Below are 41,454 nucleotides of genomic sequence, written 5' to 3' on the forward strand. Positions count from 1 at the left end.
TTTTACCCGGCTTGTTTAGGCTGGATTCTGATTGGCTGCTGGATTTACAACCTCCTTTACAGACTTCGCGATTTAGAAAGAAATAAATTATCAAAATAATTCAGGGTTATTCGATAGCCTTATAGTCCTCAAATGATATACTCATGAAAAAATTTACAGTTACCTTTTTAATGTTCTTATCGACGCTGCAATTGTTCGCACAAGGATCTGGTTCTACCATTACCGACAGCCTTTATGCGTCTGATAAAATTTACGTTGTAGTCGCTTGTGTCCTGTTAATTCTCCTTGGCTTGCTTTTCTTTCTGTTTACAATAGAAAAAAGATTAAAAAAGTTAGAAAAAAAATAATTGGCGAAAAGCTAATTTTAAATCGTTTAAGCCCTGTTTTGGCGCTTGTTTTGATGTAGTGTGTGCCTTACACTAAGTGAATTACCATTTGCATAAATGGTTTTTTTTACTGCAATTTTGCAGGTAATTAGTATAAGAACTTATATTCAATTCATAAAAAACAAAGAATGGCTAATACAGCAAACGAGACAAATTTTTTTGCAGATGTATGCAAAAATTTTGACAGTGCCGCGCAATTTACTTCTCATCCAGAAGGTCTGCTCACCCAAATCAAAGCTTGTAACAGTGTGTATCGTTTTCAATTCCCTATCCGTAGAGGAAATGGTTTTGAAGTAATCGATGCATGGCGCGTTGAACATTCTCATCACATGAGTCCTACTAAAGGTGGTATTCGTTACAGTGAAATGGTAAACGAGGATGAAGTGATGGCCTTAGCTGCATTAATGACGTACAAATGTGCGATTGTAAATGTGCCTTTCGGTGGTGCTAAAGGTGGGATCAAAATCACCCCTAAAAACTATACCGTAGGAGAGCTGGAAAACATCACCCGTCGTTATACGACAGAATTAATCAAAAAGAACTTTATTGGTCCTGGTATTGACGTTCCTGCTCCGGATTACGGATCAGGTGAGCGTGAAATGAGCTGGATCGCAGATACTTATATGACCATGAACCCAGGTCAGTTAGACGCTTTGGGTTGTGTTACCGGAAAGCCGATCGCTTTACACGGAATCCGTGGACGTAAAGAAGCCACCGGCCGTGGTGTAGCTTACGCCATCAGAGAATGTGTAACAGTAGCAGAAGATATGGCTAAAATCGGTTTTAAAGCTGGTTTAGGTGATAAACGCGTGATCGTTCAAGGTTTAGGAAACGTAGGTTACCACTCGGCTAAGTTTTTAGCGGAATTTGGTGCAACTATCGTTGGTCTTTGCGAATTCGAAGGAGCCATCTATAATGAAAACGGATTGAACATTGATGAAGTGTTTGCCCACCGTAAATTAACCGGATCTATCTTAGGTTTCCCAGGCGCTAAAGAGTTTAAAAACTCAATGGAGGGTTTAGAGCAGCCATGTGATATCCTGGTTCCTGCAGCATTGGAAAATGTGATCACTTCAGACAATATCAGAAACATCCAGGCGAAAATCATTGCGGAAGGTGCAAATGGTCCTTGTACTCCTGAAGCTGAAGCCATCTTCACTGAAATGGGCGGTATCATCATTCCTGATATGTACTGTAATGCGGGTGGGGTAACCGTATCTTACTTTGAGTGGTTGAAAAACCTTTCTCACGTAGCGTTTGGCCGTATGGAAAACCGTTATGCAGAAAACTCAAACAGAAATCTGATCAATACTTTAGAAAGCTTAACCGGTAAAAGTATTCCTGCAGAACACCGTCTAATGATCGTTAAAGGAGCTTCAGAATTGGAATTAGTGAATTCTGGTTTAGAGGATACGATGATCCACTCTTACCATGAAATTAGAGAAACGTTAATGAGCAAACCAGGTATCCAGACTTTAAGAACGGCTGCTTTTGTAGGCTCAATTGATAAGATTGCCATTTCATATATGAATTTAGGTATTTGGCCATAGGTAATGTCGGTTCGAGGTTTATCATTAAAAAGAGGCGGGATTTATCCCGCCTATTTTTTTTGTTATTTTTTGGTCGCACTTTATAAATTGCAACATCTTTTTTTAGCTGATTCCCGTATATTGTAAGAATGGAGGGCTAAATAGATGAAGATATGGAGTTTTGCAGCTTTAATGGTTTTAGGCTTATGGACAGGCTGTTCGGAGGATAAAAACCTGCAGCACCTGGAAAGTAAAAATGGCTTTGCAGTGATCAGTCAGCCGGCAGCGAATGAAAAACTGGCTACTTTTGCAGGTGGCTGTTTTTGGGCTACCCAGGAAGCCATGCTGGAGTTAAAAGGAGTTCATAAAGTGATCAGCGGTTATGCTGGTGGCAGCATGGAAAACCCAAACTATCAACAGGTGCAAACTCAAAATACCGGTTATGCAGAGGCCGTACAAGTCTATTATGATCCTTCCATCATTTCTTTTGAAGCCCTTTGCAGGGCTTTCTTTTATGCCCATGATCCAACTCAGGTAGATGGACAAGGCGCAGATATCGGTACTGAATACCGGTCGATTGCCTTTTTCCGATCTCCGGAAGAATACCACACCATTTCCCGCCTTATTCATCAGCTGGAAAACCATGAGCTTAAAGGACAGACCATCGCTACAGAAATCCTTCCATTCAAGGTCATTTATCCCGCGGAAACGGAACATCAGGATTACTATCCTCAGCATCTCTGGGATTCCTATATCAAAAAGGTTTCGATGCCAAAGGTGATGAAACTGAGGGCGAAAATGCCGGAATTCATCAAACCACAGTACCTGGATTAGCCAGAAAATTTTCTTTTTCGATCATTGTTCCTTGAATTGCGTTGTTTTTGTCAGAGAACTATCAATAAATCGTCATCAAAGTGAATTGCAGGGCTCTAAAAGATTTTAGGTAACTATATTTTTTATCTTTGTCTTATTCTAAAATTTTATTAGCATCATGAGAAAAAGTGCAATTATTGGTTTAATCACAATAGCGATCTGCGTAGGGTTCTTAATTAGTTTAAATGCCGGTACCAGCAACTATTCTACCTTTACTGAAGCTGCCAAAGATTCCAGGGAATTCCATGTGATGGGATTCTGGGAAAAAGAGAAAGGCATGTACTATGATGCTCAAAAAGATGCCAATCATTTCGCTTTCTTTATGAAAGATGAAAAAGGTGAAGTGAATAAAGTGGTTTACAATGGCAGCAAGCCACAAGACTTTGAACGTTCAGAAAAATTAGTTTTAATTGGTAAAATGAAAGATGGTACCTTTTATGCTTCAAAAATATTAATGAAATGTCCTTCTAAATACAACAATGATCTGGTGGAGATAAAAGAGGACGGTCAAGTCATAAAATACAACTAATCTTAATGGATATACAATTTTTTGGAGAAAACCTCCTGCCCGGTAAAATCGGCCAATTCTTTATTGTTTTAGCATTTGCTGCTTCACTACTTTCTACGATAGCTTACTTTTTTGCGACTAAGAATAAAGACCTTGGAGATCGATCATGGACACGCATAGGTCGGGTTTCCTTTCTAATCAACTGGGTAAGTATCCTGGGAATTGGAGTTACTTTATTTTATTTGATTTTAAATCACAACAACGAATATTACTACGTTTATTCGCACTCATCCAAAGAACTTCCAGTTTATTACATCGTTTCTGCTTTCTGGGAAGGGCAGGAGGGGAGTTTCTGGCTATGGGCTTTCTGGCAATCTCTGCTGGGCGGTATCCTGATGTGGAGAGCGAAATCATGGGAAAATGGCGTGATGACCATCGTTGCCTTTTCACAGGTTTTCTTAACCTCTATGCTATTGGGGGTACAGATTTTCGGAGAGAGAATCGGTAGTTCTCCTTTCATCCTGCTCAGGGAAGCGGTGAACCTGAAAGATATGGCACCGGTTGTATTTGCCGATCCTGAGAACTTTAAAAACTATTTGAAATTTATTACTGATGGTAGAGGATTAAACCCATTACTGCAGAACTATTGGATGGTAATTCACCCACCAACGCTGTTTCTGGGGTTTGCCAGTATGGTGGTTCCTTTCGCTTACGCGGTGACTGGTTTATGGCAGAAGAAATATAAAGAATGGGTTAAACCAGCAATGCCTTGGGCTTTATTTGCGGTAATGATTTTGGGAACGGGGATTATCATGGGCTCTTTCTGGGCGTATGAAGCACTGAACTTCGGTGGCTTCTGGGCATGGGATCCAGTAGAAAACGCGTCCATCATTCCTTGGTTAACCCTGATTGCAGGAGTACACGTCATGATCGCTTTTAAAAATACGGGTCACTCGTTCTTTACGGCAATTATTTTAATCATCATTAGTTTTGTATTGGTACTTTATGCTTCTTTCTTAACCAGAAGCGGTATCCTTGGCGAAACTTCAGTACACTCTTTTACAGATCTTGGGATGTTCGGTCACCTGATCTTATACAATGTGGTTTTCCTAACCATTCCAGTGGTGTTATTGATCATCAGATGGAAGGAATTACCAATTACCAATAAAGATGAAGAAACTTATTCCAGAGAATTCTGGATGTTTATCGGTGCTTTAGTGATTACAGTAGCCTGTATTCAGGTGATTTTTTCTACTTCCGTACCGGTATTCAATGCGGCTTTCGGAACAAAATTTGCCCCTCCAATTGATGCGATTAAGTATTACAACCAATGGCAGGCACCTTTCGCCATCCTGGTTACTGTGATCTCAGGTTTTTCGCAGTTCATGAAATACAAGAGAACGGACATCCGTAAATTCTATAGCAGCTTAATCGCTTCCATTGTTTTTGCTATTGTCATCACTGCAGGTTTTGTTTACCTGACCAATATCTACACCAATTTAATGTACATCCTGCTTACTTTTAGCTGTGTATTTGCCATTCTTGCGAATGCAAGGGTACTCGCACAGGGACTGGGTGGAAAACGTAAATTGGTAGGTGCTGCTGTCGCACACATGGGGTTTGCCTTATTGCTGATCGGCGCTTTAGTTGCTGCTGCCACCAATAAGCCGATCTCTATCAACACCACAAACTTCATCCCGGTGAAGGATTTTGAGAAAGCAGAAAAACCTGGTGAAAACATTGTATTGTACAAAAATGAGCCAAAGAAAATGGGCAGGTACACGGTAACTTATACCAGAGATACGACCATTGCACCAAATACCATTTATACACTGAACTTTAAGGTATATGATGAGAAAACCGGTAAGCTGAAAGAAGACTTTGAATTGAACCCGCATGTTCAGGCGAATGAGAAAATGGGATTGATTGCTTCTCCGGATACCAAACACTACTTTACTTATGATGTGTATACCCACATTACCAGTGCTCCAGATAAAAAGGCAATGCATGAAGATCATGAAGGACACAGTGCGGAGGAAAATTATAAAGCGCCTAGAATTGTGAACGTGAAAGCAGGTGATACTTTACACACCAGCAGCGGCATCATTACCATCAAATCACTGAACAATAAACCAGAAGCGAAAAGCCTGGTATTGGCAGAAAATGACCTTGCTGTAGGTTTGCCGCTGGAAGTAGAAGTGAATGGTAAAGTGTATAAAACAGAGCCTATTTTCCTGGTAAAAGGAAACAATACCTTTGATTTTGCCCGTAATATTGATGAGCTTGGATTGAGGTTCAGGTTTACTAAAGTGCTTCCTGATTTAGGAAAAGTAGAACTGCAGGTTTTCGAAAAACCTCAGCAAGCAAAGGATTGGGTGGTGTTTAAATCTATTGAATTCCCTTACATCAATTTATATTGGGCAGGTACAATAGTCATGGTGATCGGATTTTTACTGTCGATCATCAGGAGACAAAAAGAAGCTAAAGTAGTTTAATTATATACGGCCTGAGCTTTCCTGATGATTAGATTCGTCTGGCGAGCTCAGGCTTTTGTTACAGCTTAAAAATGAAAGTAGTTTGTATCGGTTCTGGTAATGTGGCCACACATTTTTCTACTGCAATTGCTGCAGCAGGAATGGAATTGGTACAGGTCTGGAGTAAAAACCAGGCACATGCAGAGGTTTTAGCAGATCAGCTAGGTGCTGAAGCAATTTCAGATACTGCAGCAATCGACCTTCATGCGGACCTATACCTGATCGCCGTAAAGGACGATGCAATTCCAGCAATGGCAGCCGTATTGGCCGGGGTAAATGGTTTGGTAGTTCATACTTCTGGTGCAACAGATCTGGATGTATTCCCTGCTACGATGAAAAACTATGGAGTATTGTATCCTTTACAAACCTTTTCAAGAACTAAAGCGCTCGACTTTTCAAAGGTGCCGCTTTGTTTGGAGGCAAAAAATGAAACTATACTGAGTACTTTAAAAAATACAGCTTTGCAGTTGAGCCCCCTGGTTTATGAGCTGAGTTCTCCGCAAAGAAGAATTCTGCATCTGGCGGCAGTGTTTGTCTGCAATTTCAGCAACCACCTCTATGCAATAGGGCAGCAGATACTGGAAAAGAACCAGCTGGATTTTGAGATTTTAAGGCCTTTAATTATGGAAACCGCTGAAAAAGTACAACATGCATTTCCTCGCGATGTACAAACCGGACCGGCCATCCGACACGATGAACAAACATTATTGAAACACAAAGAATTGTTAACCGGGATGCCTGACCTTCAGGTTATCTATGAAACTTTAAGTAAAAGCATTAAAAAAACAGTTTAATCATGTAATTGCCGTTTTTGGTGCTTATTTTTGAGACATAAATTATGAGTATTTTTAAATTAAAGATAAATTTTGAAGAGAAAGGCAAAGAATCAATCGAACTTCCAATCGCTGGAGGAGAATCGGTTCTTGACGTATGCCATGATCACGGAATAGAATTACAGCACAACTGCGGCGGTGTTTGTGGATGTAGTACTTGTCATGTTTACGTGACTAAGGGTATGGATAATATTCAGGAAATTTCCGATAAGGAAGAAGACTTTATTGACCGTGCTGTTCGTCCTAGAATAACCTCTAGATTAGGCTGCCAATGTGTAGTCATCAGCGGAGATATTGAAGTGACGATCCCAGATCAATCCGAATTTTTAGGCCATTAATTAACAAACAAACAGCATTATGCAAGATAAATTTGCTTTACCAATTTATTGGAACGATCACGAAGACATCGCTCAGGAATTATATGAGAAATTTGGTGACGATTTCAATGAAGCCAAAATATACCGTATCAGGTTTACTGAATTATTAGAATGGGTACTTTCTCTGCCTAATTTCAAAGGAACGAAGGAAGAAAGTTCTGAAGGTCACCTGGAGCAAATCCAGTCGGCTTGGGTTTATGAATGGAGAGATAACCAAAACTAAACCGAATGTTTCTGCAAAAACTTAAAGAGATCACCACCTTCATCTTTGATGTGGATGGTGTATTGACAAACGGAGATATTCTGGCCTCAGATTCGGGGGAGTTTTTGCGGACATTTAATATTAAAGATGGTTATGCCCTGCAGCTTGCTGTAAAAAAGGGCTACCATGTTTGTATCATCTCTGGTGGTAAGGGACTAGCCATGCAGAAACGCTTTGAAGGATTAGGCATTACTGCCATTTTTCTGGGCGTATCTGATAAAGTGCAGGTGCTTCATAATTACCTGGAGAAACGTCAGCTCACATTAGCTGAAGTAACGTATATGGGAGATGACATCCCAGATTTAAAGGTCATGAAGCTAGTAGGACTCCCTACTTGTCCGGCAGATGCCGTCTCTGAAATCAAAGCCATTTCTCAATATATTTCTCCTTATAACGGTGGTAAAACCGCGGTGAGGGATCTGATTGAAAAAGTAATGCGCGTACAAGGAAAATGGTTTGATGAAAATCCTGCAGCTGCTGATTCCGGTAAATAAGCCTGCTCATTCTCATCACTAAGCCATGCTGTTGGCCTACATAACCTGCCTCGTTTTTATTTCTAAATTTTCTATTTTTTGATGCATTTTTGTAATAAATATGTTACATTAGGAGCGTTAAACCATGGATGGCTTTCTCCCTCTAATCTTACAAAAAACAAGGTGTTTTATACGGAACGAAATTTCTCGGATCTGCATGTAGGACTCCTGATTTTATAAAATTAAATAGAACCTCATGAAGAAATTATTAATGATCTGCGGACTGTTATTTAGTGTAATCACTTTCGCACAGGCACAAGACGGTGGGCGTCAGAAAATGACACCAGAACAAAGGGCACAAAGAAGTGCGGAAGGTTTGACAAAAAAACTAAGTCTGAATGAAGATCAAAAAACCAAAGCAACTGCGATCTTCGTAGATCAGGCCAATGCAATGGAAAAAGCCCGTGCCGCTGGTAACACTGATAAAGAAGCCAGAAGAGCAGAAATGATGAAATTAGCAGAGGATACCGACGCAAAGATCGACGCTATTTTAACCGCGGACCAGAAAAAAACTTACGAAACCTGGAAAGCAGAACGTAAAGAACGAATGAAAGGTAATAGGATGGGGCAGGGACCCAAAGTGGGGGGAGAGCAGTAAATATGTTTTATTGCAAATAATAAAGGCGGCCATTGGCCGCTTTTATTATTTTTGCACAAATATATTTTATGTATCAGCAAAAAATTCCTATTATTCTGGCCTCTAAATCTCCCCGCAGACAAGAGCTAATGACTGCAATGAACCTTGATTTTAAGGTGGTATTGAAAGAGGTGGATGAAACCTATCCGGAAGAATTGCTTCCAGCAGAAATCGCGGTTTATATCGCAGAGAAAAAAGCAACCGCTTTTGATGAAGATAGCAAAGGAAGTATCATCATTACTGCCGATACGATTGTAGCCTATAATGGCGAAATTCTAGGTAAACCAGAAGACGAACACCACGCAACAGAAATGCTGACCAAACTATCTGGTACCAACCATCAGGTATATACTGGAGTTAGTTTAACCTTTAATGGTGAAATGCGCTCTTTCTACGATACTACACAAGTATTTTTCAATGAACTGACGCCAGCGCAGATTCAATATTATATTAAAAACTACCAGCCAATGGATAAGGCCGGATCGTATGGCATTCAAGACTGGATTGGTTTAATCGCTGTTGCGAAAATCATCGGTTCTTATACCAACGTAATGGGCTTGCCTACAGAACGACTTTACAAAGCTTTAGCAGAAAGCAATTGGTCTGTCTGATCCTTTAAATTCGCCAAAACGCCCATCTTCAGGTCGTAGGTAGATAAACTCATTTGCTGAAGGTTGCCCAGCTCTAGAACATAATCTGTGAGTAGGGCAGCCATCACAATCATATCCACTCTTAACTTGATCAATCCGGGCATATTCGCTCTTTCGTCATGACTTGAAGCGATGAACTTTGCGGATAACTTTTGATAATCAGGAAGTGGAATCGGGTAAGACTTGATCGACTTTAAATCCAGCTCCGGAAAAAGCATTCCTGCAAAGGTTTCAAAGGCGCCCGCAGAGCCAATCAAATGATTTGGCTGATAAGAGGTCAAGTTTTCCTTTAAATCGGCTAATTCCTTATCTAAATGCCCTGTGATTGCTTGTTTATCGCTGGTATTGATCGGGTCGGAATGAAAATAAGCCTGCATCAATCGCGCAGCACCGATGTTATAACTTTTCTTCCAGTAAACTTGCGTAGGATCACAAATGATAAATTCGGTACTGCCGCCGCCAATGTCCATGATTAGCGCGCGCTGCTGTATCAATCCCGTAGCTTTTACGCCCTGAAAAATGTAAGCAGCCTCTTCTTCGCCACTGATCACAGTAATCTCAATTCCTGCATAACTTTTGGCCGCTTTCACGAAATCGGCGCCATTAGCCGCACTTCTGATGGCAGAAGTAGCCGTTGCTTTAACCAGTTTTACCTCATGTTTTGCAATCTGCTCGCTGAATTGTTCCAGCGCCAGGAGGCCTCTTTCAAAAGCCTCCTGGATGATCATATTGTCATTGATTTTTCCTTCTCCCAACCTCACCGGGAGATTGGTTTTATAGATAATTTTAGGCGCAGTGCCTTCCAGATCAGCAATGATCAGGTGAAAAGTGTTCGTGCCTAAGTCTATAACTGCAACCTTCATCGTGTTAATTTTTATAAGTAAACCACTTGATCATTTCTTTCAGACTGGTTTTCTTGCCATACATTAAAATTCCTACTCTGTAGATTTTAGAGGCCAGCCAAACAGTACCTATAAATCCGACGATTAGAATCAGCATAGATAGTGCCAATTGCCAATCCGGCACGCCATAAGGTAAACGAACTACCATGGCAATAGGAGAGGTGAAAGGGATGATGGATAACCAGAAAGCGATGGGGCCATAAGGATCGTTGGCCACTACGCTCAAAGAAAGGGCATAACCAACAAATAAAGGCATCATCATCGGCATCATAAATTGCTGCGTCTCTGTTTCAGAATCGACGGCAGATCCGATAGCGGCATACAATGCGCTGTAGAACAAATATCCGCCAATGAAGAAAAATATAAATACAAGAATGATCTTGGTCAGGTCTAAACCAGCCAGACTTTTCTGCATCGATAATACCGGACTGTCTACCGAATCAACAGCTGCAGTATTGACTGTTGTGCCATCTGCTGCTTTCATAGACATTGTGCTGCTTTGCTTTAATTGGTCTTTTCCAACTAAAGTGGTCACTGCAAGGGTAGAAATGGAAGCGGTCAATACAATCCATAAAATGAATTGGGTAAGGCCAACCAGGGCAATGCCGATGATTTTGCCCATCATCAACTGAAAAGGTTTCACTGATGAAATCATGATCTCTATGATCCTACTGGTCTTTTCCTCAATCACACCGCGCATCACTTGGATGCCATACAGCATGATAAACATGAACATCAGAATACCAGCAACGGTGCCGATAATGGTGCTGGCACCTGCACTGGAATCTTGTTCCTTCCCACCCTCGCTAATCTTTTTGGTATCAATATTAACCGTCGTTTTTAAACCATCCAACGCGGTTTGAGAGATCCCGGATGCCTTTAACTTTTGGTTGCGGATGATGTTTTCTATATCTCTGGAAATCCGACCATTGAGTGATAAACCAGCTTGCTTGGTGCCTAGGAGCTGAATTCCCTGTGGTGTATTGAGCTCAAAAGCGGGGATGTATAGGATATAATCGTAATCTGTCTTTTTAAAAGACGATTTTAATACATCTAAAGGCTGCTCTACATAATGGTAACTGATGTTTTTATTGGAAGTCAGTTTTTCAGTAAGTGCCGCGTTTTCTGAAACCACCGCTACTCTACTATGTGTCCCTTTGACCCCTTCAATTGAAAAGTAAATGATCAGTCCATAAAAAAGGGCAATCAGAATAGGAGTCAGTAAAGTCATGATAATGAACGACTTTTTTTTAACCCTTGATAAGTATTCTCTTTGTATAATGAGTAAGATTTTGTTCATGGCTTAGCTTTTTTCGGTTACTTTTTCAATGAAAATATCGTTCATAGTAGGGATCACTTCGTCCAGTCTGTTAATAGCAACATAAGGAATTAAGGCTTGTAAGACTTGATTTGCAGTTTGCTGCTCCCTGATTTTGATCTTTAGCCTGGTTTTATCCCCAATAACGGAGTGTTCCAGCACTTCAAATAGCGCTTGCGCATTTTCAAAATTATACTCACCCTGGTATTCCAGCCAATAGATATTGTTTCGGTACTGCGCTTTAATTTCTGCAACCGGGCCATCCAATATCTTTTTTGAACGGTGGATCAGCGCGATATTGTCGCAAAGTTCTTCCACAGATTCCATTCTATGGGTAGAGAAAATGAAGGTAGCCCCTTCTTTATTGAGTGCTAAGATTTCGTTTTTGATCACATCAGCATTTACAGGATCAAAACCTGAAAAAGGCTCATCCAGGATGATCAGCTCTGGTTTATGTAAAACGGTAGCAACAAATTGTACTTTTTGCTGCATTCCTTTACTGAGGTCTTCTACCTTTTTACTCCACCAATCACCCATATCCAGTTTCTCAAACCAATACCTGATTCTTTTGGTCGCTTCGGCAGTGCTCAATCCTTTAAGTTTAGCTAGGTATAAAACCTGTTCGCCGATCTCCATTTTCTTGTAAAGCCCTCTTTCTTCGGGCAGGTAGCCGATTTGGGAGATGTGCTGGACGTTGAGTCTTTCCCCATTAAACATGACTTCTCCGCTGTCAGGAGCAGTAATTTGAGTAATGATTCGGATCAGAGAGGTTTTTCCGGCACCATTAGGACCTAAAAGGCCAAATATTTTACCTTTTTCTACATGCAGACTGACGTCATCTAAAGCCCGATGAGTGGCGTACTGCTTTACAATGTTATTTATGATCAGCATCTTTATAGTTTTAATAGTTTAGTAACTTAACTTATTAAATTGTTACTGATCAAGAGATAATAAATAAAAAAAGCCACCCGAGGGTGGCTTTATAGCATGCTGACTAAGCGGAGTTAATCAAAATATTCTTTCATTTTTTCAAAGAAGCTCTTGTCGTTCTTTCCTGGCTGAGGTTTGAAATTAGGAGATTCTCTAAGTTTCTCCAGCATACCTCTCTCTTCCGAACTCAATGCTTTCGGCGTCCAGATGTTCACATGGATGATCTCATCACCACGGTGGTAAGAATTGATTTCAGGAATACCTTTGCCTTTCAAACGTAAAAGTTTGCCGCTTTGTGTACCTGGTTCAATCTTGATTTTTGCTTTACCATCAATGGTAGGAACTTCTGCACTGTAACCTAAAGCCGCATCCACAATAGAAACATGTAAGTCGTAAACCACATTATTTCCTTCGCGTTTTAGAGATTCATGAGGAATTTCTTCAATCAGGATGATCAAATCACCCGGAACACCACCTTGAGGTGCCGCATTACCTTTACCACTCATGCTCAGTTGCATTCCATCACTTACCCCTGCAGGGATATTGATGGTAATGGTTTCTTCACCACGGGTGATGCCTTCACCATGACAGGAAGTACATTTAGAGGTAATCTGTGAACCGCTGCCATTACAGGTAGGGCAGGTAGAGGTCGTTTGCATCTGTCCCAATATCGTATTGGTCACTCTGCGCACAGCACCGCTTCCACCACAGGTTTGACAAGTGCTGACCGAATTACGGTCTTTAGCACCTGAACCATCGCAGGTTTTACAGCTAACCTGCTTATTAACTTTGATTTTCTTTTCTACACCGTTGGCGATTTCTTCCAGGGTAAGTTTTACTTTAATGCGCAGGTTGGTACCTTTCGCTACACGTCGGCCACCGCGAGATTGCTGACCACCGCCGCCAAAGAAGCTATCAAATGGGCTGCCGCCGCCGCCACCGAAAATGTCTCCAAACTGACTGAAGATATCTTCCATGTTCATGCCGCCGCCACCATAGCCGCCACCGCCGCCAGAAGCACCACCAACACCTGCATGGCCATAATGGTCATAGCGTTGTTTTTTCTCCGGATTACTTAAAATCTCGTAAGCTTCAGCTGCTTCCTTAAACTTATCCTCTGCTGATTTATCATCCGGGTTTTTATCCGGGTGAAACTTAATGGCTAACTTGCGGTAAGCCTTTTTAATCTCCTCAGCAGATGAACTCTTGGATACGCCAAGCACATCATAAAAATCTCTCTTGCTCATAAAATATTAACTCCCTACAACGACTTTGGCAAAGCGAATCACCTTGTCGTTTAAAGTGTATCCTTTTTCTAATTCGTCCATCACTTTTCCTTTTAACTCCTCATTCGGAGCAGGAATTTTGGTTATTGCCTCATGAAGATCTGTGTCAAATGGCGTATGTATTGTTTCCATTTCTTTCAGTCCTTTTTGGCCTAATGTACTTTTTAATTTATGGTGAACCAATGCTAAACCTTCCAGGATTGGAGCTACATCAGTAGCACCTTCCATGGCCTTGTTGGCACGGTCAAAATCGTCCAATACCGGAAGCATAGAGACAATTACGTCTTTTCCTGCAGTTTGTAAAAGCTCTACGCGTTCTTTTTGAGTACGACGTTTATAGTTGTCGAACTCTGCAAATAAGCGCAGATATTTATCATTTAATGCAGCAACTTCTTGTTGTAGTTTTTCTTCAACTGAAAGTTCAGGCTGAACTTCTTCTGTTGTTGAAGCGGCATCTGCACTTTCTTCGGCTTGCACATTGGTTACCTGCTCATCAGCAGTATTTCCCGTTATAGGATCTTCGATGTCGTTTTTTTTCTTCTTGCTAAACATGGTATAGTAGAATTTTTGGATTCAAACTCAAAAGGTTTGCCAATGAATGATATCGGCCATACTGTCAGTTTTAAAATGAAAAACTGAACAGAATGGCCGGATAATAAATGATTTGTCAGAATATGGTTACACAATTTGTGCATCCTGATGCACAACGCCAGCTTCACATTTGATGATTCTGGAAGGTAAAGTGCGGATGATATGGTAGTCGTGGGTAGCCATCAATACTGCGGTTCCTCCCTGACTGATTTGTTTCAGTAACATCACGATTTCTTCGGAAGTATCCGGGTCCAGATTACCTGTAGGCTCATCGGCCAGGATAATTTCCGGGTTATTCAATAAAGCACGGGCAATCACCACACGCTGCTGCTCCCCACCGGAAAGCTCATGCGGCATTTTTCTGATTTTAGAACGCAGACCTACTTTCTCCAGCACATCTTTAATGCGCTCCTGAATTAAAGCTGCATCTTTCCAGCCTGTTGCCTTCAATACAAACTCTAAGTTTTTTTCTACCGTTCTATCAGTCAGCAGTTGGAAATCCTGGAACACAATGCCCAGTTTCCTACGTAAATATGGTACATCTTTAATCGCCAGGTTCTTTAAATCAAATCCAGCAACCTGTCCTTCACCGTTTCCGATATGCAGGTCTCCATAAATGATTTTCAATAAACTACTTTTACCAGATCCTGTCTGACCGATTAGAAAAACGAATTCTCCCTTATCCACATTCAGATTTACATCAGACAAGACCAGGTGTTTCTGCTGGAACACATCTACGTTCTTTAAATTTATAACTGCGTTTTCTGTCATGTTTAAATATCTAATTTAGCAATTTGTCCGAAAGGCAAATCGTTCACAAAATTCATTATATAGGGTAATTTATCGCCCAAACCGAGTTTATCTAAAGATTTATCAGGTCTGTCTACCCGAAAATACGCCAATAGCGTGAATTTATCATCCCTCAACTGTACATAGTCTGGGATTTTGGCAATGCCTTTAACTTTGATTACATACATTTTGTTCAAAAATAGTATTTCAAATTGAGAAATGAAGAGAAATGATCTGTTCCCCCTGATTTTACCTTCGGTTCAACTGTGATACAAAAATCAGACCCTTATAGCCCGTTTAAAAAGGCAATCGTGTCTACATTGTCTGCATAATCCCATAATTTAGGCGCCTGGCTCTGTCCTGGACCCAATACCTTCGTATTTAGCTTTAAATCTGCTTTAGAAACCACACATTGGATATTTTCTTCTTCTTTTGCCAATCTTTCCTGAACTTCTTCCAGGTTTTTATAACGCTCATAAAAAAGTACAGCCAATGGCGATACCATATTTTCATCCTCCTTCAGCAATAGAAAACCATTGTCGAAATGCGTGGCCGCATTGACCAGGTAGATAGACTTGTTATAATCGTAGTTGTTGTTGTATTTGAAGTGGTTGATGATGTTTTGGAAAGCTTCTAAAGGCTGATAGAAGTGCTTGATGTCGTAATCTTCAGGAATAAAAAGTTTAGATACATTTCTGCAGCCCAAACCGAAGTAATCGAAAATATCATGACCCAGCATCGCGATCTCTTCCTTGCTTTCTTCGCCGGTTAGCACCGCCACACTATTTCTGTTCTTTCTGATGATATTTGGCACTTTGCCGAAATAATAATCGAAATATCTGGAAGTATTGTTGCTGCCAGTTGCAATCACCGCATCAAAATCTTTTAGTCTTTCGATGTAAATAATGTGATCTGCAAGCAAGGGTTCGATTTCCACTAATCTTTTCAATAAAGCCGGTAACAGCTTGTCATCCGAAGAAGAAAGTTTGATCAACGCAATATTTCCCGTGGCCAGCACAGAAATCACATCATGAAAACCTACCATCGGAATGTTTCCAGCTAAAATAAGTCCCACTTTTTTAGGTGTTTCGCTGATTTTTATGGATTTAAACCAGGTCTCAATATCTTGATCGTTGAGCATCTGGTGTAAAGCTTTCAATGCTTTTTCCACTTCTTCAACAGTAAACCAGGCATTGCTATTTGGTGCTGATAAAATTAAATTTTTAAAGTCAGGATCGGGATTGGCAGTAAATTGACCAAGCTTTTTGAGTGCAATTATGAGTTTTTCAGCAGTAAGGATTGCCATATTCCAATTATTTTAAAGTTTATGTGTTATATTTGCATTGCAAAGGTAACCTTAGCATTAGAATTAGACGAAGACATGGCTATTAAAATAACAGACGAATGTATTAACTGTGGAGCATGTGAGCCTGAATGCCCAAATAATGCAATTTATGACGCAGGTACAGCCTGGAGATTCTCTGATGGAACCAATTTAAATGGCATCATTGATTTCGGCGGTAAAGAAGTGGACGCAGAAGCTTCTATGGAAGCAGGATCGGACGAAGTTTATTATATCGTTTCCGATAAGTGTACAGAGTGTAAAGGCTTTCATGATGAACCTCAATGTGCGGCAGTATGCCCGGTAGATTGCTGTGTTGACGATGAAGATGTACGCGAAACTGAAGAAGAACTATTGGCTAAAAAAGCTTGGTTACATCAGGAAAATTAAGAACATTAGTATTGAAAAATATAAAGGACGCTTTAATAGCGTCCTTTTTTATGCTAGATATTTAAGCCTGCTTTTATGCTTTGTCCTCAAATTTGTTAGGTACAATCAGTACCGGACATGCGGATTTTCTGGCTACATGCTCTGCCACACTGCCCATTAGGAAATGATACAGGCCTGTACGGCCGTACGTACCAATCACAATCAGGTTGGAACCCCATTCATCGGATTGCTGGATAATCCCATGAGCCGCATTGTCAATCACACTTAAATAAGTGGTTGGAATGCCTAAACTATATTTAGCTTCAATTTCTTTCAATAACATCGTGCTATTTTCTTCGCTGTTGTCGTAAGTCTCCAGAAAAACCGGGGCAAGCGTCAGATCCGGGTTAATATTTGCCGGAATGGGTTCAATGATGTTCACCAGTGCTACTTCTGCACCAAATGTTTTTGCGATTTCATACCCTGTCTTGGCCGCCTTTTCGGAGCAGGTACTATTGTCGACAGCAATTAAAATCTTTTTAAGGTTCATGGTCTTACAATTTAATGGTTATACTATTAAGACATATTGCAACTTGAATTGTTTGCTGATTTCAGGTGATATAATGCCTAATATATAGATTTCCATTGAGTTTGTAATAATGAGGCAGATATTGTTATTTTTATAGCGCCAGAAGCGCGTTAATATGGAACAACAATATGGAATTTGCAGGGTAGCTATTGCCCCTTTAAGGACTGAGGCCTCGGATAAGGCCGAAATTAGTTCTCAATTGCTTTTTGGTGATCATGTAGAGATCCTGGAAAAAAAAGAGAACTGGTGGTTGGTTTTTAATGCCTATGATTGCTATGAAGGCTGGATGGATCCCAAGCAGCTGACCCTAATTTCCTTAGAGCAATATGTGAACAACCATGATTGTGACCATGTAGTTCCTGCCGAATTATTAGGGACAGTGATAGACGAGCAGGGGACTAAATATTACCTTTCTCCAGGAAGTAACCTCCCTATGCTGGAAAATGGCTTCTGTTCCCTTGGCGAGCAAAAGTATGCGGTCATGTTTACCCCTTTAAAAATCTCTGCCTTTCATACGGTGGAAGAATTGATCCGACATGCACTTTTCTTTCTGAATGCACCATACTTATGGGGCGGAAGGAATTTGTTTGGTATTGATTGCTCCGGATTTATACAAATCGTCTTTAAATTGAATGGAATCCATTTGAAACGTGACGCCTGGCAGCAGGCAGAACAAGGGGAGGTGGTCGACTTTTTACCTGGTGTAAAACAAGGAGATGTTGCCTTTTTCGACAATGCAGAGGGGAGGATCATCCACGTGGGCATTATGCTGAGTACCGATCGCATCATTCATGCCTCAGGTAAGGTCAGAATTGATCCGATAGATGACCAAGGGATTTACAATGCCGAGTTGGGACGATACAGCCACCAACTCAGAATCATCAAACGCTTTATTTAACTGCCTTCTATTACGAAACTTGGAGTACACTTTACCGGAAAATTGCAGGAATTGGCAATGAAACACATTTTGTGTGCCTGCTCATGTAATGCATTCGCCTGCTTCTGGTGTTCCGCTCTGGTAATGGTGACAACCGGATTTAAGGTCACTTCTGAAAAGTAACCACTGCCATCCGCATTTTCAATCATCGTACCTACTGCATTGTCCTGGTAATCCATGACAATGATGTCGTTTTGTGAACATAAATGAAGGTACCAAAGCATGTGGCAGGAGGATAGTGAAGAAACCAGTAAATCCTCGGGATTGTGTTTGTTTTTATCGCCTAGAAATGCGGAATCAGAAGAGCCTGCAATATCAGGTTTTTGAGCAATGGAAATCACATAGTTTCTGTCGTACGAGCGATAATCCATGGTTCCTGAACCTTTATTTCCTGTCCAGGTGACTGCGGTTTTATATTGATGTTCTTTTGCCATGATTGGTACTATATTTATACCAATTTAAACATTCTTATATTTCTTTCCTCAGTTTTTTAAAAGTAAATGGCAGAATTCTGATAACCTGCTAGTTAAATTTCCACACCATCACTTGTCGGTCGTCTCCGGTAGAAATCAGGTATTTACCATCCGTACTCCAGATCAGTTTATTGATGGAGTGGAAGTGCCCTTCTGTGTTCTTTTCCAAACTCAGGATTTTGTACAGTTTAAAGTCTTTACTACCCCATATTTTAATGCCTTTATCCTGACTGCAAGTCGCAAAATAAGGTTCAGTAGGGTGAAAAGCAATGGCATAAATGCTGAACATGTGTGCAGCGATGCTATTCATCAGCTCATAACCAGGTAAACTCCAGACTTTCAATTGCGCATCCCGGCTGCCTGAAATCAGGTAATCTCCGATAGGAGCATATTGTAAGGAGGTAATCGGTAGCGTATGACTCATTAATTCCTTCAGCAGACTGTAATCCTCCGTATGGTAGATTCTGATCACGCCATCTTTTCCACCCAATGCCATTTCCTTTTCATTATTACTCAAAGCAATGACCCTAACGGTCTGAGGGATCACCTGAAAATGATATAATAAAGAGAAGTCGGCTAAAGACCATACGGCTAGCATTCCATCTTCTCCTGTGCTGATCAGTTCGTTTTTATAGGTAATGGTCTTCAGGTCAAATACTCCTTTCTGATGGAAGCTTAAAGTAGCAATCACTTTTTCCTCCTCGAGGTTAAAAACCAGAATAGAGCCGCTGCGCTGTGCGATGAACAGCAGGTTGCCGAAACGATGCAAAGCATATACAGAGCTTTGCACCGGCACCAGCACTTTTACAAAACCCATCGTTTCCAATGACCATTCTACGACGCCTTTGTCGTTTCCGGCACTAAAAAAGGTGTCTTTTTTAGGGGAGTTCACTAAAGCGTAGATTGGGTTTTGGTGTCCGTTTAAGGTATGTAAGTGTTTCAGCATTTTAATTTATTCTTTGTACAGGCTATTTTTAGGAGGAACAGCTTATGATGTATGGTGTCTTTTTTCCAGGTTTTGGGCAATCTCCGTTAAGCTTTTTCCTTTTTCTTTTAGCAAGACTAAAAGGTGGAAAATCAGGTCGGAACTTTCATTCACAAAATCTTCATCGGTTTCATTTAAAGCGGCAATGACAGTTTCTACACCTTCTTCACCTACTTTTTGCGCAATCTTGTTCAGTCCTTTCTGACGAAGTTTGTTGACATAAGATTCTTCCGAAGGATTTTCATACCTGTCGGAGATGATGCTTTCCAATTCAAACAGGAAGTTCTGATTGTAACCCGTTTTAAAGCAGCTTCTGCTACCAGTGTGGCAGGTTGGGCCTACTGGGCTCGCTTTGATTAAAATGGTATCGCGGTCGCAGTCAATATGTGTGTCTTTTACGAACAGGAAGTTGCCACTTTCTTCCCCTTTTGTCCAGAGGCGGTTTTTAGACCTGGAAAAGAAGGTAACTTTACCCTCTTCCTGAGTTTTTGTCCAGGCTTCCTGGTTCATGTAGCCTAGCATTAAAACCTCCAGTGTCTGGTGGTCCTGAATGATGACAGGAACCAGGCCATCCGTTTTTTCAAAATCTATAATCATAACCTTACAGGTATATTGTGGTATTTTAATTTTTGTTTCAGGTCGGGGATAGGGATCTCAGCAAAGTGAAATACCGAAGCCGCAAGGGCTGCATCAACGCCTGTTTTTTCAAAGACTTCTATAAAATGGTCAATGGTTCCGGCACCTCCAGAGGCAATCACAGGGATATTGATCATTTGTGTGATACGATTCAATAACTTACAATCAAACCCTTGTTTTGTCCCATCGTGGTCCATAGAGGTCAGCAGGATCTCTCCTGCACCCATATTTTCTGCCTTTTTGATCCAGTTTTCTGTTTCGAGTTCAGTGATTAGTCTGCCGCCATTCAAATGCACGCGGTTTTTGCCTTCCACCAATTTGGTATCTACAGCCACCACCACAAACTGAACGCCAAATGCAGCTGCCAATTCTTCAATTAAAGCAGGGTTTTTCACTGCTGCCGAGTTGATGCTGATCTTATCAGCGCCTGCATTGAGCAAAGCTTCAGCATCCTGAATGGTGGTAATGCCGCCGCCAATGGTAAAAGGGATGTTCAGCTGACGGGCAACTGATTTCACCATTTCTATCATAGTTTTACGACGCTCATGAGTAGCTGTAATGTCCAGAAAAACAAGTTCATCGGCACCTTGCTGGGCATATTGCCAGGCCAGTTCTACCGGATCTCCTGCATCTTTCAGGTCTACAAAGTTGACCCCTTTAACCGTTCTACCATCTTTAACATCCAGGCATGGAATGATACGTTTACTTAGCATCGGCCTAAAGAGAAGTCATTTGCTTTAAATTCCATTCTTTGATCTCCTCAATGGTGATTCTGTTTTCATAGATGGCTTTACCAACTACGACAGAACGGATATCTAATTTTGCCAGCTCTTTAATGTCTTCCATCGAACTTACTCCGCCAGAAGCGATCAATTTAATGAAAGGAGAGTGTTCCAGTAGTTTCTTATAAAGGTCTACAGCAGCTCCGCCTAGTTTTCCGTCTTTATTAATATCGGTACATAGGAATCTGAAAAAGCCCAATTGCAGACATTTATCTACGTAATCCATTAATTTTACCGGCGAACTTTCCATCCATCCAGAATATTTGATGACTTCATCCAATACATCAATTGCAATCACGATTCTGTTGGCATAATCATACTTCTTACCTACTTCCTGGCTCAATTCCGCAAGGAAATCTGGATTAGTGATGGCTTGCGTACCTACGATTACGCGGTGAATTCCTGCATCCAATAGGTCTGTAACCTGTTGAATGGTACGAATACCACCTCCGTATTGTACACGCATATCAGTTTTACTGATGATTTCAAACAATGCTTTCTGGTTGCTAAAATCACCTTTGGCACCGTTTAAGTCAATAATATGTATGAATTCTGTACCGTTAGAACGGTATGTTTCGATCATTTCAGCGATAGAAACATCATATTCAGTTTTCTGGTTATAGTCACCTTCTCTAAGACGAACGACTTTACCATCTAAAATATCAATAGCAGGAATAATGTACATTTTATTGTTTTAAGTTTGAAAAATTCTTTAATATCTGTTCTCCGGCATTTCCAGATTTTTCTGGGTGGAACTGAACGCCGTAGAAGTTATCTCTTTGTATCGCTGCAGAAAATGGCTCGCCATAATTTGCAGTGGCAATATCAAAAATAGGGTTATATTCAATAAAGTACGAATGCACAAAGTAAAATTGTGTGCCATTCGCTACGCCATCAAATAATGGATTGTTTTTATGCTCGATATTATTCCAGCCCATATGCGGGATTTTAATGCCCAGTTTTTTATCGAATAAGCGGGTATTTAAGGGAAAGATGCCGGTTAGTTTGGCATCTCCTTCTTCAGAATGATCGGTTAGGAGCTGCATACCTACACAGATGCCCAATACTGGTTTTTTAAGCGCTTTTATCGGTGCTACCAAGCCGGTTTGCTCCAGCTTTTTCATGGCTGCAGCGGCATGGCCCACCCCTGGAATGATGATATGGGTATATTTATCTAGATCCGCTTCCGTGTTGACCATCCCGTATTTCAGGCCTTGTCTCTCCAACGCTGAGGTCAGCGAGAAGATGTTGCCAGCTCCGTAGTTTACAATTCCAATCATTACAATACGCCTTTAGTACTCGGTAAGACTAACTTTTCTGCATCTCGTTTAATCGCCATTTTGATGGCTTTTGCGAAAGCTTTAAAGATCGCTTCAATTTTATGGTGCTCATTGTCGCCTTCTGCTTTAATATTCAGGTTGCATTTTGCCGCATCACTGAAGGATTTAAAGAAGTGATAGAACATTTCAGTAGGCATATCACCTACTTTTTCGCGTTTAAAATCAGCCTCCCAAACGATCCAGCTTCTACCGCCGAAATCAATCGCTGCCTGTGCTAAACAATCGTCCATCGGTAAGCAGAAACCATAGCGTTCCAGACCTAATTTATTGCCGATTGCTTTTGCAAATGCCTCGCCAAGGGCGATTCCGGTGTCTTCAATGGTATGGTGCTCATCAATATGAAGGTCGCCATTGGTTTTTATTTTCAGGTCGATACTGCCATGACGGGCAATCTGATCCAGCATGTGGTCAAAGAAGTTTAATCCCGTAGAGATTTCTGCTTTGCCGGTGCCATCCAGGTCTATATCGATGCTGATTTTTGTTTCATTGGTATTTCTTTCATGGTGAATGGTTCGTGTTCCGGCTTTCAGCATGGTATAAATGTCTTCCCAGTTTTGAGTTTTTAATGCGATATATTCGCTCAGGGCCTCAATTTTATCTAGTTTTTCATTGGCACCCAATTGCAGGTTATTGCATAACCAGATGGCTTTTGCACCCAGGTTCTTAGCCAAAATGATGTCGTTGATGCGATCACCGATCACAAAAGAATTTTCCAGGTCGTAATCTGCAGTCAGGAAATGCTGCAATAAACCGATATTAGGTTTACGCGTTGGCGCATTTTCATGGGCAAAAGTTTTGTCGATGATCACTTCATTGAAAACTACACCTTCATTAGCGAAAGTTTTCATCACAAAGTCATGTACTGGCCAGAAGTTAACTTCCGGGTGGGAGTCTGTTCCCAATCCGTCCTGGTTGGTCACCATCACCAAATCATAATCCAGCTCTTTGGCTATTTTTGAAAGGTAATAAAGAGATCTCGGGTAGAATTCCAGTTTCTCAAAAGAGTCGATTTGCTCATCAGGTGGTTCATTAATGAGGGTTCCGTCTCTGTCAATAAATAATACTTTTTTCATCAGAATATATTGTTTTCAGGGGTACTGAAGTCATTAAAAAATGACCCCATGTTTTATGAGTTAAGTGCTTTCAAAGCGGCTAGAAAGATCTCGTTTTCTTGTGGTGTTCCAATCGTAATTCTCAGGCAGCCTTCGCATAAAGTGACTTTAGAACGGTCTCTGACGATGATGCCCTGGTTTACCAAAGCTTCATAAGTTTTCAAGGCATCTATCACTTCAATCAGAATGAAATTGGCATCAGAAGCATGAACTTTTTTAACGATCGGCAGGTTAAGCAATTCCTCGCTTAGGTTTTCTCTTTCTGTAACGGTGATTTTGATCCATTCGTTCACTTGTGCAATGTTTTCCAAAGCTTTCAAAGCCAGGTCTTGTGTGGCCTGATTGATGTTGTATGGAGGTTTCACTTTATTCAGGATGTCGATGACCGGCCGGGCAGCGAAGGCCATTCCTAAACGCAATGCGGCAAGACCCCAGGCTTTAGAAAATGTTTGCAGGATCACCAGGTTAGGGTATTCCGTCAATTCCTGGATAAAAGTGCGTTGCTTGGCGTAGTTAATATAAGCTTCGTCAATGATCACCAACCCGTTGAAATTAGCCAGTACGGTTTCAATATCGGTGCGGATAATTGAATTTCCGGTTGGGTTGTTTGGAGAACAAATGAAAATCAGTTTCGTGTTTTCATCGATGGCCTCAGCGATTTTCTCCAGGTCCAATTGGAAGTTCGGCAGGAGGTTCACTTTTCTGGCTTCCACATTGTTGATGCCAGCAGAAACCTCATACATGCCGTAAGTCGGCGGAAGGATGATCACATTGTCTTTTCCAGGCTCGCAGAATGCACGGAACAATAAGTCTATGGCTTCATCGCTGCCATTACCAAGAAAGGTGTTTTCAATCGGTACACCTTTGATTTTGCTGATGGCATCCTTAAGATCCAGTTGCAATGGATCTGGATATCTGTTAAAATTAACATCTAACGGAGAACCATAGCCGTTCTCATTAGCATCTAAAAATACACTGGCCTGTCCTTTATACTCATCCCTGGCGGTAGAATATGGTTTCAGATTTTTGATGTTTTCTCTTTGGAGGTTATTGATATCCATCTTTATGATTTTAAACGAATAGTGATTGCATTTTTGTGAGCTTGCAGACCTTCTGCGGCAGCCAACACCTCAACAGTATTGCCAATATTGGCCAAACCTTGTTCAGTGATGTGCTGAAAAGTAATTTTCTTGATAAAAGAATCCAGAGATACGCCAGAGTATGCTTTGGCAAAGCCGCTGGTAGGTAGGGTGTGGTTGGTGCCCGAGGCATAGTCGCCGGCACTTTCCGGAGTCAGGTTGCCTAAAAAGACAGAACCTGCATTTTCAATCAGCGGGATCAGCTGCTCAAATTGAGCGGTAGCTAAGATCAAGTGCTCTGGAGCATATTCATTGCTAAATTCCATGGCCTGTTCCAGGTGGTCTACTAATACTGCGTAAGAATTGGCGATCGCTTTTGCGGTAATCTCTTTCCTAGGAAGTACAGCAATCTGGGCTTCGATTTGTTTTAGCGTTTCGTCAATAATTTCTGAAGAAGTAGCCACTAAAATCGCCTGACTGTCGGCACCATGTTCTGCCTGAGCCAATAAATCGGAGGCGATAAACGCTGGATTTGCAGTCTCATCGGCAATGACTAAAACTTCTGAAGGTCCCGCAGGCATGTCTATAGCTGTCATACTGCTGGATTGAATCAGCTGTTTAGCTTGAGTCACGTAACGGTTGCCCGGTCCGAAAATCTTGTACACTTTAGGGACGCTTTCTGTTCCGTAAGCCATTGCGGCAACGGCTTGGGCACCGCCAATCATGTATATCTTTTTGATACCAAGCTTTAGGGCACAGTAAGCCAGATAGCAATTTGTTTTTCCGTCTTTCTGAGGAGGGGAGCATACCACGATTTCTTTACATCCTGCCAAAACAGCCGGGATACCGAGCATCAAAAAGGTACTGGGCAAAACTGCAGATCCACCAGGAATGTATAAACCTACGCGGGAGATGGGTCTGGATTCCCGCCAGCAAGTTACGCCGGGCATGGTTTCCAACTTGTTTTCCGTATTGGCCTGTGCGGCGTGAAAAGCATGGATATTCGCATAAGCAGTATCAATGGCTGCTTTTTCTGCTGCAGGAATAGTGGCAGCAATGCTTTCAATCTCAGCCTCCGAAAGAAATAATTCTTTCAGGCTGACCTGATCAAATTGCTGTGCATAATCTACCAAGGCAGCATCTCCACGTGTTTTTACCTGCTCAATAATCTGAGTGACACGATCCAGGATACTAATATCGTCTTCCAGTTGTCTTAAACAGAGATTTTTGATCTCCTGCTCAGTCAACTTTTTATAACTATAGGTTTTCAATTTCTTGTTTTTTTAGGTGAAACTTAAGCGATGATTTTCTCAATTGGCATCACTACAATTCCCTGGGCACCGGCCGCTTTCAGGCTGTTGATCTTTTCCCAGAAATCGTGTTCCGCAATTACAGAATGAACAGCAACCCATTCTTCATCAAACAAAGGCACCACTGTTGGACTTTTCACCCCTGGTAATAAATCAACAACTTTCTTCAGGTTGATTTTGGCAACGTTCAACACCACATATTTGGTTTCTTTAGCGCGCAGTACCGAAAGGATCCTTTGTAATAGTTCTTGTACTTCAGGAAGCAGTTCAGATCCTTTGCTGCCAATGAGAATGGCTTCAGATTTCATCACTTCCGAGAATGGTTTTAAACCATTGCTCTTTAAGGTACCGCCAGTAGAGACAATATCGCAGATGGCATCGCTCAATCCTAATCCAGGACCAATTTCTACTGAACCAGAAATAGTTCTTACTTCTGCATTGACATGGTTTTCTTTCAGGTATTTTTCTAAAATTACCGGGTAAGAAGTGGCAATTGCTTTACCTTCTAACTGCGCAATCTCCGTGATGCTGCTTTCATTAGGAATGGCAATCTTTAACGTGCATTTACCAAAACCTAATCGTTGAAGGTAAGTGACATCAGCGCCGGATTCTACAATGACATTCTCCCCAACAATTCCGATATCGGCAATGCCATCCTGGACATATTCTGGAATATCATCATCTCTCAGGAAAAGAATCTCTAAAGGGAAATTCGTAACGGTGGATATAAGTGAACTCTTGTAGTTTTCGAATGATAAACCACAATTTTTAAGAATCTCTACTGATTTTTCGTTTAATCTACCAGATTTCTGGATAGCTATTTTAAGTGTTTTCAATTAGTATGCTAGGTTGAAATTATTGAATATTGGACAAGAAGACATTTCGGAAACAAGTTTTGAAGTACAAAACATTACATATACATCGCCGACAGGCGATGGTGCAAATGTAAATGATGGTTCAAAATTTGATTCATAATTCTTTTTAAGTCCTTAATCAACAATGTTTAGCATGTTGTGGAACTGCAAATATATAGATTGAAAGCAAAAAACAAAATATATATGGCATTTAATTTGCCTAAAGGAGTTTGATAATGACAATTAACGTCTAGTTTTGTAAAAAAAATACCACATTGAAAAAAATACTGTGCTTCTTAATCCCGGTTTGTTTGCTTTTAAATGGTTGTTCTTGGTTTAAAGATACGCCAGAGATTGGTTTGATGCTGTCGAAACATTTTGATCGTAAACTTTATAAAGATTTTGATACTGCGGAGTATAATGTAGTGTTTAAGCAACAATTTGATGCCTTAAAAGGGAAATTGACAAACCCAAATACCATAAAACACTTTTATGCGAGCCACAATGAAGAGCCAATTCTGGTGACTCAGTTTTTCGTCAATGGTGGCCTGGATACCTTAACCGCTTACATCGCCAGAGTAGATGCGCATGGTTACAATCCAGAACTCTTCCGTCTGGAAGAATTGAAAAAGTCGTTACAGGCTTTATCGGTTAATAAATTCAAAACCATTCAGGAAGTATATCCTGCAATTGCAGACTTAGAGCTGAATGCTGCAGAGAGCTTAACCAAGTATGATAATTTTGTAGCATATGGCAGTGTAAACCCACGTAAATTATTCTCCCGTTATTATGTTCCGGTAAAACGTCCGGACAGTGCAAGTATTTCTAAGGTATTGTCTACCAAAGATATTCAAGGTTTATTGAAAGAAATTCAACCGGATTCCAAACAATATATTGCCCTGCAGCGCAAGTTTGCTGCTCTAAAAGCAGCTGGATTAGGGAAAAGTGATCAAGCAAAAACGATTCTGGTCAATATGGAACGTTTGAGGTGGAAGTTACCCGAGATGGGGACGGAATACGTGGAGGTCAATATTCCTGATTTTTCACTCACCTGGTTCAGCAAAGAAGATACCTTGACACACATGAAAGTTTGTGTAGGTGGAAAGCGAGAAGATGGATATGCAGAGAAAATCGCTAAATATGCGAAAAGCGGCAACCTGGATGATAAACCTAAAAACCACGAAACACCAATCTTATACAGCAAGCTGAATTCTATCCAGGTGAATCCAATCTGGAACATTCCGGTGAGTATCGCCAGAAATGAAATCTATTGGATGGCCAGAAAAGACCCTTATTATTTATCTAATAGCAATATCAATGTATACCGCAATGGTAAATTAATTGGAGAGCCGGATACCATCCAATGGAGTAACTATTCAAGAGAGCAGTTGCCTTATCAGTTTAAACAAGGTTCCGGAGACGGCAACGCCTTGGGTAAATTTAAATTTATATTTGACAACGGCTCTAGTATTTACCTGCACGATACCAATAATAAAAGTGGTTTTGCAAGGGCCAATCGCGCCATTAGCCATGGCTGTGTCCGTGTAGAGAAACCATTGGAATTTGCCCAGAACTTGGTAAAAGATAAAAATCGTTATGATCAGCTGAGGATGGAAGTGAATCTTCCGCCTTTAGATACGACCAAAATGGAACTGTATCGCAAAAAACTGGCAAAGAAAGCAGATACGGTAAATTTATTCAAGCTAAAACCTACCTGGTTCGGTACCAAAAATCAGGTTCCACTGATTATAAATTACATCACAGCCTGGTCACAGAACGGTTCAATGCAATATAGAGCCGATGTGTACGGATTAGATGAAACTTTATGGTCAGCTATGAGGAAATTCATGTAAAAGTTCTACCTTTGGTTTTTAATGAATTTCCTATACCCAGGTTTTCTTTTCGCAGTGCTGGCAATAGCCATTCCTATTGTAATTCACTTATTTAATTTTAGGAAATTTAAGAAGGTATATTTTAGTAATGTACAGTTTCTTAAAGAAGCGAAAGAGCAGAATTCTTCCAGGGATAAACTTCAGCATTTATTGGTATTGGCCTGCAGGATCCTTGCGGTCATGTTCCTGGTGTTTGCTTTTGCAAGGCCTTATATCCCATTGGAAACAGGCGTAGACCCAGATAAGGGCAACCTGATCAGTGTGTATATCGACAATTCCTACAGCATGGAGAGGGTAAATAAGGAAGGGAATTTACTGGATGAAGCGAAGCGCAAAGCAAAAGAAATTGCCAATGCGTATCAGCTGAACGACCAGTTTCAGTTGCTGACCAATGATTTTGAGGGCAAACATCAGCGTAAATTAAATAAAGAAGCGTTCATCCAAATGCTGGAAGAGCTGAAAATATCCCCGGCCAGCAGAACCTTGCAGCAAGTGGTCAACAGGCTGCAGCAGGAAGGCGATTCCAGAAAAAACCATTTGGTTTACCTGCTGTCTGATTTTCAGCAGAACTTTGCAGGAACTGAAAAGATAAAATCTGATTCCAGTATCCGGTATTCCTTCATCAGCTTAAAAGCCAATGCACTTGCAAATATTGCGGTAGATAGCGTATGGAGCTTGTCTCCGGTTCATCAGCCCAAACAAGCCGAGAGATTGGTTGTACAGCTGCGCAATTATGGGACAGAAGATGCGGCCGATGTGCCTTTAAAGTTAACCGTCAACCAACAGCAAAAAGCCATCAGTAACCTAAAAGTTCCTGCCGGCAAATCGCTGAAAGATACCCTTTCTTTTAGCGGTCTGGAAAAGGGATGGCAGAAAGGGGTGTTGAGCATTAAAGATTTTCCCATCACTTTTGATGATGAGTTGAATTTTAGCTTCCGCGTAAATAACGAAATGAAGGTTTTGACCATTTCAGGAGATCCTACACAGCAATTCTTAAAATCACTCTTTGCTGCCGATCCCTATTTCAAACTGACGGAAATGGCGGAGGCAAATATCAACTATTCGAGTTTCCCGGAATACAGTCTGATTGTGCTGAATGGACTGAAACAACCTTCCTCCGGACTGGCGCAGCAGCTGAAAAGCTATGTGCAAAATGGAGGTTCTCTGGTGATTTTTCCAGATCTGAATGCAGGTGCAGCAGTTTATACGCCATTTTTAACAGCCTTATCACTGCCTGCAGTACAAGAATTAAAAACAGGGAAATCGGTCAGCAGCAGCATCGAACTCAAAGATCCTTTATTTAAAGACGTGTTTGATCAGATTCCTGCAAATATGGACCTGCCGGTGGTGAACAGGTATTTTAGCTACCTGGAAAGAAATACCGCAGGAAAAGAAAGCATTCTGCAATTGCCATTGAGCCAAAGCCTTTTTGCGAGATACCCTGCTGGAGCAGGGAAGATATATTTGTCGGCCAGCACACTAAGGCCAGAAGATGGGAACTTATCCAGACATCCGGTGTTTGTGCCACTGCTTTTTAAAGTGGCTTTTAACAGTGCTAAAGAACAGCCGATGTATTATACAGCCGGCAAAGATGATTTGCTGGAGCAGCAGAAAACGAGTGTGGGTGCCAATCAATCACTGGTGTTAAAATCAGCAGATGGCACAGAAATCATCCCTGAAATTCGACAGACCCCTGGAAAAACCTTGCTTTACATCGCCGATCAGCTGAAGAAAGCGGGCTTCTACGACCTGAAAAAAACAGATTCTATATTAGCGGTATTGGCCTTTAATGACCATCGAAAAGAATCAGATATGAGCTACGCCACAGATCAAAACCTGAAGGATTTATTTGGCGGACAGAAGATCGCCGTACATAATTCTGAGAAAGATGCCTTATCGTTAAATATAGAAGCAAAAAATAGCAGTATAGAGTTATGGAAACTTTGCCTAATTTTGGCTGTTGTTTTTTTAGCCATCGAAATACTATTGATCCGATTTTTTAATAAAACAAAAAACATACAAAAACCATGAATCTTCTCATCACTGGGGTAACCATTGCCGACCCAAACAGCCAGTTCCATCAAAAAACTTGTGATGTACGTGTAGAACAGGGCAGGATTACCGCCATTGGCAGCAACTTGCAGTCTTCCGGCAAGGAAGAAGTTTTTGACGGAGCAGGTGCCATTTTATCGCCGGGTTTCTTTGACCTGAACTGTTCCATTGGAGATCCTGGATTTGAAACTAAAGAGGATATTGAAACGGGAACACGTGCCGCAATGGCTGGTGGTTTCACCGGACTGGCCGTTTTACCACATACCAGACCAATTGTTCATTCCAAAGGAGAAATCGCTTATATCATCAACAAAGCCAAAGGAAATCTGGTAGATGTATTGCCTGTAGGGGCAGTAAGTAAGGATCTGGAAGGAAAAGAATTGGCAGAGATGTTCGATATGCAGCAGTCGGGTGCGGTTGCATTTTCTGATGGCAGCAAGCCGATTGGTGATGATGGATTTATGAGCCGTGCATTACAATATATCAAAGGATTTAACGGCCTGATGATGGTGCATCCGGAAAATAAATCAATCTCTGGTAAATCCCAGATCAATGAAAGTAAAACCAGTGTATTGCTGGGCATGAAGGGTGTTCCGGCATTGGCCGAAGAGATGCACATCAGCAGGGATATTTTCCTGGCTGCTTACCATGAAGCCCCATTACACATCAGCAATATCTCCACTGCCGGTTCGGTCGCACTGATTAAGAAAGCTAAAAAAGATGGCTTAAAAATCAGCTGTGATGTGGCTGCGCACCATTTGGTATTCACGGAAGAGCTTTTGAATGATTTCGACAGCAATTATAAAGTGAAACCACCATTGCGTGGTAAATCAGATGTAAGGGCGTTGATCAACGGCTTGAAAGATGGTACCATTGATGCCGTGTGTTCACAGCACCGTCCGCAGGAAATAGAGTTTAAAGCTGTAGAATTTGAAATTGCCGCTTATGGCATCATTGCATTGCAAACGGTACTTCCATTGATGCTGAAAGCAGGATTGGATGCCACACAAATTGCCGAGAAATTATCTATCAACCCTCGCAAATTGTTAAACCTTGCAGTTCCAGTGATCGCCGAAAATGAGATTGCCAACTTCACGGTGTATCACCCAACATTGGAATGGGAGTACAACACCACAAATAATCAATCAAAATCGGCGAATTCACCGCTTTTAAATAAAAAATTAACCGGTAAAGTTCAACTGGTATATAACAACAAACAATTACAATATGGATAATCATGTTAGAACAGCGCTAATTGCGTCGTTAGATAAATTTGCTGAGGTTTCTGGAATAGATTCTATCAAATTAGAAGAGGGGTTGATCGAAGTATTCAGTAAAGATCTTGGCTTCCTGGAAAAAGTGGAAGAATTTGATGAGGTATTCAATGAATATCCAGCATTTGAGCAGTTGAGAGAAGTATTCTTCGATTTATTGATGATCAATTTCTTCGCTAATGATGTGAAAAAATTAGAAGAAGATTACCTGGAAACTGAGGAGTGGGCGGATATTGAAGAAGAAACCATCGATAGAGGTACAGAGCTTTTAAACCTGTTGTTGTACATCAATGAATGTCATGATGAGCGCATTAAGCCTGAGCTTGGCGACTTCCTGAAAGAATTCTTATTGGTAGAAGAAGATGAGTTCCAGGACGAATTCCATATCTATGAAGACTTAATCACCAACCAAAACCTGGTAGAAAGCAGTGTAGAAGATATTTGCAGCCATGTAGGTATGATCGATCTAGGAGAAGAAATGGAAGAATTATTTATTCCTTTCATGTGTTTCTTCCACCAGCCGAAAGTAAGTGAAGAGGTGATCAAAGATTTACAGGAATATAGCCCTAATAAAGAATTTGATGTTGCAGTTTATACGTTAATTGCTAATTTTAACAAAAACTAAAACCTTTAATATATGCACCAAAACTTAATTGAGTTAGAGAAGAAGCCTAATAAACTGGCTTTTCAAGCAGCTATTGCTTTTGCTCTATACTTTTTTGTACTGATTTTTGTGTTTAAATTCCTGAACATCAGTCCAGCGAATACACATTTGTCTACCGCTTCTAAGGTCGTGAGTCAGCTGTTGTCATATGTGCCTTTCTTTTTAGCCATTGTTTATGTACAAGCGAACCATAAAAAAGAACTGGGTGATTACATGACCTTTAACCGTGGTTTTTCTGCCGGGTTTAAAGTGGCTGCTTATGCTGGATTATTGCTTTTTTTAGTACAGGTGATCTATTATTTTGTAGATAAATCTGCTACTGATGAGTTGCTTGCTGCGGCAATTGAGCAAGCGGACGGTGATGAGCAAAAAGTGAAAGGTGTAGAAATGATGCGCCCTTATATGGGACTGTTTGTTGGTTTTGGAACCGCAATGACTTATACCATTATAGGTTTAGTTGCGAGCTTAATTGGCGCCGCAGTTTTCAAGAAGGAAAGACCCTTTGACGTAGATTAAAGTAATTTAACCTATGTATTTATAAATACACAACGTGCAGTTTTATCATTTTATTTGATGAAATTTGCACGTTGCTTTTTTTTAGCACGTTATTAAGTCATGGATATTTCTATTGTAGTTCCTTTATATAATGAAGACGAGTCTCTTCCGGAGTTAACTTCCTGGATTGCTAAGGTGATGGAAGCGAATAACTTCTCTTACGAAATCCTGTTTGTTGACGATGGGAGTACCGATACTTCCTGGGCAGTGATTGAAGAATTGAAAACTCAGTTTAATGCGGTAAAAGGCATTAAATTCAGGAGGAATTATGGTAAATCAGCTGCACTCAATGTTGCTTTTGAAGCGGCACAGGGTGATGTCATCATCACCATGGATGCAGATTTACAGGATAGTCCTGATGAGATTCCGGAATTATTCCGCAGGATTAAAGAAGAAAAGTTGGACATCATCTCCGGATGGAAGAAAAAGCGTTACGATCCGATTTCAAAAACGATTCCTACTAAATTATTCAATGCTGCGACTAGAAAAATGTCTGGAATTCAGCTGAATGATTTCAACTGCGGCTTAAAAGCCTACCGTAAAGAAGTGGTCAAAACCATCGAAGTTTACGGAGAAATGCACCGTTATATCCCTGTAATTGCAAAATGGGCCGGTTTCAAAAAGATCGGTGAGCAGGTGGTAGAACACAGGGCAAGAAAATACGGTGTCACTAAATTCGGACTGAGCAGGTTTGTAAACGGCTTCCTCGATTTATTGTCGATCTTTTTTGTGGGCAAGTTTGGTAAAAGACCAATGCACTTTTTTGGTTCATTAGGGGTGTTGAGTTTCCTTTTGGGAACGATCATGGCGCTTTGGATGATCGGTGTAAAATTATACCATATCGCGATGCTGATTCCTTATAAAAGGGAAATTACCGACCAGCCTTTGTTTTACATTTCATTAGTGGCTATTATTTTAGGTTCTCAGCTGTTCCTTACGGGATTTGTGGCAGAACTGGTGACTAGAAATGCACCGGAAAGAAATGCTTATCTGATTGAAAAGGAGATCTTATAAGCCATGTTTTTTTCTATAATTATCCCGCTATATAATCGTCCGCAGGAAATAGATGAGCTGCTAACTACCCTAACGAAGCAGACTTACCTTCAGTTTGAGGTATTGGTGATCGAGGATGGCTCAACAAATGATGCGAAAGACATTGTAGCGAAATACGAGAATAAACTAGACATCAAGTATTTTTTTAAGCCTAATGCCGGACAAGGTTTCGCCAGAAATTACGGTTTTGAACGTGCCAAAGGTGATTATTTCGTCATCTTCGATTCTGATTGCCTGATTCCTGAGGATTACCTGGAAACGGTAAAAGACTATCTTTTTGAGCACCATCTGGATGCCTATGGAGGTCCGGATGCCGCACATGATACTTTTACCCCGGTACAAAAAGCGATCAGTTACGCCATGACTTCTCCATTTACCACAGGAGGGATCAGAGGAAACAAGAAACACATCGGCCAATTCCATCCTAGAAGCTTCAATATGGGCGTTTCCAGAGCGGTATGGGAAAAAGTTGGTGGTTTTATCCTGACCCGTTTAGGAGAAGATATAGAGTACAGCATCAGAATCCATGAAAATGGCTTTAAGATCGGACTCATTCCTGCTGCGAAAGTTTTTCATAAGAGAAGAACCAGCTTCGGACAATTCTATAAACAGCTTCATTTTTTTGGCAGAGCAAGGATCAATATCTACAAACATTTCCCTTCGGAACTGAAATTGGTACATTTCTTTCCTGCAGTTTTCACCTGCGGTTTGATCTTCACAATATTGATGAATTTCGTATGGCCACCATTGGCTTTTATTGGTAACTTTATATTGCTGCTGTACTTTGTGATGATCTTTTTTCATTCCTGGCAAGTCAGCAAATCTTTAAAAGTTGCATTTTTTAGTATCATTGCATCATTCATTCAACTCAGCGCTTATGGGTTAGGGTTTATGCAGGATTTTTTTAAGCGTGTAGTATTTAAATAACCATGATAAATTTTTTAAAGGAGAGTACGTTTACGGTGAAGGATGTGATCATGCAGGCCTGGATCGTTACGCGCGACCATTATTTTTCTATTGCCACCTTGTGTTTCCTGGTTTTTATAACCGTTTCCACTTCTACTTTTATGGCCTTTTTTATGGGGGAACTCCCAACTGGTGTAAGGGTAGTCATGCTGCTGATCTTCGTCTTATTATATTGTATAGTTAACCTTTCCCTGCTGAAATACATTTTCCGCCTGCTGGATAAAGAAGACGACAAGGACATTCAAATTATTGAAACATTACCCACCAGAACAGAAATCATTCGTTTCCTGGTAGGTACCGTATATTTTGGAATTAGTATCTTCCTGGTAGGGATCCTGCTATTGCCAGTATTATATGTTTTAGACCTGATTTTAAAGTTTGCAGTGACTCAGGGCTTCATCGGTAATTTCACGGCTGCGGGTAAAGTAATTGTGAATATTGCTGTAGCGATTGCGATCTTAAGTATCTTCTTTACCTTTATCAGGATTATTTTCTTTCCTTTCTTTATCATCGATAAACATGTACATCCTTTCGAGTCGATTAAGCTAAGTTTAGCCACTACGAAAGGGAACTTCATTAAATTGCTGTTCATTTTCGGAGGCTTTGTGCTGATTCAGGCGATTGTATTCGGATTTTTCTATATCGTAGTGGTGAGTGGTTTTCAATTGATCAGTCTGATTTTTAACTACGAGATTTACTCTTACGTTTCTTTATTTACAGCTATTTTCAGTTCCTTTATTGTGGTGCCATTCTCCACAGCTTTGGTGACTGTGGCGTATCGCCGAATGGTTAAAGAATACAAAGGAGATGAACATCCTGATATTTTACACAACATCGTTTAAGAAATATTATGGGATTAAAAGCAGCATTAAGTAAACCGTTTGCGGCAGTTGTAGTTAGAGGCATTAACAAATGGAAAAAAAATGCAGTCGCTGCGCAGCAGACCATTCTTGCGCAGCTCATTGATTCCTCTAAGAATACGGCCTTTGGTAAAGATCATGGTTTCGGAGAGATCCGGAACTATGAAGATTTTAAAAAACAAGTCCCTTTAAGGGATTACGAGGCTTTAAGACCTTATATTGATCGGGTAGTGGCTGGCGAATCTGATGTGATGTGGAAAGGAAAACCACAGTATTTCGCGAAAACATCAGGCACTACTTCCGGCGTAAAATACATTCCTATTTCTAAGGAATCCATGCCTGAACACATCAAAGCAGCGAGAAATGCCCTTTTAACGTACATCCATGAAACCGGTAATGTGCAGTTCATCAACGGAAAGATGATCTTTTTACAAGGCAGTCCAGTGATGACAAAGAAAAACGGTATTAATGTAGGACGTTTGTCGGGTATTGTGGCCCACCTGGTCCCTAAATACCTGCAGAAAAACAGGCTTCCTTCTTATGAAACCAATTGCATTGAAGATTGGGAGGAGAAAGTGGATGCAATCGTAAACGAAACTATTCGCGAAAATATGACGCTGATCTCTGGCATTCCGCCATGGGTACAGATGTATTTCGATAAACTGCAGGAGCAATCCGGTGGTAAGAAGATCAAGGATATTTTCCCTGATTTCAGTCTTTTCGTGTATGGAGGTGTAAATTACGAGCCTTACCGTTCAAAAATCGAAGAAAGTATCGGTAGAAAAATTGATGCGATAGAAACCTATCCTGCTTCGGAAGGCTTTATCGCTTATCAGGATAGTCAGAAAGATAAAAGCTTGCTGTTACTGGCAAAAGCAGGGATCTTTTATGAATTCGTGCCGGCTGATGAATATTACAATGAAAACCCGACGCGTTTGAGCTTAGGAGAAGTGGAGTTGGAAAAGAATTATGCTTTAATTCTGAATACCAATGCGGGTTTATGGGGATACAGTATTGGAGATACCGTTAAGTTTGTTTCTAAAGATCCTTATAAGATCATGGTGACGGGCAGGATCAAGCATTTTATTTCCGCTTTCGGAGAGCATGTGATTGGCGAAGAAGTGGAACATGCACTTTTAACTGTGGCCAATGAAGAGGGGGTAGGTATCACTGAATTTACGGTGGCGCCTCAAGTGAATACCCCGCATGGCGAATTGCCTTACCACGAGTGGTTTGTAGAGTTCTCGGCAGCACCCAAAGACCTGCTGGCCTTCAGTAAAAAGGTAGATCAGGCCTTACAAAAGAAGAATATTTACTATTTTGACCTCATTGAAGGTAAAATATTGCAACCTTTAATCATTCGTTCCCTTCAAAAAGACGCTTTTGTGAACTATATGAGAGCCGAAGGTAAACTTGGCGGACAGAATAAAGTTCCCCGTTTATCAAATGACAGGAAGATTGCAGAGGTTTTAAGTAGTTTTACAATTCGTCAGACAGACGAAGAACAGGGAGAATTTAATTGAAGAACATATCTATATTAGGGTCTACAGGATCTGTAGGCACTCAAGCCTTGGAGGTAGTACAGGCAAATCCTGGATTATACAAGGTTTTAGCGTTAAGCGCTCAATGTAATGCCAGTTTATTGATCAGTCAGGCTTTAATATTTGCGCCTGAGCTTGTCGTAATTGGTGATGAAAGTCAGTATTTGACGGTGAAAACTGCCTTGGCAGGGACTGCAATCAAGGTGCTGGCAGGTGAAGCTGCTTTATGCGAAGCTGCGGCTTTAGCAGGAGTAGATGTGGTATTGACCGCTGTAGTGGGCTCTGCAGGTTTAAAACCGACGATTGCTGCGATTGAAGCCGGAAAAGACATCGCCCTGGCCAATAAGGAAACTTTGGTAGTAGCTGGTGATCTGATTACCAGTTTAGCGAAAAAACATGGGGTAAAGATTATTCCTGTGGATTCAGAGCATTCTGCGATTTTCCAATGCCTGGTAGGCGAAGGAAATGAAGCACTCGAAAAAATTTACCTGACTGCTTCTGGTGGCCCTTTCAGAGGGAAAGACCGGGAGTTTTTAGCCAATGTAACCAAAATACAAGCCTTAAAACATCCCAATTGGGTGATGGGAGCTAAAATCACCATAGATTCAGCTTCCTTAATGAATAAAGGACTGGAAGTGATTGAAGCAAAATGGTTATTTGACCTGGAAGCAGATCAGATTGATGTCATCGTACATCCACAATCAGTAATACATTCTATTGCGCAATTTAAGGACGGATCTATGAAGGCGCAAATGGGCGTTCCCGACATGAAATTACCAATTCATTACGCTTTAGCCTATCCGGAAAGAATAAGTACGGACTTTAAGCGTTTTAACTTTCTGGAGTACCCGGAACTGACCTTTTATCCGGCGGATAACGAAACCTTTAGAAATCTTGACCTGGCTTATACTGCTTTGAGAAAAGGAGGAAATATGCCATGTATTATTAATGCGGCCAATGAAGTGGTAGTAAACGCATTTTTACAGGATAAAATAGGCTTTTTGGAGATGAGTGAGGTGATTGAAAGCTGTATGGAAGGAATTGGATTTATCGCCGAGCCAGGCCTGGAGAATTATCTGGAAACAGATCAGCATACGCGTATATTTGCGAATCAACTAGTAACAAAATAGGAATTAACGAATCAAAATTAAAACATTAATATAAGATATGAGCGGATTGATTATGGCAGCCCAGTTGCTTCTAGGGTTATCGATACTGGTAATTTTACACGAATTAGGACATTTTCTGGCGGCGCGTGCCTTTGGGATTAAAGTAGAGAAGTTTTATTTGTTCTTTGACGCCTGGGGCTTCAAATTATTTAGCTTCAAACGTGGTGATTGTGAATACGGAATAGGATGGCTGCCTTTAGGTGGCTACGTGAAAATTGCAGGGATGATCGATGAATCTATGGATACTGAGCAAATGAAACAACCCGCGCAGCCTTGGGAATTCAGGTCTAAACCAGCTTGGCAGCGTCTGATTGTCATGTTGGGTGGTGTAATTGTCAACATTGTAGTAGGTATCTTCATTTTCTGGATGATGACCTTCAAATATGGAGAAACGTATATTCCAAATAGCTCTGTGCTGGTAGGGATCAATCCAGGAGAGATCGGTAAAGAAATCGGTTTACAAAGAGGAGATAGGGTAATTGCTGTAAATGGCAAGAAAGTAATTCGTTTTGAAGAACTGATCAGTTCTAAAGTCTTGCTTGGAAATACCACTTTAACCGTAGTTCGAGGTAATAAAACCTTAGATATTAAAGTTCCTGATAACATCTTAAATAAAGTATCTGACCAGGGAATTGAAGCCTTTATCAGCCGTGTGCCACTAAGAACAGCAACGGTAGACAGTGTGGTTGCAGGCAAACCTGCTGCTGTTTCGGGCGTGTTAAAAGGTGACCAGATTGTGGCCATTAACCAACAACCTGTTAAAAGTGACATTGATGTTCGCGAACTGATCTTAAAAAACAAAGGTAAAACGACTGATTTCACGATTAACCGTGCGGGAACAGCTTTAGACCTAAAGATTCCAGTGGACACTGCAGGAACCATCGGCTTTGCCTTTAATCCAAATGAGATTAAACAAGAAACCATAAAATATAGCTTGCTTGCGGCGCTTCCTATTGGAGCAGATCAGGCATGGAAAACTTTTAGCGACAATGCCAAAGGAATCTGGAAAGTATTAACTGGAAAAATCAATGCCAATAAAGCATTCTCTGGTCCTGTAGAGATCGCACGTAAGGTTTACGGTGGTGAGTGGATCTGGGCTAGATTCTGGGCTTCAACAGGCTTTATTTCCATCGCATTGGCATTTATGAACTTATTACCTATTCCTGCATTGGACGGTGGACACGTAGTATTCCTATTGATCGAAATGGTAAAAGGAAAACCATTGGGTGATAAATTTATGGAGCGCGCACAAATGGTGGGCTTCATGATGCTGCTGGCCTTGATGGTCTTTGTATTGGGGAACGACTTGTTCAAGGTGTTCTTCAAACCTTAAAGCAATGGTAGATTACTTTGAATTTTACGGTTTGCCCGTTACTTTTCATCCCGATGCTGCGGAGATCAAAAGAAAGTTTTACGAGCTGAGCAAAAAGTATCACCCGGATTTCTATATCAATGAATCGGAGGAGAAACAGGCAGAAGTTTTGGAACTAACCACCATCAATAATAAAGCATACCAGGTGTTAAGTAATCCTCAGAAAAGGGTGCATTACATCCTGGAATTGAAAGGTCAGTTAGTCGAAGGAGAGAATTATAGCCTTCCCCAGTCTTTCCTAATGGAAATGATGGACGTAAATGAAGCGCTGATGGATTTGCAATTTGATCCGGATGCGGAGCGTTTAGCCACCTTGAAAACTGAGGTAGACGAAATAGAAAAGGGTTTAAGTGATCAAATCGCTGCCCTGACGACTTCTTTTGAGCTTAAGGATAAGGAAGCCCAGCTTCGCATTCTGAACGCTATAAAGGATTTATATTACCGCAATAAATACTTGTACCGAATCCGGGAAAGTATCAAAAAGGCAGAATCTGCCGCATAAGGTGTTACGGCATTGTAAAAAAGCCTGTTCGGGCTTTTTTACAATGTTTGTTTGCGCTACTTTTGAGTTCAAACCCATTTATATGAACACACTATCCATTTTTAGAAAAGTTGCCGTAGCTGAAGGGCTGTCTTACCTGCTGTTGTTATTTATAGCAATGCCATTGAAATACTGGGCCGATATGCCGCTTGCGGTTAAATATACCGGCTGGGCGCATGGCTTACTGTTTGTGATGTACATCGTGATCCTAATCATGGCCTGGACAGAGTATAAGTGGAATTTCAAGAAAGTAGCGATGATTGGCGCTGCTTCTTTACTTCCTTTTGCACCGTTTATCGTGGACAAAAAGTTAAAAGAAGAAAATTAAATTAAAAAGTTTGCATTTATAAAACAAGTTCCTATATTTGCAACCCGCTAACGAAGGAAATGCCCGGATGGCGGAATTGGTAGACGCGCTGGTCTCAAACACCTGTGGGAAACCGTGCCGGTTCGACTCCGGCTCCGGGTACATACCGGACTGATGTCCGAAGAATCAAAGGGTTGCTCATAAAAAAGCAACCCTTTTTTATTGATCCTCTGTAAGTTATGCCTGAAGGTGGATCAAGCGGAATTCTTGGGGGGAAGGAAATAAATTCTTTCTTTTGCATTCGTAAACCAAACGAAAATTTTCATTTTGAGTCAAGCCGAGCAAACCCTGATCAGTTTATTATTACCGGAAGGTATTCTGGATTATTTTGAATTAACGCAGGTAGAAAAAGAAGGTAAGATGCTAAACATCTACCTTGAAGAGAAAAATATAGCCCCAGAT

Annotated in this window: 46 protein-coding genes and 1 tRNA gene (1 of these 47 running past the window's edge); 28 read left to right on the forward strand and 19 right to left on the reverse strand. The window is 40.9% G+C overall.

The features are described 5' to 3' along the window. The 12 genes from ccsA to H9X96_RS17855 form a co-directional block, all read left to right on the forward strand. On the forward strand, window positions 1-99 hold the 3' portion of the coding sequence (gene ccsA, locus H9X96_RS17800; RefSeq protein WP_187667588.1) for a cytochrome c biogenesis protein CcsA. 564 nt of this gene lie to the left of the window's left edge; the window shows 99 of its 663 coding nt (coding positions 565-663); its start codon lies beyond the left edge, outside the window; the stop codon is at window positions 97-99. A 44-nt stretch (window positions 100-143) separates the two neighbouring features. After that, entirely contained in the window at window positions 144-347 is a 204-nt protein-coding gene (locus tag H9X96_RS17805; RefSeq protein WP_255431159.1) for a CcmD family protein, read from the forward strand. Between the two features lie 167 nt (window positions 348-514). After that, a complete protein-coding gene (locus H9X96_RS17810) occupies window positions 515-1,936 on the forward strand; it encodes a Glu/Leu/Phe/Val dehydrogenase (protein ID WP_062547202.1) in 1,422 nt (473 codons plus the stop codon). Between the two features lie 144 nt (window positions 1,937-2,080). Continuing rightward, on the forward strand, window positions 2,081-2,749 hold the full coding sequence (gene msrA, locus H9X96_RS17815; protein WP_187667589.1) for a peptide-methionine (S)-S-oxide reductase MsrA: 669 nt from the start codon (window positions 2,081-2,083) through the stop codon (window positions 2,747-2,749). 157 nt (window positions 2,750-2,906) lie between these two features. Beyond that, on the forward strand, window positions 2,907-3,317 hold the full coding sequence (locus H9X96_RS17820) for a cytochrome c maturation protein CcmE (protein WP_062547204.1): 411 nt from the start codon (window positions 2,907-2,909) through the stop codon (window positions 3,315-3,317). Between the two features lie 5 nt (window positions 3,318-3,322). Further along, window positions 3,323-5,791, forward strand: coding sequence for a heme lyase CcmF/NrfE family subunit (locus H9X96_RS17825; RefSeq protein WP_187667590.1), 2,469 nt, complete (start codon window positions 3,323-3,325; stop codon window positions 5,789-5,791). A gap of 71 nt (window positions 5,792-5,862) precedes the next feature. Further along, window positions 5,863-6,624, forward strand: a complete 762-nt coding sequence (locus H9X96_RS17830; RefSeq protein ID WP_187667591.1) for a Rossmann-like and DUF2520 domain-containing protein — start codon at window positions 5,863-5,865, stop codon at window positions 6,622-6,624. Between the two features lie 44 nt (window positions 6,625-6,668). Beyond that, a complete protein-coding gene (locus H9X96_RS17835; RefSeq protein WP_187667592.1) occupies window positions 6,669-7,001 on the forward strand; it encodes a 2Fe-2S iron-sulfur cluster-binding protein in 333 nt (110 codons plus the stop codon). 19 nt (window positions 7,002-7,020) lie between these two features. Then, window positions 7,021-7,263: a Fe-S cluster assembly protein IscX gene (iscX, locus tag H9X96_RS17840; RefSeq protein ID WP_062547208.1), complete on the forward strand. Its 243-nt coding sequence runs from the start codon at window positions 7,021-7,023 to the stop codon at window positions 7,261-7,263. A gap of 5 nt (window positions 7,264-7,268) precedes the next feature. Beyond that, entirely contained in the window at window positions 7,269-7,796 is a 528-nt protein-coding gene (locus tag H9X96_RS17845; RefSeq protein ID WP_187667593.1) for an HAD family hydrolase, read from the forward strand. Between the two features lie 235 nt (window positions 7,797-8,031). Continuing rightward, window positions 8,032-8,433, forward strand: a complete 402-nt coding sequence (locus tag H9X96_RS17850) for a hypothetical protein (RefSeq protein ID WP_187667594.1) — start codon at window positions 8,032-8,034, stop codon at window positions 8,431-8,433. Window positions 8,434-8,501: 68 nt separating this feature from the next. Beyond that, window positions 8,502-9,083, forward strand: coding sequence for a Maf family nucleotide pyrophosphatase (locus H9X96_RS17855; RefSeq protein ID WP_187667595.1), 582 nt, complete (start codon window positions 8,502-8,504; stop codon window positions 9,081-9,083). On the opposite strand, the gene H9X96_RS17860 is transcribed toward H9X96_RS17855, so the two are convergent. The 8 genes from H9X96_RS17860 to H9X96_RS17895 form a co-directional block, all read right to left on the reverse strand. Further along, the gene (locus tag H9X96_RS17860; RefSeq protein ID WP_187667596.1) at window positions 9,047-9,985 is read right to left on the reverse strand and encodes an exopolyphosphatase; all 939 of its coding nucleotides are present in this window, start codon (window positions 9,983-9,985) and stop codon (window positions 9,047-9,049) included. The two genes, H9X96_RS17855 and H9X96_RS17860, sit on opposite strands and share 37 nt — an antisense overlap. Before the next feature lie 4 nt (window positions 9,986-9,989). Beyond that, entirely contained in the window at window positions 9,990-11,324 is a 1,335-nt protein-coding gene (locus H9X96_RS17865) for an ABC transporter permease (RefSeq protein ID WP_187667597.1), read from the reverse strand. Between the two features lie 3 nt (window positions 11,325-11,327). Next, entirely contained in the window at window positions 11,328-12,233 is a 906-nt protein-coding gene (locus H9X96_RS17870; RefSeq protein WP_187667598.1) for an ABC transporter ATP-binding protein, read from the reverse strand. A gap of 113 nt (window positions 12,234-12,346) precedes the next feature. Next, on the reverse strand, window positions 12,347-13,519 hold the full coding sequence (gene dnaJ, locus H9X96_RS17875) for a molecular chaperone DnaJ (RefSeq protein ID WP_187667599.1): 1,173 nt from the start codon (window positions 13,517-13,519) through the stop codon (window positions 12,347-12,349). A 6-nt stretch (window positions 13,520-13,525) separates the two neighbouring features. Continuing rightward, a complete protein-coding gene (locus H9X96_RS17880) occupies window positions 13,526-14,110 on the reverse strand; it encodes a nucleotide exchange factor GrpE (RefSeq protein ID WP_187667600.1) in 585 nt (194 codons plus the stop codon). Between the two features lie 126 nt (window positions 14,111-14,236). Beyond that, the gene (locus H9X96_RS17885; protein WP_187667601.1) at window positions 14,237-14,920 is read right to left on the reverse strand and encodes a cell division ATP-binding protein FtsE; all 684 of its coding nucleotides are present in this window, start codon (window positions 14,918-14,920) and stop codon (window positions 14,237-14,239) included. 2 nt (window positions 14,921-14,922) lie between these two features. Continuing rightward, window positions 14,923-15,126, reverse strand: a complete 204-nt coding sequence (locus H9X96_RS17890) for a fructose-6-phosphate aldolase (RefSeq protein WP_069379999.1) — start codon at window positions 15,124-15,126, stop codon at window positions 14,923-14,925. A gap of 98 nt (window positions 15,127-15,224) precedes the next feature. After that, window positions 15,225-16,244: an acyl-CoA reductase gene (locus H9X96_RS17895; protein ID WP_187667602.1), complete on the reverse strand. Its 1,020-nt coding sequence runs from the start codon at window positions 16,242-16,244 to the stop codon at window positions 15,225-15,227. A gap of 75 nt (window positions 16,245-16,319) precedes the next feature. Between H9X96_RS17895 and H9X96_RS17900 the strand changes: the two genes are divergently transcribed. After that, on the forward strand, window positions 16,320-16,670 hold the full coding sequence (locus H9X96_RS17900) for a 4Fe-4S dicluster domain-containing protein (RefSeq protein WP_187667603.1): 351 nt from the start codon (window positions 16,320-16,322) through the stop codon (window positions 16,668-16,670). A gap of 73 nt (window positions 16,671-16,743) precedes the next feature. On the opposite strand, the gene H9X96_RS17905 is transcribed toward H9X96_RS17900, so the two are convergent. Next, window positions 16,744-17,199 (reverse strand): universal stress protein, encoded by a 456-nt coding sequence (locus H9X96_RS17905; protein ID WP_187667604.1) that lies wholly within the window; start codon window positions 17,197-17,199, stop codon window positions 16,744-16,746. Between the two features lie 154 nt (window positions 17,200-17,353). Between H9X96_RS17905 and H9X96_RS17910 the strand changes: the two genes are divergently transcribed. Beyond that, window positions 17,354-18,136 (forward strand): C40 family peptidase, encoded by a 783-nt coding sequence (locus H9X96_RS17910; RefSeq protein WP_187667605.1) that lies wholly within the window; start codon window positions 17,354-17,356, stop codon window positions 18,134-18,136. On the opposite strand, the gene H9X96_RS17915 is transcribed toward H9X96_RS17910, so the two are convergent. From H9X96_RS17915 to hisG, 10 genes are all read right to left on the reverse strand, one after another. Further along, window positions 18,133-18,609, reverse strand: a complete 477-nt coding sequence (locus H9X96_RS17915) for an OsmC family protein (RefSeq protein WP_187667606.1) — start codon at window positions 18,607-18,609, stop codon at window positions 18,133-18,135. The two genes, H9X96_RS17910 and H9X96_RS17915, sit on opposite strands and share 4 nt — an antisense overlap. A gap of 88 nt (window positions 18,610-18,697) precedes the next feature. Beyond that, on the reverse strand, window positions 18,698-19,594 hold the full coding sequence (locus tag H9X96_RS17920; RefSeq protein WP_187667607.1) for a WD40 repeat domain-containing protein: 897 nt from the start codon (window positions 19,592-19,594) through the stop codon (window positions 18,698-18,700). Between the two features lie 42 nt (window positions 19,595-19,636). Continuing rightward, window positions 19,637-20,230, reverse strand: a complete 594-nt coding sequence (hisIE, locus tag H9X96_RS17925) for a bifunctional phosphoribosyl-AMP cyclohydrolase/phosphoribosyl-ATP diphosphatase HisIE (protein WP_187667608.1) — start codon at window positions 20,228-20,230, stop codon at window positions 19,637-19,639. Continuing rightward, the gene (gene hisF / locus H9X96_RS17930; protein WP_187667609.1) at window positions 20,227-20,982 is read right to left on the reverse strand and encodes an imidazole glycerol phosphate synthase subunit HisF; all 756 of its coding nucleotides are present in this window, start codon (window positions 20,980-20,982) and stop codon (window positions 20,227-20,229) included. The genes hisIE and hisF overlap by 4 nt, the downstream gene beginning before the upstream one ends. 4 nt (window positions 20,983-20,986) lie before the next feature. Continuing rightward, window positions 20,987-21,736, reverse strand: coding sequence for a 1-(5-phosphoribosyl)-5-[(5-phosphoribosylamino)methylideneamino]imidazole-4-carboxamide isomerase (hisA, locus tag H9X96_RS17935; protein ID WP_187667610.1), 750 nt, complete (start codon window positions 21,734-21,736; stop codon window positions 20,987-20,989). Window position 21,737: 1 nt separating this feature from the next. Further along, on the reverse strand, window positions 21,738-22,331 hold the full coding sequence (hisH, locus tag H9X96_RS17940) for an imidazole glycerol phosphate synthase subunit HisH (protein WP_187667611.1): 594 nt from the start codon (window positions 22,329-22,331) through the stop codon (window positions 21,738-21,740). Then, window positions 22,331-23,464 carry a bifunctional histidinol-phosphatase/imidazoleglycerol-phosphate dehydratase HisB gene (gene hisB, locus H9X96_RS17945; protein WP_187667612.1) on the reverse strand — a complete coding sequence of 378 codons (1,134 nt, stop codon included), beginning with the start codon at window positions 23,462-23,464 and terminating at the stop codon, window positions 22,331-22,333. The genes hisH and hisB overlap by 1 nt, the downstream gene beginning before the upstream one ends. Window positions 23,465-23,517: 53 nt before the next feature. After that, window positions 23,518-24,564, reverse strand: coding sequence for a histidinol-phosphate transaminase (gene hisC / locus H9X96_RS17950; RefSeq protein WP_187667613.1), 1,047 nt, complete (start codon window positions 24,562-24,564; stop codon window positions 23,518-23,520). A gap of 2 nt (window positions 24,565-24,566) precedes the next feature. Further along, the gene (gene hisD, locus H9X96_RS17955) at window positions 24,567-25,853 is read right to left on the reverse strand and encodes a histidinol dehydrogenase (RefSeq protein ID WP_187667614.1); all 1,287 of its coding nucleotides are present in this window, start codon (window positions 25,851-25,853) and stop codon (window positions 24,567-24,569) included. 23 nt (window positions 25,854-25,876) lie between these two features. Beyond that, entirely contained in the window at window positions 25,877-26,728 is an 852-nt protein-coding gene (hisG, locus tag H9X96_RS17960; protein WP_187667615.1) for an ATP phosphoribosyltransferase, read from the reverse strand. A gap of 293 nt (window positions 26,729-27,021) precedes the next feature. Between hisG and H9X96_RS17965 the strand changes: the two genes are divergently transcribed. The 14 genes from H9X96_RS17965 to H9X96_RS18030 all read left to right on the forward strand — a co-directional run bounded on the left by H9X96_RS17965 (window position 27,022) and on the right by H9X96_RS18030 (window position 41,154). Further along, the gene (locus tag H9X96_RS17965) at window positions 27,022-28,599 is read left to right on the forward strand and encodes a L,D-transpeptidase family protein (RefSeq protein ID WP_255431160.1); all 1,578 of its coding nucleotides are present in this window, start codon (window positions 27,022-27,024) and stop codon (window positions 28,597-28,599) included. Between the two features lie 21 nt (window positions 28,600-28,620). Continuing rightward, on the forward strand, window positions 28,621-30,669 hold the full coding sequence (locus H9X96_RS17970) for a VWA domain-containing protein (protein WP_187667616.1): 2,049 nt from the start codon (window positions 28,621-28,623) through the stop codon (window positions 30,667-30,669). Continuing rightward, window positions 30,666-31,925, forward strand: coding sequence for a dihydroorotase family protein (locus H9X96_RS17975; protein ID WP_187667617.1), 1,260 nt, complete (start codon window positions 30,666-30,668; stop codon window positions 31,923-31,925). The genes H9X96_RS17970 and H9X96_RS17975 overlap by 4 nt, the downstream gene beginning before the upstream one ends. Beyond that, window positions 31,918-32,589, forward strand: a complete 672-nt coding sequence (locus tag H9X96_RS17980) for a hypothetical protein (protein WP_187667618.1) — start codon at window positions 31,918-31,920, stop codon at window positions 32,587-32,589. The genes H9X96_RS17975 and H9X96_RS17980 overlap by 8 nt, the downstream gene beginning before the upstream one ends. A gap of 12 nt (window positions 32,590-32,601) precedes the next feature. Further along, window positions 32,602-33,144: a DUF4199 domain-containing protein gene (locus H9X96_RS17985; RefSeq protein ID WP_062547235.1), complete on the forward strand. Its 543-nt coding sequence runs from the start codon at window positions 32,602-32,604 to the stop codon at window positions 33,142-33,144. A gap of 99 nt (window positions 33,145-33,243) precedes the next feature. Next, window positions 33,244-34,197, forward strand: coding sequence for a glycosyltransferase family 2 protein (locus tag H9X96_RS17990; RefSeq protein WP_062547236.1), 954 nt, complete (start codon window positions 33,244-33,246; stop codon window positions 34,195-34,197). Between the two features lie 3 nt (window positions 34,198-34,200). Then, window positions 34,201-35,163 carry a glycosyltransferase family 2 protein gene (locus H9X96_RS17995; protein ID WP_187667619.1) on the forward strand — a complete coding sequence of 321 codons (963 nt, stop codon included), beginning with the start codon at window positions 34,201-34,203 and terminating at the stop codon, window positions 35,161-35,163. 2 nt (window positions 35,164-35,165) lie between these two features. Continuing rightward, window positions 35,166-36,044: a hypothetical protein gene (locus H9X96_RS18000; RefSeq protein ID WP_187667620.1), complete on the forward strand. Its 879-nt coding sequence runs from the start codon at window positions 35,166-35,168 to the stop codon at window positions 36,042-36,044. 8 nt (window positions 36,045-36,052) lie between these two features. Beyond that, entirely contained in the window at window positions 36,053-37,585 is a 1,533-nt protein-coding gene (locus H9X96_RS18005; RefSeq protein ID WP_187667621.1) for a GH3 auxin-responsive promoter family protein, read from the forward strand. Next, a complete protein-coding gene (locus tag H9X96_RS18010; protein ID WP_187667622.1) occupies window positions 37,582-38,733 on the forward strand; it encodes a 1-deoxy-D-xylulose-5-phosphate reductoisomerase in 1,152 nt (383 codons plus the stop codon). Before H9X96_RS18005 ends, H9X96_RS18010 begins: the two co-directional genes overlap by 4 nt. Before the next feature lie 37 nt (window positions 38,734-38,770). After that, the gene (gene rseP, locus H9X96_RS18015; protein WP_062547241.1) at window positions 38,771-40,105 is read left to right on the forward strand and encodes an RIP metalloprotease RseP; all 1,335 of its coding nucleotides are present in this window, start codon (window positions 38,771-38,773) and stop codon (window positions 40,103-40,105) included. Window positions 40,106-40,109: 4 nt separating this feature from the next. Continuing rightward, window positions 40,110-40,646 (forward strand): Fe-S protein assembly co-chaperone HscB, encoded by a 537-nt coding sequence (gene hscB / locus H9X96_RS18020; protein ID WP_187667623.1) that lies wholly within the window; start codon window positions 40,110-40,112, stop codon window positions 40,644-40,646. Between the two features lie 82 nt (window positions 40,647-40,728). Further along, window positions 40,729-41,013 carry a DUF3817 domain-containing protein gene (locus H9X96_RS18025; RefSeq protein ID WP_062547243.1) on the forward strand — a complete coding sequence of 95 codons (285 nt, stop codon included), beginning with the start codon at window positions 40,729-40,731 and terminating at the stop codon, window positions 41,011-41,013. A gap of 61 nt (window positions 41,014-41,074) precedes the next feature. Continuing rightward, window positions 41,075-41,154, forward strand: a tRNA-Leu gene (locus H9X96_RS18030). Window positions 41,155-41,454: the final 300 nt, after the last annotated feature.

Origin of the sequence: Pedobacter sp. N36a (genome assembly GCF_014472395.1) — a bacterium.
In the GTDB taxonomy this organism is placed as follows: Bacteria; Bacteroidota; Bacteroidia; order Sphingobacteriales; family Sphingobacteriaceae; genus Pedobacter.

Bases quoted from the DNA above. Each gene is read 5' to 3' on its own strand.
- H9X96_RS17900 (WP_187667603.1), top strand. From the start codon at position 16,320: ATGGCTATTAAAATAACAGACGAATGTATTAACTGTGGAGCATGTGAG.
- H9X96_RS17820 (WP_062547204.1), top strand. From the start codon at position 2,907: ATGAGAAAAAGTGCAATTATTGGTTTAATCACAATAGCGATCTGCGTA.
- H9X96_RS17810 (WP_062547202.1), top strand. From the start codon at position 515: ATGGCTAATACAGCAAACGAGACAAATTTTTTTGCAGATGTATGCAAA.
- H9X96_RS17835 (WP_187667592.1), top strand. From the start codon at position 6,669: ATGAGTATTTTTAAATTAAAGATAAATTTTGAAGAGAAAGGCAAAGAA.
- H9X96_RS17910 (WP_187667605.1), top strand. From the start codon at position 17,354: ATGGAACAACAATATGGAATTTGCAGGGTAGCTATTGCCCCTTTAAGG.
- hisIE (WP_187667608.1), bottom strand. From the start codon at position 20,230: ATGATTATAGATTTTGAAAAAACGGATGGCCTGGTTCCTGTCATCATT.
- H9X96_RS18025 (WP_062547243.1), top strand. From the start codon at position 40,729: ATGAACACACTATCCATTTTTAGAAAAGTTGCCGTAGCTGAAGGGCTG.
- H9X96_RS17990 (WP_062547236.1), top strand. From the start codon at position 33,244: ATGGATATTTCTATTGTAGTTCCTTTATATAATGAAGACGAGTCTCTT.
- H9X96_RS17915 (WP_187667606.1), bottom strand. From the start codon at position 18,609: ATGGCAAAAGAACATCAATATAAAACCGCAGTCACCTGGACAGGAAAT.
- H9X96_RS17980 (WP_187667618.1), top strand. From the start codon at position 31,918: ATGGATAATCATGTTAGAACAGCGCTAATTGCGTCGTTAGATAAATTT.
- H9X96_RS17970 (WP_187667616.1), top strand. From the start codon at position 28,621: ATGAATTTCCTATACCCAGGTTTTCTTTTCGCAGTGCTGGCAATAGCC.
- hscB (WP_187667623.1), top strand. From the start codon at position 40,110: ATGGTAGATTACTTTGAATTTTACGGTTTGCCCGTTACTTTTCATCCC.
- H9X96_RS17890 (WP_069379999.1), bottom strand. From the start codon at position 15,126: ATGTATGTAATCAAAGTTAAAGGCATTGCCAAAATCCCAGACTATGTA.
- msrA (WP_187667589.1), top strand. From the start codon at position 2,081: ATGAAGATATGGAGTTTTGCAGCTTTAATGGTTTTAGGCTTATGGACA.
- H9X96_RS17825 (WP_187667590.1), top strand. From the start codon at position 3,323: ATGGATATACAATTTTTTGGAGAAAACCTCCTGCCCGGTAAAATCGGC.
- H9X96_RS18000 (WP_187667620.1), top strand. From the start codon at position 35,166: ATGATAAATTTTTTAAAGGAGAGTACGTTTACGGTGAAGGATGTGATC.
- H9X96_RS18005 (WP_187667621.1), top strand. From the start codon at position 36,053: ATGGGATTAAAAGCAGCATTAAGTAAACCGTTTGCGGCAGTTGTAGTT.
- H9X96_RS17975 (WP_187667617.1), top strand. From the start codon at position 30,666: ATGAATCTTCTCATCACTGGGGTAACCATTGCCGACCCAAACAGCCAG.
- H9X96_RS17850 (WP_187667594.1), top strand. From the start codon at position 8,032: ATGAAGAAATTATTAATGATCTGCGGACTGTTATTTAGTGTAATCACT.
- hisH (WP_187667611.1), bottom strand. From the start codon at position 22,331: ATGATTGGAATTGTAAACTACGGAGCTGGCAACATCTTCTCGCTGACC.
- H9X96_RS17860 (WP_187667596.1), bottom strand. From the start codon at position 9,985: ATGAAGGTTGCAGTTATAGACTTAGGCACGAACACTTTTCACCTGATC.
- H9X96_RS17895 (WP_187667602.1), bottom strand. From the start codon at position 16,244: ATGGCAATCCTTACTGCTGAAAAACTCATAATTGCACTCAAAAAGCTT.
- hisB (WP_187667612.1), bottom strand. From the start codon at position 23,464: ATGAAAAAAGTATTATTTATTGACAGAGACGGAACCCTCATTAATGAA.
- H9X96_RS17985 (WP_062547235.1), top strand. From the start codon at position 32,602: ATGCACCAAAACTTAATTGAGTTAGAGAAGAAGCCTAATAAACTGGCT.
- H9X96_RS17845 (WP_187667593.1), top strand. From the start codon at position 7,269: ATGTTTCTGCAAAAACTTAAAGAGATCACCACCTTCATCTTTGATGTG.
- hisF (WP_187667609.1), bottom strand. From the start codon at position 20,982: ATGCTAAGTAAACGTATCATTCCATGCCTGGATGTTAAAGATGGTAGA.
- hisC (WP_187667613.1), bottom strand. From the start codon at position 24,564: ATGGATATCAATAACCTCCAAAGAGAAAACATCAAAAATCTGAAACCA.
- H9X96_RS17885 (WP_187667601.1), bottom strand. From the start codon at position 14,920: ATGACAGAAAACGCAGTTATAAATTTAAAGAACGTAGATGTGTTCCAG.
- rseP (WP_062547241.1), top strand. From the start codon at position 38,771: ATGAGCGGATTGATTATGGCAGCCCAGTTGCTTCTAGGGTTATCGATA.
- dnaJ (WP_187667599.1), bottom strand. From the start codon at position 13,519: ATGAGCAAGAGAGATTTTTATGATGTGCTTGGCGTATCCAAGAGTTCA.
- H9X96_RS17995 (WP_187667619.1), top strand. From the start codon at position 34,201: ATGTTTTTTTCTATAATTATCCCGCTATATAATCGTCCGCAGGAAATA.
- iscX (WP_062547208.1), top strand. From the start codon at position 7,021: ATGCAAGATAAATTTGCTTTACCAATTTATTGGAACGATCACGAAGAC.
- H9X96_RS17805 (WP_255431159.1), top strand. From the start codon at position 144: ATGAAAAAATTTACAGTTACCTTTTTAATGTTCTTATCGACGCTGCAA.
- H9X96_RS17830 (WP_187667591.1), top strand. From the start codon at position 5,863: ATGAAAGTAGTTTGTATCGGTTCTGGTAATGTGGCCACACATTTTTCT.
- H9X96_RS17855 (WP_187667595.1), top strand. From the start codon at position 8,502: ATGTATCAGCAAAAAATTCCTATTATTCTGGCCTCTAAATCTCCCCGC.
- hisA (WP_187667610.1), bottom strand. From the start codon at position 21,736: ATGTACATTATTCCTGCTATTGATATTTTAGATGGTAAAGTCGTTCGT.
- H9X96_RS17920 (WP_187667607.1), bottom strand. From the start codon at position 19,594: ATGCTGAAACACTTACATACCTTAAACGGACACCAAAACCCAATCTAC.
- H9X96_RS17880 (WP_187667600.1), bottom strand. From the start codon at position 14,110: ATGTTTAGCAAGAAGAAAAAAAACGACATCGAAGATCCTATAACGGGA.
- H9X96_RS17865 (WP_187667597.1), bottom strand. From the start codon at position 11,324: ATGAACAAAATCTTACTCATTATACAAAGAGAATACTTATCAAGGGTT.
- H9X96_RS17870 (WP_187667598.1), bottom strand. From the start codon at position 12,233: ATGCTGATCATAAATAACATTGTAAAGCAGTACGCCACTCATCGGGCT.
- H9X96_RS17905 (WP_187667604.1), bottom strand. From the start codon at position 17,199: ATGAACCTTAAAAAGATTTTAATTGCTGTCGACAATAGTACCTGCTCC.